A 56048-nucleotide genomic window follows, 5' to 3' on the forward strand; every position below is an offset into this window, starting at 1 on the left:
ATCTCTTCACTCCGCCCGCGTCACGGAGCCATTCCAGGACAAGCTTCGTTACGTAGATCGCGAACGTCGGCGGCGTGTTATAGAGCGACTCCGACTGCGCGTATGTCCAATAGGGGCTGCCGAGACTTTCTCGACAGCCTGAGAAAGCCTGCAGGATGACCTGCAGGCTTTCGGATAGCTGTTACAGAGATTTTACAACCGACGTGCAGCGAGGGCACAGTTCCGGGTGCTCTTCGCTCGTGCCGAGTTCTTCCGATACGACCCAGCAGCGTGCGCATTTGTCGCCCGGCGCCTTTTCGACTGTCACCGATACCCGGTCCAGCTTCAAGGCATTTTCCGGAGCGTTTTCCGGAGAACCGCCGAACGCGAACTTCGATGTGATGAACAGCTGCGCGACATTCTCATCGAGCGACGCCAACAGTTCTTCCGTCCCTTTATCGCCGTAAACCGTCACTTTCGCTTCGAGCGATTTGCCGATCACTTTCGCCGCCCGCGCTTCTTCGAGCGCTTTCAGCACGTCATCGCGCACTTCCATGAACGCTCCCCATTTGTCCATCAGTTCCGGGGACGCCGGGTAGTCGTCGGCCGCCGGGAAGTCCGTCAGCTGGACACTGTCTTCCGGCTGGTTCATATACGACCACATTTCATCTGCCGTGTGCGGGATGATCGGAGATGCGAGCTTCACGAGCGCCATGAGCGAATCGTACATGACCGTCTGCATCGCCCGGCGGTTCGGATGGTCGGCTGTTTCAATGTAGACGACATCCTTCGCCACGTCGAGGTAGAAAGCGCTCAAGTCGTTCGCACAAAAAGAGTTCAGCGCCTGGTAGACCGCCGGGAACTCATACGCTTCATAGCCGGCGACCGCCGCCGTGATCATTTCCCGCAGCTTCCCGGTCATGTACTGGTCCATTTCCCGCATGTCTCCGTATGCGACCCGGTGTTTTTCCGGTTCGAAATCAAACAAGTTGCCGTGGAGGAATTTCAGCGTGTTGCGGATTTTCCGGTACACTTCCGCCACTTGTTTGATGATGTCATCGGAAACACGCACATCCGCCGTGAAATCTACTGAAGCGACCCACATGCGGAGGATATCCGCTCCGAGCTGGTTGATGACCTTCGCAGGTTCTGTCACATTCCCGAGGGATTTGCTCATCTTGCGTCCTTCTGCATCCAGGACGAACCCGTGGCTGACAATCCCTTTGTAAGGCGCAATGCCGTTGATGGCGACGCTCGTCGTCAGCGAGGAGTTGAACCAGCCGCGGTACTGGTCGGATCCTTCGAGGTAAATGTCGGCCGGATACTGCAGGTCCTCCCGCTCTTCCAGCACGCCCTGGTGGGACGTTCCGGAATCGAACCACACATCCATGATATCGAGCTCTTTCGTAAAGGTGCCGTTCGGGCTCGACGGATGCGAGAAACCTTCGGGCAGCAGATCTTTCGCGTCACGCTCGAACCAGACGTTCGAGCCGTGCTCGCGGAACAGACCGGCGATATGCGCGATCGTTTCTTCCGTGATCACTTCATCCCCGTTCTCAGCGTAGAATACCGGAATCGGCACGCCCCAGACACGCTGGCGGGAAATGTTCCAGTCCCCGCGGTCGCGGATCATGTTGAACAGCCGGGTCTCTCCCCAAGCCGGAGTAAAGGCGGTATCGCGGATCGCCTGCAGCGCATCTTCCCGGAACGCATCGATCGATACGAACCACTGGGCGGTCGCCCGGTAGATGACCGGTTTTTTCGTCCGCCAGTCGTGCGGATACGAATGCGTGATGAACCCGAGCTTTTCGAGTGCGCCCGCTTCATCGAGCGCTTCAGTGATGGTTTTATTCGCTTTATCATAAAATTCGCCTTCGAATCCAGGCGCTTCCGCTGTGAAAACCCCTTTTTCGTCGATCGGACAAAGCACACCGAGCCCATAGCGCTTGCCGATGAGGAAGTCATCTTCTCCGTGGCCCGGCGCCGTGTGCACGCAGCCGGTGCCGGAATCCGTCGTGACGTGGTCTCCGAGCATGACGAGCGACGTCCGGTCATAAAGCGGATGCTTCGCAAGAATGTGTTCCAGTGCCGTCCCTTTGACCGTCTTGACCGTCTTGACGTCTTCCCAGCCCATTTCCTCGGCTGAAGCTTTCAGCAGATCTTCGGCTACGACGTACGTTTTCCCGCCGGTCTCGACGACCGCATAATCCAGTTCCGGATGGACAGCAATGCCGAGGTTCGCCGGGATTGTCCAAGGCGTCGTCGTCCAGATGACGATGTTCGTCCCTTCGTCCAGGACGCCTTTGCCGTCAGAGACAGCAAAGCTGACAAAGATCGACGGTGACTTTTTATCCTTATACTCGATCTCCGCTTCCGCGAGCGATGATTCACTCGACGGCGACCAATAGACCGGCTTCAGTCCTTTGTAGATATAGCCTTTATTCGCCATTTTGCCGAACACTTCGATCTGGCGCGCTTCGTATTCCGGCTTGAGCGTCACATACGGATTGTCCCAATCCCCTCTGACCCCCATGCGTTTGAACTGCGTGCGCTGGTTGTCGAGCTGCTCGAATGCGTACTCTTCGCAAAGCTTCCGGAATTCCGCCAGGGACAGTTCTTTCCGGTTGACCCCTTTGTTCGTCAGCGCCTGCTCGATCGGCAGGCCGTGCGTATCCCACCCCGGGATATAAGGCGAATGGAATCCCATCATCGAGCGGGACCGTGTGATGAAATCCTTCAGCATTTTATTGAGGGCGTGGCCGATATGCAAATCCCCGTTCGCATACGGCGGTCCATCGTGGAGAATAAAGAACGGACGGTCTGCTGTCCGCTCCTTCACTTTATTGTAGATATCCATCTCTTCCCATTTTTTCTGCAGTTCCGGTTCGCGGTTCGCCAAGTTGCCGCGCATCGGAAAGTCTGTCTTCGGCATCAGCAATGTATCTTTGTAATCCATTCCATTTCCTCCTCCATGAAAATAAAAAAAGCCTTTCCTCCCTGGAAAGGGACGAAAAGCTCTGTTCGCGGTACCACCCTTGTTGCAGCCTGAAATCCCGCTGCCACTCGATCGCCTTATCGCGGCGCATTCGGGAGCGGTTACTGTCCAGCCTGTTCACCGTTCCTGCTCGGGAGGGATGTTCACCGGAATTCCGTCATCAGGCTCCCACTGTCCCTGACTCGCTTGGTCCGTCATTTTCCGGCTACTGTCTCCGTCGTTGCATTCTGTTCTGCTATGCAGTTTATTATAAAATCGCCGTGCGCGGCCGTCAAGCTTCCGGTTTTTCTCCGGCAGTTCCCGGATCCGATTCCGCATTGGGGGCTTCCGATTCCTCTTCAGCAGCTGCGACTTCCTCGGCCGCCGGATGTTCCGGTGTTTCCGACAGCTCTTCCCAGTCTTCCGCTTCGACCATTTCGAGCTGGGTTTCCAGCAGCATTCTGAGCCTGCTCCGCACAACTTTGGACTGTTTTTTCAATTCCTCGATTTCAATGGCAAGCTGCCGGCTTTTTGAAAGGGATTCACCGAGAATGCGGTCGGCATTCTTTTCAGCTTCCCTTACGATGAGTTCCGCTTCCTTCTGTGAATTCCGGCGGACCTCTTCAGCGGCTTCCTGCGCAACAATCAGTGATTTCTGGAGAGTCCCTTCGATGGTGGTGAAGTGGCCGACGCGTTCATCCGTCTGTTTCAGCCGTTCTTCCAGCTCCCGCTTCTCCTGGATCAGCGTTTCATAATCTTTCATGACCTGCTGCAAAAATTCGTTGACCTCTTCTTCCTGGTATCCCCGGAAAACACGGGTGAACTGCTTGTTATGTATATCAAGCGGCGTCATAGGCATATCTGTCTCTCTCCTCCTCTTCTTCGATAGTTCTTATTATACAGATAAATCCGGTCGGTGAAGAGTCATTTACAGAAAATTTACCGCTCATTTTTTCGGTTCAAGGCGGCCGATGACCAAGCGGACTTTGTCTTTTTTCGTCCTTCCTTCAATCATGACGATGCGGATGCGGCCGAATCCTCGGACAGACAGCAGATCGCTCTCGTGGAGTTCGAACGCCGGCTGTTCCGTCACAGTCCAGTTCACTTTCACCCGGCCGCCGGAAACGAGGGCGGACGCTTTCTGTCTGGACAGATTGAAAACGGAAGCGAGGACCGCGTCAAGGCGCATCGAGCTGACAGTCATCGTCTCTTCCGCCCATTCCTCCGTCTGGACGATCAGCTGCTCCTCTTCCTCCACAAGCTCCAAGCCGATTTTCGTTTTGCCTGCCGTGACGAAATTGGTCTTCACGTACTGGCTGATCTCCTCTGCCGCAGCGAACTGGATCGTCCCGTCCGCCACCCGGATATCGCCGAACTTCCCCCGGCCAAGTCCCAGCCCCATCAGGGAGCCGAGCACATCCCGATGTTCCAGTGTCACGAACTTCGTGTGGTAATTGATTTGGAATACGAGGATCTTGAAATCCTCTTCGGCAGGTTCGAGGTAATCCGGATACAGCAGGACCCGCTGCCGTTCCGCTGCCGGAAATTTCCCGTCGCCGGCCATCAGGATCCCGCTCGAGCCGATCACCGATTTCACAATGAAACGCTCCCGCGGATCGAGGAAATCGGTCAGTTTGGGCGTATAGCGGTCTTCCACTTCCCGCAGCCAGCCTGCCGCCTGCTCAATGAACGGCTGCTCATCTTTTCTGAAATGCTGCAGCAGTGAATCCACAGCTGTGACCTCCTTTCTAAATTGGAAAAAATCCAGAAAACCACTACTGTGTTCTAAAGGAGTATTTCCCCTGCATTCAAATGCAAATTAGATATTTCTCCTTACTGTTCGCTTCACTGAGAAGTTTCTGCTGTTCCAGGTCCACGTGAAGCAAGAGGGGAAGCCGCCCGACTCCTGCGGAAAAACGGACGGAGTGAGACCCCGCAAGCGCGCAGCGCGAGGAGGCTCAGCCGTTCGTCCGCGGAAAGCGGGGGATGTTCTCCTCTCGCATTTAGAGCTTTCGCCATTCAGCAGTTAACAGGAATAAAAACAACCCCACGTCCGTGGGGTCAAAGTGTATAAATGAACAGTGTCCATAATCCCCGCGAAGCCAGCCGGAGGGCGAAAATCGCAACGATCGGAGAAAAGTCGATCATGCCGAACGGCGGAATGATCTTCCGGAAAATCTCCAGGTATGGTTCGGAAATCCGGCCGATCATCTGGCCGATTCCGGTTTCTCGGGTACTCGGGATCCAGGACATAAAAATGTAGATGATCAGGATAAAGGAATAAATATCAATCGCTAACGTAAGTAAACGGACAACTTCATACATCGGTTTTATCTACACCTCAATTTTTATGCTGATCTTCATAATAAAGATCGGAAATGACGCCATCCACTTCGACAGTATCCGGAACACAGATGAAAATATCCCGGCCGATCCGCTGAATATCACCGCCGAGCGCATAGACCGTCCCGCTCAGGAAGTCGATGATCCGGATTCCCTGATCCCGTTCGACCCGCTGAAGATTGACGACGACGGACCGCTTGCTTTTCAAATGCTCTGCAATGTCCTGTGCTTCCGCATACGCACGGGGTTCGACGAGTGTCACTTTCGCAGATTTTGTCACAGTCTGGAGGCTGATCAAGTTCGGGCTGTCCGCCGCTTTCGCACGCCGTTCCGCCGCGTTTTTCCTCATCTGTTCCCTCACAGGCGGCTCTTCCCGCTGCGGACGGTGAACGGGAGGCTTCTCTACCGCTTCCTGTTCTTCTTCCTCAAGGTAAAAAAAGCTTTTGAATTTTTCTTTAATATTCATTTTCTACGCCTCACTTTCCGATCCGACAAGTGCCGTCCCGATCCGGACGAATGTCGCGCCTTCTTCCGCCGCGATCCGGTAATCATTGGACATGCCCATGGAGCATTCGGTACAAGGTGCATACGGCAGACCGAGCGATGCCACTTCCAGCTGCAGCTTTTTCAGCCCCGCGAATGTCTGCCGGATCTTCTGTTCGTCGTCTGTGTTCGGAGCCATCGTCATCAGACCGATCACGCGGATCTTATCATATGCCTCAAGCTCTTTTATGAACGGGATCACTGCCTCCGGCGCTAGTCCATGCTTGGACTGCTCTCCGGATACATTGACCTGGACAAAACAATTTACAGGGCGCTCAGCCCGTTTTTGGATTTCTTTCGCCAGACTTTTGCGGTCGAGGGAATGAAGAAAATCGATCAGATGGATCACATCTTTGACTTTGCGGGACTGAAGGCTTCCGATGAAATGCCAGCTGACATCGGCATCGATCTTTCCGCGCTTCTCGATGAGCCCTTCAGCACGGTTCTCGCCGATATGCCGGATTCCGGCTCTGATCGCTTCCTCTGTCCGATCGGCCCCTACATTCTTTGTGACCGCGATGATCCGGATTCCGCTCTGGATTTCATCCAATTCATCTGTCAGTCGGTCCATTATCGGTTTTACCGGTTCCATGCATTCACAACTCTCTTCAGATGTTCCCCTCATTTTATCAGGGAACGGATTATTAATCAATCAGGCACAGTGCGAATGGAACGCCGTTTCCGGAAGCTGCTGCCGCAGCTGCAGAAATCCTTACAGAAAAAGGGGCTGCCCCTAAACGTCATAGTTCATGACCTTTCGGGACAGCACCCCAATTAACGGCGTCTTCTGTTTCGCAGGAACGTCGGGATATCGAGTGTGTCTTCCTGCTGTCTGTCCTGGCGCGCAGGTTCCTGGTAAGGCTCTTCTTCCCGCCGGGTGTCCCGCTGAGGCGCCTGCTGGTATGAGGGCTGCTGGTACGAAGGCTGCGGACGTGCCGCACTCACGCCTCCCCGGACCGGCCGTGATCCCCGGAGCTGTTCCTCATTGAAGCCGGTCGCGATGACCGTAACCACGATTTCATCTTTCAGGTTATCGTTGATGACCGAACCGAAAATCATATTGACTTCTTCGTCCGATGCGGAAGCGACAATATCGGCAGCTTCCTGGACTTCGTAGAGGCTCAGGTTCGAACCGCCGGTGATGTTCATGATGACTCCTTTCGCTCCGTCGATCGATGTCTCGAGAAGCGGGCTGGAAATCGCTTTCTTCGCCGCTTCCGCTGCCCGGTTTTCACCGGATGAGACACCGATTCCCATGAGCGCGGATCCTTTATTGAACATGATGGTTTTAACGTCCGCGAAGTCCAAGTTGATGAGACCCGGTGTCGCGATAAGGTCTGAAATACCCTGCACCCCTTGGCGGAGGACGTTATCCGCTTCGCGGAAAGCTTCAAGCATCGGTGTGTTCTTGTCGACGATTTCAAGGAGGCGGTCATTCGGGATGACGATGAGTGTGTCCACCGCTTCTTTCATCGTGCCGATTCCGCCGATTGCCTGCGTCGAACGCTTGCGTCCTTCGAACGTGAACGGGCGTGTGACGACACCGATGGTCAGAGCACCGAGCTCCTTCGCAATCGCTGCGATGACCGGAGCAGCACCGGTTCCGGTCCCGCCGCCCATGCCGGCAGTCACGAACACCATGTCAGCGCCGCGGAGCGCTTCTTCGATCTGTTCTTTGCTTTCTTCGGCCGCTTTTTTTCCGACCTCCGGATTTGCACCGGCGCCCAGACCGCGTGTCAGTTTGCCGCCGATCTGCAGTTTCGTATCAGCCTTTGACAGTTTAAGTGCCTGTGCATCCGTGTTCACCGCAATGAAGTCGACACCCTGGATCCCGTGCTCGATCATTCTGTTCACAGCGTTATTCCCGCCGCCTCCGACTCCAATAACTTTGATAGCGGCCAACTGGTCAATTGATGTATCGAATTCCAACATTCCCGTATCCTCCTAAATATTGCATTGCCCTTTTCGCAGGTGCTGTGCAAAATGATTTACTCGAAAAACTTATCAATGAAGCGTTTCGCTTTCGCCGTGACTCCTTCGCCGTTCTTTTCCTTTTCCTTCACCTTCGGCACTTTCTGCTTTTTCGGCTGGGCGGCCGGCTCTTTCCCGATCGGATTGCCGAGAGCGGCGCCTCCGCCGAGACGGCCATAGAACATATCATCCATATAGGCGTACTGGATCAGGCCGACAGCTGTCGTATACTGGGGCTCCCGCACTCCGATGAAGGCCGGGGAAAACAGCCTCACACGCGTCTGAAGGATGTGGCGGGCCAGTTCCTGGATCCCGTCGAGCTTCGATACCCCGCCTGTCAGGACGATTCCGCCCGGCAGGTCCCGGATCCCGATGCTGTGCAGTTCCTCGAGCACCATATCGAACAGCTCTTCGAGGCGTACGCCGATAATTTCCGATATGTATTTTTGACTGTACCGTTCACCCGTTCCGCCGCCTACCGAAGGGACATCGAAATAATCGCTGTCCGATGCTTCATCATAAAAAGCATGGCCGTACTGCAGCTTTATCTGCTCTGCCTGCTCGGTCGGCGTTTTGAGCACGATGGATAAATCCTTCGTGATATGGTCTCCGCCGATCGGCAGGACAGAGGATGCCACCAGATGCCCTTCCTGGAACACTGCCAGGGACGTCGATCCGCCGCCGATATCGATACAGGCGGCTCCCTGATACTTTTCGTCCTCGGTCAGCGCGATATGGCCGGCCACAAGCGGCTGGACGTAAATATCACGAATCGTCAGCCCCGCGCGCTCGACACAGCGGAGGACATTGTGGAGAATCGTTTTCGAAGTGGTGATCATGATGCCATCCATTTCAAGCCGGATGCCCATCATCCCGCGGGGATCTTCGATGTCATCGACGTGGTCGACGATATATTGGACAGGCACGACGTTGACGAACTCCCTGTCCGGCGGTATGGAAACGACCTGTGCCGCTTCATGGACCCTTTCCAGATCGATGTCCGTTATTTCCCTGTTTTCCGAATTCACTGCAACTACGCCTTTGACCGGCTGAAGCTGCACTTGATTGGCGGGTATGCCAAGCACGACTTCATTAATCGATTTGCCGATCATCCGTTCAGCCTGTTCGACTGCCTGGCGGATCGACTGTACAGTTGCGTCAATGTCGACGATGGCACCTCTGCGGATGCCGCCCGACTTTATATTACCGACACCGATCACATGCAATGACTGATTCGCCATTTCACCGATTAATACTTTAACCGTTGATGATCCGATGTCAAGACTCACGTATAATTCTGACTGGCCCAAAAACCGGCACCTCCCTCAATAAACTCCGTTATCCTCTATTCTATTGCAAATAGGGGGGCTTGTCTAAATAAAAAAGAAATCTTTTCAAATTTCTATGTGTCTTTTGAAAATCATCGGGTGCTGATAGGAAAGCGGACAAAAATACACTGTCCAAAACACCTTTGATTCTTAATGCCTATGACTTCGGTACACAGAAAACTATCGAAAGTCCCGACGGCTCGGAATCGGCTCAGCCGCCGGTTCCGGTCCCTTCCATTTGCTGCGCTTCTGTCTGCTCTTCTCCCGGAATCGCATAAGGCTGGAAGAAAATTCCCACTTCCGCATCGATGATCCCTTTTTCCCCTTCAGGAAGCTGTGCGGCGATCTCCGGATAGTAATTGACTTTTTCCGCGAGCGATCCCATAAGGACATGCACTTCATTACCGTCATTCATGTACAGTGTGACGGCCGCCGGTTTTTCCTCAGGAGACGTCTGGATGACTTGGGAAATGAGCGGAAACACTTCTTGGTCCAGCTTTGCCAATTGGCCGGCGATCCGTTCTTTTGCTTTCTTTTCTTTGAATCCTGTCAGAAGCGGTCCTGTCTTTCCCTCAGTCGGCAGGTCAGCCGCATAGCCGTTGGCGAGCAGGAGCTGGTAGCCGGATTCCTGTTCAAGCAGACCCACATGGCTGAACTCTTCAACGGATAATTCCACGGCTGTCAGCCAGTTCCTTTCCACTTCCGCCTGTTTAACCCAGTCCAGCTCTGTAAGCTTTTCCTGCACATCTTCAGGGTCGAATGACCACATCGACTCTCCTTCAGTCAGCCCGCTGGCTTCGAGATAGACCTCTTCACCGAAGAGGTTCTCCCCTTCTATCGAAATGCTCCTGATTTTACTGTAAGGGGACTGGTTATAGACCAGGAGAATCAGCAGGATTAAAAGAATAACCAGCAAACCTGCGAATTTCCGGTTTGTCCTTTTCTTGCGGCGGTCACGTAACTTCGGTATGCGTTCTTCAATATCGATCACTTTATCAGGTGTCATACCGGCCGCTCCTTATCCTAAAAAATAGTATCATCAAGTTTGTAGACAGCCTCGATGAATGCATTGCCCCGCAGTTCGAAATTTTCGTACTGGTCCCAGCTTGCACAAGCCGGTGACAGGAGGACAGTGTCTCCTTCAGAAGATAGGGAGACAGCCTTTTGCACTGCTTCATCCATATCGTCTGCAGCCGCTGTGTGTCCGACTCCGCAATCTTCTGCGAAGGCGATGAACCGTCCTGCAGTTTCCCCGATCGCCACCACCGCCTTCACCCGGTCCATGAACGGCCGGAGCTCTTCAAACGAATGCCCCCTTTCCAGTCCGCCGGCGATCAAAATGATCCCAGACCGGAAAGCTTCGAGTGCATTCTTTGTCGCCAGTGCATTGGTTGCCTTAGAATCATTATAAAATTTCCGCCGGTTCCGTTCCACTACAAATTGCGTACGGTGTTCCACACCGCCGAAGGTCCTCAGTACACCGGTCACTGCGTCCGGGCCGCATCCCCATAGGAGCGCAGCGGCGGTAGCGGCGGCGGCATTCTCCAGGTTGTGGCGGCCGGCGAGCCGGATATCCGCCAGCCTGATCACCTCTTCCCCGTTCCAGTAGAGGGCTTTATCATCGGCGCTCATGCCGGCCTCTGTCCGTCCATTCAGCGTGAACGGTACTTTTGCCGCCTGAGTGGTCTTAGCGAATGATGACAGCTCCGGCTGGTCGGCGTTATAAATGAGCCAGTCTTCAGGGGACTGATTCCGGGCAATCTTATACTTGGAATCGCGATAATCCTCGATGGTTCCGTGGTAATCAAGATGAGCCTCATAGATGTTCGTAATGATGGATATTTTCGGACGGAAATCTTCCGTGCCCTTCAGCTGGAACGAAGAAAGTTCGGTGACGATGACGCTGTCAGGCGGCGCCATTTCAGCGACCCCTGACGCAACTGTGCCGATATTGCCGGCGACCAACGGCTTTTTCTGTCCCGCCTCGAGCATTTTGAAAAGCAGGGTCGTCGTGGTCGTTTTCCCGTTTGAGCCGGTTATTCCGATCATGGGCGCTTTGCTGATCCGGTAAGCCAATTCGACTTCTGTCCATACCGGAATCCCTTTCGTTTCCGCCTGGCTGATGATCGGGTTGCTGTAGGGGATTCCGGGATTTTTGATGATCAGTCCGAATCCTTCATCCAGCAGATCCTCAGGGTGGCGCCCGCAGATCACCGTAACGCCCATCCCGAGAAGCGCTTCCGCTTCCGGATTCTCCTTGAACGGTCTGGAATCATTCACTGTCACGAAAGCGCCGAGCCTGTGGAGGACGGACGCGGCGGTGAAACCGCTTTTTGCAAGCCCGAGCACCAAAATCTTTTTCTGAAAAAATACCGATTGCCCTTCCATATCAAATGACCTCCAGCCATAACGCCAGAACCGCTGCGATCAGTCCGGCACTCCAAAAGATGGACACGACTTTCCATTCGGACCACCCGACCAGTTCAAAATGATGATGGATCGGGCTCATTTTGAAAATCCGTTTGTTTCTGAGTTTAAAACTCGCCACTTGCAGGATAACAGAAAGTGTCTCGATTACAAAAACAATACCGATCAGCAAGAGCAGCAGTTCAAGCTCCAGAAGCGCCGATAATACCGCCAATGCCCCGCCGAGGGCGAGAGAGCCTGTATCCCCCATAAACAGCTTTGCCGGAAACTTGTTGTGGACCAGAAAACCGAGCATGGCGCCGACGACAGCAAAAGCGAAAATGGAAATCCCGGCTTCTCCGCGGAACAGCGCCAAAAATCCGAAAGCGCCGAAAGCGGCGACGGATGTGCCGGCCACCAAGCCATCCAGGCCATCCGTCAGATTGACGGCGTTGGAAAATCCGACCATCCAGAAAATCAGGAACAGAACATAAACCCATGACAATTCAATCTCCCAATCGGTGAACGGAACACCGATGCCAGTATCGAATACATTGCGGAGAAGCAGGAAGGTGATGATGGCGATCCCGATCTGGGCAAGTAGTTTCTGCAGGGATGTCAGCCCCAGATTCCGCTTCATGACCACTTTTATGAAATCATCCAGGAACCCGATGAGACCGAATCCTGTCAATGCGATCAGCAGGGCCGTCACTTCTGAAGTGAATACCCCCGCCAGCAGCGACACCGCCGCTGCGCTGATGATAATGACCGGCAGAAATACCGCTCCGCCCATCGTCGGTGTCCCGCTTTTCTTCTGATGGGATTCCGGTCCTTCTTCCCGGATGCTCTGACCGAATTTCATTCTACGCAGAACCGGTATGAGGGCAGGCACTAACAGTGCCGTTCCGACAAATCCGATTGCCGCTGCTAATAAACTCATGCTTTCCATAAATCTGCACAATCTCCTTTAACACAATCACGGAGCCGGGACTGTTGCAATCCAGTGCCCGGCCCCTGTAATTCATCTTTTATTATTCTTGCGTCACGGCCGGTTCTTCCGCTCCGGTTTCAGCGGGAAGCCCTTCTTCCGGAGAGGGTTCCGTCAGCGTTTTATAGGCTTTTTCAGGAGCCGCGAGATCGACTTTCGCTTCCAGCCGCTCAGTGACCGGCGTTCCAGGTATCGGCGTCTGTTTCACTGCGAAGCCGTCCCCGCTGATTTCAAGCCTCAGTCCGCTCAATTGTCTATACTGGAGGAGATGGCGTTTCGACCAGCCGCTGAAATCCGGAACCGTTTCTTTTCCGGAGGTCTTTAAGAAGACGCGCTCCCCTTCAGTAAGGGAAGTGCCGGGCTCCGGAAGCTGCGCCGCCACCTTACCTGGCGCACCGATGACAATCGCTTCCATGCCCTGTTCGGCGAGTCTGCCCTTCACTTCTTCCGAAGAAAGGCCGCTGTAATCTTCCAGCTTCAGAAGCTCGGCTTCCTCGATTTTTTCAGGTTCTACATTCAGGTACTTGAGGCTGTTGTCTGTGACTGACTTGAAAATCTCCGATACCGGATAGGATCCCTGTTCAGTATCTTCCAGTTCCGGCTGCTGGACTGCCACGTAAACAAGCAGCTGCGGGTCTTCCGCAGGGGCGAATCCGAGAAATGAGAACAAGTAATTTTCCCGGCCGCCCATATATCCGCCGCCAGGCGCCGGTATTTGTGCGGTACCCGTTTTCCCTGCCACCCGGTAGTCCTCGAGGGCGAAGCGCTGGGCCGTCCCTTTTTCTGAAGTGACCGTCGATTCGAGGATTTCCAGCACTTTTTCAGCCGTCAGCGCTGTGACCGGCTGGTTCCCTCTCTCTGGATCATGCTGGAGGATGACTTCATCTGTATCAGGGTTCGTAATCTGATCGATGACGAACGGTTTCATCATGACGCCGCCGTTAGCGAAAGCGGATGCCGCCTGAACCATCTGGATCGGTGTCACTGTGGACCCTTGCCCGAAAGTCAGCGCCAGGCGATCCATTGCATAGGTGTTCAGGATGATTCCTTCAGCCTCTTTTGGCAGATCGATCCCCGTTTTTTCGCCGAAACCGAAAGATTTTACATATTCAACGAATGTTTCCGGTCCAATCTTTTCCAGCAAATAAGCCATCGAGACGTTCGAGGACCGCTGGAATCCTTCCAAGAAGGAAATTTGCCCCCATCCGACCCAGTTATGGTCCCGGATCGTGTTGCTCGGCAAAGAATAGGAGCCGGACTGGTAAGTCGCTTCCGGATTCCAGACACCTTCCTCGATCGCCGCAGCCAACGTGAACATTTTCATTGGGGACCCCGGCTCGATGGTCAGCTGGATGATTTCATTCATCCAGTTCTCCGACAGCCCTTCCAGCGTATTTGGATTAAAGCTGGGCCGCTGGGACATAGCAAGGATTTCTCCGGTCTTCGGATCTGCTACGACCGCCATCATCCGTTTCGGCGAGTACTCCTCTTCCGCACGGGTCATAGCATCTTCCAGGAAGTTCTGGATCGTTTTATCGAGTGTCAGCCGGATATCCGCCCCATCGACAGCCGGCGTGACTTTTGCATCGTTGCCGGGAAGCAGATATCCCCATGTGTCGGTTTTGAATTCCATTTTACCATCCGTGCCGGTCAGAACTTCGTTGTACGTCGCTTCCAGGCCCATTTTGCCGACGAATTTCACTTCTCCGTTCTCCAATTCTTCCTTCTGTGCGAATCCGATCAGGTGGGAAGCGAAAACACCGTTCGGATAAAGCCTGGTCGAATCACGGATGAAGCCGACCCCGGGCAGGTCCTCTTCTTTGATCGCCAGCATTTCCGTATGGCTCAGTTCCCGGCCGGCAGCGCCGAATTCCACTTGATAGCGGCCTTTTTCAATACCTTCCCGGATCTGCTTCAAAAGCTGATTTTCATCGACCCCTAAGTGGCCGGCCAGCACTTGCGCCGTTTTTTCCGGATCTGTTACGTGACGCGGATATTCGGCGTTCTGGGTTGCCGCTTCACTTGTCACTGCAATCAGCCGATAAGCAAGCGTATCTTCCGCCAGAACTTCTCCATTCCGGTCAAGGATCCGCCCGCGCTCTGCGGCCAGTTCTTCAGTATGGCTATATTTCTGGGCAGCTTTGACTGCCAGTTCTTGTCCTTCTACTTCACCGGTCGCCTGAATCGTGATCAGGCGTGTCAGCAAAATGAAAAAGAGCCCTGCAAAAAACACAAATAGCAGAAAGGCTCCCCATTGAAATCGAAAAACTTTATTCATTGACCCGGCACTACCTTCACGTTTTGCTCGTTGAGCGTCAGTCCGAGGGCTTTCGCTTCCGACCAGATGCGCTCATATGTAGAAAGTTCACCAATCTGAACCGTCAAGTCCGAATTTTGTCGCTGCACTTCTTCAGTTGCCTGCTCGATCGATTGGATCTCCTGCGCTCCCGCGCGGATGGATGCTTCATTCTGGATGATCAGGATCGAACTGAAGATAAACATTGCCAGAAAGGCCGCATAGAGGATTTTCTCTCCCTTTGTAACCAGTTTCTTCTTTCTGACAGGCTGCCGTACCGGCGTCTCCTGTGGGAGCGGCTGGCGGATGAACGGCTGCTGTTTTGCATGTAAAGCCATTTGAACACGTCCCTCTCTCTTTAATTCCCATGAATACTGTCATTTGTCTCTGTCTATTTTATGTCTTTCATGATGTCGTTTATGACTGGATTTTTTCTGCAATACGCAATTTCGCCGAACGGGAGCGGTTGTTCACCGCCAGTTCTTGGTCATCCGGCACAATCGGTTTTCGGGTGATAAGTTTCAGTTTCGGTTCCAGCCCATGCGGAATCATTGGCATGTTCGGCGGAAGTTCGGGCAAAGAAGCCGCTTCTTTGAATAAGGTCTTTGTCAGCCTGTCTTCGAGTGAATGGAACGTGATAACGGAGATCCGCCCTTTCACATTCAAAAGATCGATCGCATCCAGGATGGATGTCTCAGCTGCTCCTAATTCATCATTCACAGCAATGCGGATTGCCTGAAAGATCCGTTTGGCGGGGTGTCCCCCTTTTCTCCTTGCCGGTGCCGGTATCCCCTCTTTGATCAGGTCAACCAGCTCGCCTGTCGTTTGGATCGGTGATTTTTCACGTGCCGATTCGATCTTTCTGGCGATTTGTTTGGAGAACTTCTCTTCACCGTAGCGATAGAAAATCCGGACAAGTTCTTCATATGGCCAATCGTTGACAACTTCGTAAGCACTTAATTCCTGTGACTGATCCATGCGCATATCTAGCGGTGCATCATGGTGGTAGCTGAACCCTCGTTCCGGCGTATCCAATTGAGGCGAGGATACACCTAGATCGTACATGACTCCGTCTACTCCGGTGACACCGCGCAGGGCCAGTTCTTCTTTAAGGAACTTGAAATTGGAATGGATGAATGTGATGCGGTCGGCATAAGGGGCGAGAAACTCCTGTGCATGGCGCAGTGCGTCCGCGTCCTGGTCAAAGCAATACAAATGGCCGTCGGACGAGAGCTGCTGCACAAGGTGCATGCTGTGCCCCGCACCGCCAAGCGTGCAATCCACATATATTCCATCCGGGCGGATGTTCAGACCCTCTACGGTCTCTTCAAGTAAAACCGTCGTATGGCTGAACATTCGATTCCCTCCGTTCCGGCTTAGATGTCAAAATCAATCAGTTCTTCTGCAATGTCGTTGAATGAGTCTTCGGATTCTGTGAAGTATGTTTCCCAGGCATCCTGTGACCAAATTTCAAAGCGGTTCGATACCCCGAGGATCACGCAGTCTTTTTCAAGATTCGCAAAGGCGCGGAGTGTCGGCGGTATATTCACACGTCCTTGTTTGTCCAACTCCACTTCCGTGGCGCCGGAAAAAAAGAACCTGGTGAATGCACGCGCATCGCGCTTCGTGACGGGAAGGGCTTTCAATTTATCTTCCATCTTCCGCCACTCATCCATCGGATAACCGAATAAGCAATTGTCAAGGCCCCGGGTGATGACAAATGCATCACCGAGCAGTTCACGGAACTTGGCAGGCACGATCAAACGGCCTTTCGAATCAACCGTATGCTGATACTCGCCCATGAACATGACCTTCACCCCGCTTATTGTGTTTAATGTACCACAATCCACCACTCTCTACCACTTGTTTTTACAAGTTTTCTTGAATGTTTCAAAAATATTTTGCTTTTTTACCGAATAAACAGAAAAAAAGCCCGCAGCAGGCGGACTTATTAGCTCAAAGACAAATGATTTTGTGTTTTTCGTCATAATTGAACGGTAATTTCAGCAAATCCGTTACAAGATCCGGACCATACAGATTCAAATATGGAACCGGCGGGTAAATCCGCTCCTGAAGACTCCCTTTCGGCAGCAGTTCATGCTCGATCGCCCGGTAATGGCCGATACGGGTCTCGTGCTGCCTCTCCACTTCCAAGGCGAGTTTCCGACGGAGAAATTCCGTCTGTTTCAAATGGATGGCCAAGTTTTTTTCGGCTGTGGGCCGCAACCCGCTGCTGACCTGCGCCACTTCCTCGATTATGTTTTCGTATCTGCTCTCAATTTCCGTTTCAAGGGACCGGATCAGTCGCTCGGTGCCCGTTTCCCGGATTTCTTGAAGGAACTGCTCTCTTTTTTGCGCCGCTTCCCCTCCAGCAATGACGCCGGCTGCCGACATTCCGTACCTGGCCAGCAGTTTACCGGTGCGCGGCGAGATAAAGGTCATACTCAAGCGCGGCATGACTACAGGCATTTCCAGCCCCGTGCAGCGGAAGGCGTTTTTCAGGGCCGCCCAGTAGGCGATTTCTCCCGGCCCGCCGATAAATCCAAGAACCGGAAACACCATTTCCTGCATCAGCGGACGTGTCACGACGTTATTGCTCAGCCTTTCGGGTTCCGTTTCCGCGACCTCTAGAAGCGCTTCCGCAGTCATCCGCTGTTTCCCAGCCACGAACTCATTTCCGTCGCGCTCAAGAAGCATACGCTGCCCCCGCTGTTCGATAAATAAATTCGCGGCATTCGGCGCGGCTTCCAGCATCCCCGGATAGCCCGCCCCGATGAGCCGCTGTTCATCCCACCAGACAGCTTCCGCGATATCCGGCGCCCGGCGTATCAGCTCTTTGAAAAAAGGGCGCTCATACTGCCGAAGGGCCGGATCAGCGGCGTCCATGAACAGGAGCCCCGATTCCGAAAAAAGCCAGTTCATGGCGGAAGCGAAAAAATCGGTGAACGTCTCCGATTCCCGAAAAAGCTCGCGGAACTTACCGAAAACCTCTCTCGAATGAGCCGTCTCCGGCAGATTCCTGAAATAGGCAGCCATCGTTTCGCCGATCCGTTCTTTGTTCATGCCTGCCGCTGAAGCACTTTTCCTGCCATATTCAAGATGCGGGAAATTGAGCTTATCCACGCGCTGGTCTAAATCCTGATAAACATGGGCGATTTCAGCAAAATCGTGGTCCTCTCCGGCAATCCAGAATAGCGGAACTACTTTTCTTCCCAGCTCTTCCGTCGCTTTTTGCGCCAGCACAATGGCCGAAACGGCTTTATGGACCGTATAGAGAGGGCCGGTGAACAGTCCTGCCTGCTGACCGGCGATGATGAGCGGAGCGCCATCCCGGAACTGGCCCAGGGTTTCCTCGGCCGCCGCTGATTTTCCAAACCGTCCCATGTACTCTCCAATGATGCAGCTGAGGGTTTCCCTGTCCGCCGGATGCCGGCTGACGGTGCGGTGATACCGTTCTTTCAGCGAAGCCATTACCGGCTCATATTCAAAAAAGTCCAGAAGGTTCCTGTCTCCTGTTATGTAATCATTCATCAGCTTGGATGCCGGCGCGATGAATTGTTCTTCGAGCTCCATGCGCAAAATTCCCTTCATCAAAACATTCAATTCCAATATAGCACTCCCACCGGCACATGAGAAAAAATCAGCTTATCGGAACATGCCCGCTATGAACAGAATTGTCCCGGCGGTCCAGATCAGGACATAAGCGGAGAACAGCACTAAAAAATAAACCCGCCACGTCTTGCGGAAATAGATAAATACATCGAGCTCTTTCGTCCGCTTCCATTCGGCATAAAGCAGGATAATGGCTGTCAAAACAGCGCCGATGGCAGTCAGGGAGAAAAATGGCAGTTGCCAGAGTGCTTCCACCGAGAGCGGGACGGCAGCAAACAGGATAAACGTGGCGGCGTCGGCCGCTGCGCCTGCCGGCCGTTTTTTCCTCGTAAACTTTGAACGCAGCAAAAAATATACCGGCAGAGGGACCACCATGACTACAGCCCCGATCATTTTCCATAAATCCATTCAATCCACCTCGGTCGCCTTCAGTAAGTAATATAAAGTCTCCAGGACAGGCATATCCTGCCCTGACCGTTCCAGGATATAGCCCACGATGGCGTCGAGCTCCAGCGGTTTTCCGGATAACCGGTCTGCAAGCATCGATGACGTATTGGCGCCTGTTGTCCTGCAGAGTGATTCAACGTCACGGAACGGAAGCGCACGCTCGGCCTCCGGATAAGCAGCCGTCAATTCCCGGTACAATTCTTTCAGCAGCCGGTTCGCATACTTATTCGACAGGAGTTCGCCGTTCGTCAGCCCAAGAAGTGCTGTAAGCGGATTTATAAGGCAATTCAGCCAGGTTTTCCGCAGCAGCATCTTTTCTGCATGTTCCTGCCATTCCGCCGGGAAGGCATCCAATTCCAGCAGCGGCCTGAATACTTCAGCATTCCCTTTCAAAAGAGAGAGCTTAACCACTCCTATTCCGCGGTGGCTGATCGATGCCGGTCCTGTCCGCTTCACGCCGTGTTCCACGCTTCCGGCTGCCATCTGGGTCTGCGGCAGCGAGGAGGCGAATTCCAACTGGGACATACCGTTCTGAAGGAACACCACCGGCACGTCGGGAGGCAGCCGGGCGAATTCAGACCGGAGGTTTTCCAGATCGCCGGATTTAACTGCGACCATAATGAAATCGCTTTGGCCGGTCTCCTGCCACCCTGTCACCGATCTGACGGTGATCCGCTCTCCATCTTTAATGATCCCTTCCGCCGACAGTTCGTTCGCTTGCCCGTTTGTTCTGGCCAGAAGTGTCACACCGCACCCGCTTTCTTTCAGCAGAGCTGCGATCAGCATGCCGACCGCTCCCGCACCGACCACCGTCACATGCATTGGGCTTTCTTCCTCCTTAAAAAGAAGCCTGCCTTCAGAAGGCAGACTTCACAATGGTTCCTCTATTATACCGGATTCACTGGGTGTTTACGAGATGGCAGCGGCAAATCTTTCGTTGCATAATAAGCGAATCTCGCCTCCAGCACTTCCCTGAGACTTCCCGGTGCCACGATTTCATCCACAATCAGGTCGGAAGCCAGTTTATAGATGTCGATCTGTTCTTTGTATTCCTGATGTTTCTGCTGGACATACTGAAGTTTCTCTTTCGGGTCTTCTATGGCTTCGATTTTATTCGAATACACCGCATTGACCGCCGCTTCCGGACCCATGACAGCGATTTGAGCTGTCGGGAGCGCGATGCAGACATCCGGTTCGAATGCCGGACCGGCCATTGCGTAAAGACCGGCGCCGTATGCCTTGCGCACGATGACCGAGATTTTCGGCACTGTGGCCGAGCTCATGGCGGCGATCAGCTTCGCGCCATGACGGATGATTCCTGCGCGTTCGACTTTCGTGCCGATCATGAAGCCCGGCACATCCGCAAGGAACAACAGCGGGATCGAAAAAGCATCACAAAGCGAAATGAACTTTGCGCCCTTATCCGCCGAATCGTGGAACAGCACGCCGCCTTTCGCTTTCGGCTGATTGGCGACGATGCCGACCGGCCGGCCGTCAATCCGCGCGAGCCCCGTGATCAGTTCCGGGGCGAACAATTGCTTCACATCGAAAAAGCTGTCTTCATCCACGAGTTGGTCGATCAGTTCGTACATATCGAACGGCGCGTTCTGGTTTTCCGGAATGATCTCTTCCAGCGCGCGGCCGGTTTTCTGGGCCTTACCGGCGGTCTGAGCCGGCTTTTCGGCAAAATTTGCGGGAAAGAAACTCAGATAGCGCTGCGCCTGCGCGATGGCTTCCTCTTCGGTCTTCGCCAGAACGTCTCCGCATCCACTGACCGTGCAGTGCATACGCGCGCCGCCCATTTCTTCCAGAGTCACTTTTTCACCGATGACTTTTTCCGCCATCCGGGGTGAACCGAGATACATGGAAGCATTGCCTTCCACCATGATGACGAGGTCGCAGAAAGCAGGGATATAAGCCCCTCCCGCCGCCGACGGTCCGAAAAGAAGACAGATCTGCGGGACCATCCCGGACATTCGCACCTGGTTATGGAAAATCCGGCCGGCTCCGCGCCGGTTCGGGAACATGTCCAGCTGATCGGTGATCCTGGCGCCTGCCGAATCCACGAGATAAAGCATCGGCACTTGATTCTTTTCAGCCGTCTCCTGAATCCGGATGATTTTTTCGACTGTGCGGGCGCCCCAAGATCCCGCTTTCACTGTCGAATCATTCGCCATGACACAGACCGTCTGGCCGCCCACTTTCCCCATCGCTGTGACGACGCCATCCGCCGGCAGGTCTCCGGCCTCCACGTTGGCGAAGCGGCCGTCTTCCACGTATTCCCCCTCATCGAACAACAGCTTCAGCCGATCCCGTACGAACAGCTTCCCCTGTTCCTTCAATTTCTCATGATACCTTTCCTGACCCCCGGAAAAAATCCCGGCCAGTTTTTCTTGCAGTCGCTCGTTATACCCCTTCTGTTCGGTCGTGTTAGTCATTCCCGATCCCCCTTTACGGTTCCTTATTCGCTGACTGTCAAAAGTGTGTCGCCCTCGTTTACGAATGCGCCGGTCTCCACGTTCACGCTTTCGACTTTCCCGGCGAATTCCGCTTCGACAGGAATTTCCATCTTCATCGATTCAAGTGTGCAAACCGCCTGTCCCGCTTCAATTGCCTGTCCTTCCGCCACCAACACATTCAGTACAGTTCCTGCCATTGTCGCTTTCAATTCTTTCATGATTTCTGTTCCTCCTTATTTTTTGCCAGCCACGCTGGAAGCGTAGCTGTCGTGTAGTCGCCTTTCTTGAATGCTTCAGCTTCCAGCAGCTGCTGGAAAAGCGGAAGGTTCGTCTTCACTCCTTCTATCGCAGCGGAAGCAAAGAATGAACGGGATTTTTCCAGCGCCTCTTCGCGGTTCGCTCCTGTGATGATCACTTTCGCAATCATCGGATCGTAATGGGGCGTAATCGTATTGCCGCTGTCATAGCCGCTGTCGATCCGCGCCTCTCCGTCTCCCCACTCAATCCTTTCAAGTTTACCGGGTGACGGGAAAAACGTGACCGGGTCCTCTGCATAAATCCGGTACTCGATGGCGTGTCCGGCCGAATCGATTTCTTCCTGAGACGGCAAGCTTTGACCCCCGGCGACATTCAGCTGCCATTCGACCAAATCCGTCCCCGTCACTTCTTCCGTAACCGGATGCTCGACCTGGAGTCTCGTATTCATCTCGAGGAAATAAAACCGGTTATCCCTGTCCACGATAAACTCGACAGTCCCGGCATTCCGGTACCCGACCGCCTGCCCGCCCGGACAGCAGCCTCGCAAAGCGCCCGCCGCGTCTCTTCCGGAAGCGCGGGCGACGGCGATTCTTCGATCACTTTCTGATTGCGGCGCTGGACGGAACAGTTCCGTTCAAACAAATGAAGGACGTTCCCGTTCCCATCCCCGAAAATCTGTACTTCAATATGCCGGGCTTCCGGCAGGAACTTCTCCAGGAAAACGAGGTCATCCCCGAAATAAGCTTTCGCCCGGTTCTTGACTGAATCAAACTGCTGAGTGAGCGCTTGCTCATTCTCACAGCGGATCATCCCGATGCCGCCGCCTCCCGCACTCGCTTTCAGCATGATCGGGTAACCGATCCGAGCCGCCTCCCGCAAAGCCTCTTCTGCTGTGGCGACGCCTTCTTCCGTGCCAGGCACCACTGGCACACCAGCCGCCTGCATCGTTCTTCGGGCTTCGATCTTGTCTCCCATTTTCTCAATCGTTCCGGCAGCAGGTCCGATGAATAAAAGACCGGCATCTTCCGTTTTTTTAGCAAAAGCCGCATTTTCCGACAGCAGGCCATAACCCGGATGGATAGCGTCTGCCTTAAGCCGCTTCGCTTCTTCAATGATTCTGTCCGCCTGCAGATACGATTGGGCCACTTGCGCAGGTCCGATCAGGACTGCTTCATCCGCCTCTTTCACGTAAGGAAGCTCCGCATCCGCTTCCGAATGGACGGCGACTGTAGAAATTCCGAGCCGTTTGCATGTCCGGATGATTCGGCGGGCGATTTCTCCCCGGTTTGCGATCAGAACTTTTTTCATAATATGTACCCCCTGTGTTTGATCCCCCACCTTTATAGAATATACGAAATTTGAAAGCGATTTCAACTTTTCTTATTAACCTGTCCGTCCTGAGGGTCAGCTCTTCCCGGATTTACGGAAAAATTCCCCCACAGCCTCATGGTGCGCTTCAGCCTCCCACAGTTTCGCACACCGCCTCACTTCCTTGGCGACCCGCTCCCGGAGTCCGGCCGTTTCCCACCTTTCCTTGGCTAGCTGCTTATAAGCGGCATGCACATCGGGATGCACGCGGAGAAACTGTCTGAAGAACGCGGATATGTCCTCTTCGGACCGATAAATTTCAGTCGCCCATCCTTTTTCCATCAATTCGCCAGCTGTGAATACACCGGCGGATGACAGCATACGGAGAGCCGTACTGTGCGGCAGCGTCTCCAGAAGGAAGCTTCCTCCGCCCCACCCTGTCGTAATGGCAAGCGTACCTTGGATGAAACCGCACTTCGCTTCCTCGTGCACCAGACGGAAATCACAGGCAGTCGCGATTTCGCATCCGCCGCCTACTGCTGTTCCGTTCACAATCGCTACAACAGGCACAGGCAGCGTTTTCAGTTTAAATAGAAGGCCTGCCATTCTGTCGAGCATCGGAAAAGCCTCCCGTTCCGTTTTCAGTTCGTGGAAAACCGACAAGTCCCCGCCGGAGCAGAATGCCTGTGTGCCGGCGCCGGTGACGGCAGCACAGCGGATATTACGCTCCCGCGCCTCGCTGATGAATTTCTCAAGACCGTCCATGACTTCGCTGTTCACTGCATTCCGGATTCCGGGCCGGTCAATCGTGAACGTAAGGATTCCTTCAGATTCTTCTATCCGGTATGCCACTTCTCCTCATCTCCTCTTCCGCAGCCGTATTTCCGGCTTCTGCCTATGTATCTAAACCTTTTATCTTCCATTGCAAAAAGACCGTCAAGAGCCATGGTCTCTTGACGGTCTTAGATCAGCAAATACACACTTATTTGCTGACGACTTCTTTTCCTTTGTAGTGACCGCATTCTTTGCAGACACGGTGAGCCAGCTTCGGTTCGCCACAGTTCGGGCAAGAGATCATACCAGGCACTTCAAGTTTGAAGTGTGTACGGCGCTTTCTCTTCTTGGTTTTGGAAGTTCTTCTGAATGGTACAGCCATTGGTGACACCTCCTTAAAAGGATCTATTCCTCGGACTGATCAAAGAATTTGGCCAGACCGGCCAGTCTCGGATCAGTTTTCGGTTTTTCATTCTCAGCCTCTTCGCGCAGCTGGTCTTCCGTCTTGTACGACCAATCAGCTCCACCTTCGATGACAACATCGTCGGCACCTTCTCTGAACACCTGGAGCGGTATTTCAAGCAGAATCAGTTCCTCCAGAACAGGCTGGAGATCGATGACATCCCCTTCCACCGCATGCACGTTTTCGTCTTCCGACTCATCCGCATATTCGCCCCACTCGAAAATTTCATCCGATCTTATGTTGAACGGAAGTTCGACATCTTCCCATGTTTTTGCACAAGGAAGAATCAGGACGCCTTCAAGCCGCAGGTGGCATGTCATCTTTTTCGAACCGATGTCGCAATGTCCCGTGACATGCACGGGTGAAATAGCCCGGATTTCGGAGTTCCGGTCCATGACTTCGTCAAGCCGGACCGTTTCGTCCAGTTCCATTCCGTTTCGCTGGTGTTTTTGAAGTTGCATTACCGACCATTTCATTTGTAACCACCTCAAGACAACAAAATTGATTATATAACGCACGGGAAGTGATGTCAAGATAATTTCTTGTCACCGTCCGCTCATCCTCGTTATAATTGAACTATCATTTTAACAGAGGGGCGACTTGAATGAAAGCAACTGGAATCGTGGTGGAGTATAACCCTTTCCACAATGGGCACTTACATCACGCCGCGCAGGCACGGGAGATTTCCGGCGCAGACGCCGTAATTGCCGTGATGAGCGGACAATTCCTGCAGCGGGGTGAACCCGCTTTCACCGACAAATGGACAAGAACGCGGATGGCGCTGGCCGGCGGCGTTGATCTGGTGGTGGAGCTGCCGTATGTTTTTTCAACAGCACAGGCCGCTGAATTCGCAAAAGGGGCTCTCGCCATCTTGGATGCCGTCCGCTGTGAATCCTTCGTCTTCGGCAGTGAGCAAGGCGATATCGGGCCTTTTCTCCGTACATTCGACTTCCTGGCCAGCCGCCGGGGGGAATATGAAGCTGAAATCAGCCGGGCGATCCGGACCGGCATCAGCTATCCTAAGGCGATGAACGACGCTTACGCTTCTGTGACAAAAGGGGATGCCGCCTTCGCGGATCTGACGAAACCGAACAACATCCTCGGCTATCATTATGTGGAAGCGGCCAAACGGCTAGGCTCTCCCATCCGGCCGCTTACCATCAAGCGTCTCGGGGCTGGTTATCATGATCCGTTATCCCCTTCCGAGCAAATCGCGAGCGCTACAGGCATCCGGAAGGCAGTCAGCGACGGAGCGGAACCGGATGAACTGACAGGTTTTCTCCCGACCGCTTCGCTGGATGAACTGGTCCGGTTCCATTCCGAGTACGGCTGCTTCGGCGGCTGGCCTGCCTTCTATCCCATGCTACGTACTTCCCTATTAAGAGACCGGCCGCAGCGGCTTGCGGATTATGCGGAAGTAGCGGAAGGGATCGAGCACCTTTTGGCAGATGCTGCAGTTTCTGCCGAAACTTTCGCTTCATTCATGAATACAGTGAAATCAAAACGGTATACATGGACACGCATCCAGCGCATGCTCACCCATATCCTGACAGGGTTTACGTGGGAAGAGCTCAGGCGCTTCGAACTGCCGGAATATGTCCGTATACTCGGAATGACTGCCAAAGGCAGAAGCTATTTAAATACATACAAAAAAGAGATCGGACTTCCCATCATTAGCCGCGCTGCAGATTTACGCAGCGGGATGGGAGCCGTCGATCTCCATGCATCGCGTATTTACTTGGCCGGCATAGGGGAAACTGATTTGAAAAAAGAATTCCGGATGCCCCCGATCTACGCCGGCTGAAGGGTCTCGAGATATTCGAGTGCGTCGTCGAACGTCCGGACCGGAACAATCTCCATATCCGTCCCGAGCTCTTCAGCAATTCGGGCGGCTACTGAATAGTTGCTCAGCAGGTCCCCCGTCTCATCATCCGGAGCGAAAAAGATGTCGATGTCTTCCTGATCGGCCGCCATGACCTTTTGGTCTATTCCGCCGATCCGGCCGACTTCGCCGTCCGCGGTCAATGTGCCAGTGCCCGCAATGTCATATCCCTTCGTTATGTCTTCTTCGACGAGCTGGTTATAGATTTCCAGGGAAAACATCAGTCCGGCTGATGGGCCGCCGATCCGGTCGGACTGGATTGTGATATCCGGTTCGGTTTCGATCTCAAGGTCTTCAGCGAAAGCGATGCCGAGACCGATCCGGCCATCACTTCCGGGAATTTCCGCCAGTGTGATTTCTTCTTCCACTGTTCTTCCGTTCCGGTCAGCTGTGACCGTCACAATTTCACCAGCCTCTTTTCCCGATAAATAATCCAGGAACTTTTCCAGTGATTCATACTCGCGTCCATCGATGGCCGCGATCCGGTCTCCGGGTTCCAGTATCCCTTCTGCAGCCGCATCCGGCAGGATGTTAGTAACGAACACCCCTTCCCGGCTGACGTTAAATTCCTCACCTGCTTCACCGTAGGCCACCTGGATTGCATTCAGCTGAGAAGCGGACATCAGCTGAAGCTGTCTCACATTATATTCATTCTCGCTCTCGTGCGGGTTCCGGAACTCTTCTGGCCTCACGATCTTGTAGCCGTCTGCAATATTCGCCCAAGCGTAAAGTGCAGGGGTCGCCTGCATCATAGTGACTGTCATCAGGCTCAGCGTCCCTTCGTCATCTTCATCCCCATTCTCCACCTCGACCAGCGGGGCGAGTTCGAAAGCGTTCCCTGGACGGGTGATATATGAATCGAGGGGATACAGCGAGAGAAGCAGCGCTGCAGCAACGACTGTCAGAAAAAAAAGGGCTTGTCCTTTTCTCATCCGCCGCCCTCCTTTATTGTTGATCAAATTTCAAAGTCAGCGCTTTCCGGACCGTTTCCGGTACGAGTTCACTGATATCTCCTCCGTATTTCGCCACTTCTTTAACGATACTCGAACTCAAAAAAGAATATTGATTGTTGGTCATCATGAACACCGTTTCAAGCTGTTCGCTCAGTACCCGGTTCATGGAAGTGATCTGCATCTCGTATTCGAAATCCGAAACGGCACGCAGGCCGCGGACGACTGCATGCGCGTTCACTTCCCGGGCATAATCGACCAGCAGCCCTTGGAACGTCTCCACTTTCACATTTGGTATATCCGCGGTTACGGCTTCGATCAGCCTCACCCGCTCTTCTGAACTAAAGAGGGGGTTCTTCGATGAATTATTCAGCACCACGATATAGAGATCGTCAAATATGACCGCCGCCCGCTTGATGATATCAAGGTGGCCGAGCGTCACCGGATCAAAGCTTCCCGGTACGACTGCCGTTTTCCCCATTCTCATTCCTCTCCTCTCTGTCTGAGGCGGTAAAAGGATACCGCCGTGCCGCCGTACTCGGCGAGCCGGTACCGGCTGAAATGTTCTGTCTCTGCCGCCAGTCCGCTGCCGGAGTCGTGTTCACAGACCACTGTGGCACCGTCTGCCAGTATGCCTGCTGCGGCTGCAGTCTCCATCAGGCGATAGGCTCCGCTTTTTTTATAGGGTGGATCAAGGAAAAGCAAATCGGCGATGATACCTTTTTTGGCCATTGCCCGGATCGCCTGGCCGGCATCTGCCCGGTATACCTCCGCCTGCTCGCTAAACCGGCTTTTCGCCAGATTGAATTGAATGACTTCGACCGCTTTCTGATTCTTATCTGTAAAAATCGCCCGGTCAAAGCCCCTGCTGAGCGCTTCGATCGCCAGTCCGCCGCTTCCTGCGAACAGGTCGATTGCCGTCCCTCCTTCAAAGAATGGGCCTATGATGTTGAAAATGGACTCCTTTACTTTGTCGGCAGTCGGACGTGTCTGAACGCCCGGAACAGCTTTCAGCGGAATCCCTCTGGCGGTCCCTGCAATTACACGCATATGCGGCCCCTCCTTTTTTGATATTTTCATTCATCAATTCAGCCAGTCCGGCCAGTTCCCGTCCGCAGAAGCCGAAAACAGGCGGCAGCGGCCGTCCGGCGCTTCCGGAGTCTTCTCTGCGGAGCGGTCCAGCCACCCGGTACTCATCTCCCGGTTTGCGTGGTAAAATATGAACGGAAAGGATGTGTCATGATGAATCAGCGGTTTATTGAACTTGGGGAAGGGTTCGGGGATGTTTTCGAGTTATGTGAATTGATCCGCACGAATGCGGCGCGTTTTACGAACGGTTTTATTTTTGCCTCGGAAAATCCGGACGGCAAACCGATATTGTCGGTCGCAGCGGCATTCTCCCCTGGTGGCGACAGCAATTTCACACCGATCTATATTTGCAGGGAAGGCATTCAGCCGGAATCAAAACGCCTCCGGATGGCCATCGAAAGCATGCAGGCCGCGGGCAAGGAACCGATCAGCCTCGACGTGAAGCCGTCCCGGCTTTTTGCGGATAAAGAGCTGTACTACAGTTACTTGATCGGGATTCTGCGCCTTAATCACTTCCTGCCGCCGCTTAGATAGACGGCAGGACAGTCAGAGCCCCATTTTATAGTCGTATTCTTTCGCTTTATCAGGTTTCGCATTTTCAAATTCCGTTTTCAGGAATGGACGATATGATTCCTGCACTTTTTTTACGTACGGCAGCTTTTCCAGCTTTTCTTTCATCGCAGCAGCGGACTCCTGGTCCACGTACACGACAGCGTACTTCAATTTCCTTGATATGAATTGGACATGGCCATACTTCCGCAGGGATTTCGCCTGTTTCAGATGATTGACGTATACGATAAGTCCTTGGCGATCACGCATAAATATCCCTCTTTTCTCAGTTTTTAGAATACCATAGAGGATAATTTAACCGCAACCTGCCGCAATTCACAGAAACAGGTTAAATCGGTATAATGGTTGTATTCGGTAATTTTGAGGAGGTCTACATAGTCTATGGGAAAGAAAACGAAAGTCGGTTTCGCCGTAGCGGCAGCTGGAGCCGCCGCCTGGGCCGGTTCAAAAGCGCTCGTCCAGCCCGAGCCGAGATCCGCAAAGCAAGCGATCAGTTATGAAAAACCGATAGTTCTAGCTCACCGCGGCGGAATGGCTCTTGCCCCGGAGCATACAATGGCAGCATTCAAAAAGGCGGCAGATCTTGGAGTGGATGGTTTCGAGACGGACATCCGGCTAACCAGGGATGAAGAGATCATCATGTTCCATGACGAGTACGTCGACCGGACATCCGATGGCGCTGGCCGTGTAGCCGAGATGACACTCGAGGAACTTCGCAGCCTCGATTTCGGCTATCAGTTCACTGATCTCGACGGGGAATATTCCTTCCGTGGAAAAGGCGAAAAAGTGGTGACCCTGCAAGAACTGCTACGCCGTTTCCCTGAAATGCTGATCAATATCGATATAAAGGATGCACCGGACACTTATGAGGGCAGTTTGATGCCATCCAAGCTCTGGCGGCTCCTGGAATCGGAAGATGCCCTGGATCGGGTCGTCGTCACCAGTTTCTACGACGAACAAATCGACCGCTTCAATCTTTACGCACAAAACCGGACGGCGATCGGCGCCGGAGTGAATGAAATCAAAAAAGCTTATTCGGCGTTCTCCAGCCAGTTCGGACATCTTTACAGTCCGCGGGCCGATGTGTTCCAAATCCCAGTCCGGTATAATGTCATCCGGCTCGACTCTCCGCGTCTGATCGCGTTTCTCCGTGAGCTGAATGTGCCCGTCCATTACTGGGTCATCGACAGTAAGGATGAAATGAAAATCCTTCTTGCCAGCGGAGCGAAAGGGATTGTAACGGACCGCCCCGACTTGGCAGTGGATGTCGTCTCAACCCATATCGCCAAACAGGAATAATAAAAAATGTGCAACGCTCTGTTGCACATTTTCTTTATCTTGTTCTCCTGTATTGGCGGGAAAGCATTCGCCTTAAGCCGAGCATGAACAGGCGCTGCCGGAACCGCAGCCGCCGCTGCATGATGAAGCTGAAGCGAAAAACGGATTCCCCGATGGGATCTTCACTGCTTCCGAAACGGCACGGCCGATCATGAAGCTCACTTCATCGAGCAAGTCCTGAAGCTCGGTTTCCGCAAGCCGGAGAGCGGCCACTTTCTCGTCCATGTCCAATGCCCGCTTATCGATCCTGATCTGTTTCATGATCCGCGAATAATCCGGGTGGTATTTGCCGAAGCGCTGCACTTCCTCGTACTGGTCCTTCAGCCGCTGGAAAGCCGTTATTCTTGCCGCCAGTCCGCTGTCGCCATAAACCGCTTCATATGCATGTCTGTACTGGACGACTTGTTCGGATTGCAGGATCATGCCGCTAAGTTCATCACCGGCTTCTGTAATCCGTACCCAATCAGAGGTCATAAGCATCGAACTTCCTCCTTTGCAACTTTATCATAGCAGATTTTTATTATTTTGGCACAGAAAGAAAGGTTGTCCGGTATGCAGCATTTATTGACACAATTCCAGCAGCTCCTGAGCAGCAGCACTCCTGAAGAGATCGAACTGCTCAGCGAACTGCTGGAAAAATTACGCCAGAAACAACAAGGGCATTTTTCCACTTCCCTCAGCGCGGTCCTCGGGTTGAAGAAAGAGCTCCATGAAGACAGCTGCTCTGTTTCTGTGCCAAACAATGGATGGATCCATAATTCTTCTGGAATCCCCCATGGCGGCATCTTGGCGACACTGGCGGATACCGCCATGGGGATATTGGCGACAAGCAAATGCCCTGAAGGGTTCTCTGCCGTCACGGTGAATTTCAATATCCACTATCTTTCTGTCGCAGATGGCACTGAAATCATTGCGGATGCGACCATTGTTCGCCAGGGCCGTCACCTCATTACATCGGAATGCGGAATCAGGCAGCCGGATGGCCGAGAAATCGCCATAGCGACAGGCTCATTCATGGCTGTGCCGAAACAGAGCTGACCGGCTCTTCCTCCGGCTCTTCGACCGGTTCTTCACCGGAAGTCTCCTGCCGGATGAACTCCTGTGTATAGAAATGATTAAAAGCTCCTGCGCCGGTATGCGTGAAGTCGTTGGACAGCAAGGTCTTCCGATGATCTTCCGAGTTCAGCCAGCCATGGATCGCTTCCGCTGCATCATAGTACTCCATGGCCGTGTTCTCGGCAGCTTTTTCATAATCAATCTCAGCGGATTCCAGTCGGTCGGCCAGACTTAATGGCTCTTCCGAATTGGCTGCCAGCCGGGTGCCTGCTGCTTTCACACTGAATTCGCGGGCGATCTCACTCAGTTCCGGAAGTTCTTCCAATGGTTCCGCTCCATGACGGATCCGGTACACGTTAGAAAGGTCCAGGATCTGTCTGGCATTCGCCGCATCGACCGCCGGCTGGAGAACCGATGACGGCCTTTCCCTCGGCTGGAGTTCACCCATGTAAATCATATCATACGGCCGGTGCGCAATTAACGTGCGGGCATCCATGAACCTGACCGCTTCCAGGATTCCATCCTCCTGATCAAGGTAGAGCTGGGCGTAGACATCACCGAGTTTCACAAGAATCCGGCTTTTCAGATCTTCCGGTGCTACATGGAATGTATATACATTGCCGTCGTATTCCGCGGCGATTTCACTTTCAACAATCGTAAATCTGTAGAGTTCTTCAAGAGACTGGCCGATGGTAAAAGGGGACACATCGGCGCTTTCGCCTGCCGCGTATACCTGAACGACCTTCCCTTCTTCTATTCCTGCCATGAGGAATTCATCGAGAGGGCTGTTATAAACCCACCAAATATAGCCGAATGCGGACGGCTCGATCCGGTCCGGCTCCCCGAATTCGGCCAGCCATTCTTCAGAAGATTTTCCAATGAATGACGAGACGCCCTCTTCCGGCCTTGCAGTCCCGGAAGATATTCCGGCAGACGGCTGATCGGCAGGGAGCGGTTCAATCGTCTCAGGCGCCTGGAGGGTCTCGTTTTCCTGGATCGGGGAGTCCCATATAAAAAGCAAGAGCATCACAGCCGCTGCTGCAACCGTAAAGCGAATGACTTTCTTCAAAAATACAACCCCTTCACGTACGATTGACTTCCATTATACCTGCCGCCTGTTGATGACACAATGTTGTCATTGCATCCCTTAATTTTTTGATCTATTATAGAAGAAGCATGAGTAAATTGAGATAGCACTATTTCTGAGGAGGAACGCTGAATGTATTTCGAGAATACAGGACTGGAGAATACACGCGCAGATATCCAGGTAGTAACGGATATCATGCACAAATATGATTTGACGAGTGAAGGTGCATGGGATTATGAGCGGGTCACTTTCGACCGTAAATTCGTCATCCGTGAAGGCGTATACTACCTTCGGGTGTTCGGCTTTGCGGTGAACGGCGACATCGATGCAAATGATGCCATGGTCCAGCTGATGAAACCGGTCCTCGGTAAGCATTACTATCCGCATGGAATCGAGTATGGTGAAGATGAGGTCTTTCCGGAACACCTCGTCAAAACTTGCTTCGATGTCCTGAATTCAATAAAAGCCGATTTGCAGGAATTCGAAGTGCGTGTATGATGGAATGCTGCAGCCTGTTTGCGGGCTGCAGTTTTTTCTTCCCCCTTATTTTTTCAGACTTTTTCATCAACATTCCACAATGACGGAGGAACGCTATGAATACCGGTAAATGGTTCAATAAGAAAACAGTCGGGACTCTTGCAGCGATTGGCGTATTGCTGGTGTTTGCTGTCTACATCCTCCCCGTCTCCCTCCCGCTGCTCGTCGCACTTGTCACGGCGTTTCTGCTCGAGCCGCCTGTCGCGTGGGCCTGCAGGCGATTTAAATGGCCGCGGAAGCCTTCTGTAATCGCCGTATTCATTCTATTCCTGCTCTTTATCACCGCAGTTCTCTACTTTACGGTGACTCAACTGATCGGCCAGCTGATCCAGCTGTCCAAAACCGCTCCTGTTTATATGGATTCACTTTCGGAAACCTGGCTCAATATCGAATCCTTTTTCTTCCGGGCTGCCGAAGGGCTGCCGGAAGAAGTGGTTGCTGTATTCGAAGAGGAATTTGCAGGGTTCCTGGTCAGTGTGCGGGAAAGTGTCCTGACGTTCGTTAATTACGATACGGTCACGGGACTGCTGACCGGGATACCTGGGTTTCTCGTGAGTTTCCTCGTGTTCCTTATTGCGCTTTTCCTGTTTATGCTGGAACTCCCGAATCTTAAAATGCTGTTCTTCCGTCAGCTGAAAGATGAGACGGCCGATAAAGTCCGCTTCATGCTGGCCAGAATGCACCGGACGATTTTCGGATTCATGAAAGCTCAGTTCCTCGTCAGTCTGGTCATCTTTGCAGCTTCATTGATTGGCCTGTTCATCGTCATTCCCGAATACGCCATCGTCATGTCCCTTGTCATCTGGGTGATCGATCTGATTCCGATCCTTGGATCCATACTGATCCTCGCACCATGGTCGGCATACCAGTTCGTAGCCGGAAACACAGTGCTTGGCATCGAACTCAGCATTCTGGCGTTCGTCCTGCTGCTGATCCGGCGGACCATGGAACCGAAAGTGATGGGCACCTATATCGGGCTGTCCCCGCTTGCGACACTCATTTCCATGTTCCTCGGCCTTAAATTGTTCGGACTGCTCGGATTCATCATTGGTCCGCTCATCGTCATCCTGTATACTTCCGCCCGCGATGCCGAAATGATCAAATGGCGCTTTAAAATTTAATAGCTGAAAACAGGGGCTGCCCTGAGTCGTCGATGCGACTCGTGGCAGCCCCTGTTCTTATTCTGATCAAAAACCGAGAATGGCCTTGAAGACCGATGTCGTTTCGCCGCCTTTATAGAATACATAAAGCAGCAGGTATACGATGACACCCGTGATGGCCGTAAAAAACCAAATGATACTGGTGACTGGGCCAAGTTTCCGGTGGATATTCAGCCGGTTCCGATAACCCGTTGTAATCGATACAAGACCGAAGACCGCCCCGGTAGTCGCCAGGAAAATATGGAAGATCAAGAACACAGTATAGTATACTTTGTACGCTTCCGGCCCTCCGAAGGACGTGTTGCCGATAAAGATGGTCCGGGACATATAAATGATAAAGAAGGTCAGAGCGGCAGCCCCTGCTGTCCACATCACTTTCTTATGAGCTTCAACTTTCCCGTTCGCCACCAAATACCAACCGATTGCAACAAGGGTGGCACTGATGACGATGAAGGCGGTGCTTAATGTAGGTAGCAGCGGCAGACTCATGGACAGAATTCTCCTTTTTCAAATGCTTTCGTTTTAATGCTGACCGTGCTGATTGGCAAGCATCGCCTGACGGTCTTTCAGTGCTTTTGCCGTGATTTCGTCAGCATCATCCTGTTCGCGTCGGAACCACTGATAGAAGACCATGCCGAGGAAGTAAGTCATGATCAATTCCTGCAGTACTTTCATCGCAATCCCGCCGACCTGCTGGTCTTCAAGGGGACTCATGTTCGTAAACAATTCAGGGCCAGTAAGATTGAGGCCAGCCAGTGTGGAAGCCGGAACACAAAGTGCCATTGCTTCCAGCCATGCTTCCGGGTCTGAATATGTTGCGTAAAAAGGGACATCCCCGAAAATGATCAGCGCACAAGCAGGCGTCAGCATGGCGCCCCCTGCCACAATGTAGATGACCCGTGTCAGTCCATGGACCTGGTATGTGTCATGCAATGTGTTCATGATCGGCCACCACATAAAGAACGCCGACAGGAACAGGATGAGCGTATAGACTCCATGGAGAGTTGCATCCTGTTTGATGATATCGAATACCATCGGCAGGTGATAGAACGAAAAGATGACACCGAACAAGAACAGCGGGATGTAAGGCAATCCCATGACTTTGAAAACCGTCCGGATCACCGGAAGGCGGATAAAAGCAGCCCACACCCAAGCCGGAATCCCCGCAATCAGCAAAGGCGGGACTAAAAATAACAGGAAAGCCATCTGTGTCATATGCACAGAGAACAGGATATGACCGAGCAGATCGACCGGCGATCCTTTAATGATGTACAGGAGCACCATGCCCGATAGGAACGCCGCGGCTTCTTTCCGGGTCAAAGGTTCGCTCACCTCAAACTCGTGGCGCCATTTCACTGTAATCAAAAAATAAAGAACGGTTAAAAAAACAAGGACGCCGATGAACACCGGACTCCACAATGCCTGAAAACCGAAAATACTGAGGGGCATATCAATTACCTCCTTGCAGTCCAATTAGTTCAATTATATAAGCCGCCTCCTTGTATATCAATGAACGAATCATGACATTTGTTCTCAGAGAACCTCTATTCCCGAAGGCAGGCGGCATAAAAAAACCCTTCACCCGAAGGCGAAGGGGAACTGATCAGATCCAGATAATAGTTACGAACGTGATCAGGATGGTAAAAGCGATCAGAAGGCCGCCATAGAAAAAGAAGATCGGCGTTCCGTGGCCTTTCTCTTTAGCATGCATGAAATAGTACAGCTGCAGTCCGACCTGCACTGCTGCCAGGAGCAGAATGGTCGGAACAACATAGTAAGCTGAAAAATCAGCAGCCACAGCGGTGAACGCGACGAGCGTCAAAAATATCATCAGAGCGAACGTCGCGACCTGCCCGCGCATCTCTTCTTCACGTTTCCGTTTGGCGTACTCAAACTCAGCCTGGGTTTTTTTACGAGTCTCGACTTCGTGTGCCATATTAACCGACCACTCCCATCAGGTAGACTACTGTGAAAATGAATACCCACACCACATCGATGAAGTGCCAGTACAACGAAATCGTATAGAACTTGGATGCGTTGTACAAGTTCAAACCGCGTTTTGCGTTCCGGATCATCAGCAGGATGAACCAGCCGAGCCCGATTGCCACGTGGAGACCATGTGTGCCCACCAGTGTATAGAACGCACTGCTGAAGGCGCTGTGGCCGTAAGTAAAGCCGAACTCATGCACATAGTGGTTGAATTCGTAAATCTCAAAGCCTAGGAATGCAGCACCAAGCAGCACTGTCACTGCCATCCATGCCTGCATCGCTCTGAAGTTGTAACTGCGCATATGGAACATGGCGTATACACTTGTGAGAGAAGATGTCAGCAGGAGCATCGTCATGATGAAGACGAGCGGCAATTCGAACAGCTGGCTTGCTGTGATTTCCATTCCGCTCGGTCCTTTGTCTTTCAGTGCAAGGTACGTTGCAAACAGTGTGGCGAACAGGACGGTTTCCCCGCCCAAGAACAGCCAGAATCCGACGAATTTATTCTTACCTTCCAGCGTAGCCGTTTCAGGATGATCGGGCCACGTTTGAGCGGAATACTGTTTATTAATGTCCACCCGGCTGGCCCCCTTCCTTCAGCAGATCTTCTTTGTGGATATGGTAACCGAGATCGTCCTTCAGAGACCGCGCGGCCATCGAGCCGAGCGTGATGAGCAGACCAAGTGCCAGTACAGGCAGCGGCCATGCTTTATCGCCGTCGATGAAGTAGAGGGCCCCGAATGCGGCGACGAATAAACCTGCCGACATGATGAACGGGATGATCGAGTTATTCGGCATATGGATATCGCCGATCGGCTCCGCATACGTCATGCCTTCCGGATTGCCTTCCATTTTCTCGATCCAGTACGTATCCAATCCGCGTACAAGCGGTGTCTGCTTGAAGTTATAGAACGGAGGCGGTGATGGAATCGCCCATTCAAGCGTCCGTCCGTCTTCCCAAGGGTCGTTGCCGACACGCTCGTTCTTTACAGATGTCATGATGATGTTGATGACAAGCGTGATGACACCAAGTGCCATGAATGCAGCACCGACGGAACTGATCAAGTTGTATAGATCCCAGCCCTGGTCTCCAACGAAAGTATAGACACGTCTCGGCATTCCGAGAAGACCGAGGAAGTGCTGAATAAAGAACGTCGCGTGGAACCCGAAGAAGAACAGTGCGAATGTAATTTTTCCGAGTTTTTCGCTCAGCATCGTACCGAACATTTTCGGCCAGTACAGATGGAGTCCGCCCAGCAATGCCAGTACGACCCCGCCGACGATGACATAGTGGAAGTGCGCCACGATGAAGTAGGAGTCATGGAGCTGGTAATCGAGCGGCGCCACTGCCTGCATGACACCTGTTACGCCGCCTGCCACGAATGACGGAATGAAACCGAGCGCATACAGCATCGGAGTGCTGAATGAGATGTTTCCGCCCCAGATGGTCAGAAGCCAGTTGAAGATTTTAACCCCGGTCGGCACAGCGATCGCCATAGTGGCGACTGCGAAAATCGCGTTTGCTGTCGCTCCGAGACCGGTTGTGAACATATGGTGGGCCCAAACCATGAACCCGTAGAACCCGATAAGGATTGTCGCAAATACAAGGGCCGAATAGCCGAACAGCCGTTTTCTCGAAAAGATTGCAAAGATTTCTGAGAAAATACCGAACGCCGGCAATACGAGGATGTAAACTTCCGGGTGTCCGAAGATCCAGAACAAGTGCTCCCAAATGATGGTGTTCCCGCCCATTTCAACAGCGAAGAAATTAGCAAAGAACATTCTGTCGAGAATCAGGAAGAACAGACCGACAGTCAGCGGCGGGAATGCGAACAGAATTAGGGCCGACGCGATGAACGTAGTCCATGTAAACATCGGCATTCTCATATAGGTCATGCCAGGCGCCCGCATATTGATGATGGTCACCAGGAAATTGATGCCCGCGATCAGGGTTCCGGCACCAGAAATCTGAAGACCCAGCGCATAAAAGTCGACACCGTGTCCGCCTGAAGCAATGGCCAGTGACGCGTATGATGTCCAGCCGGCATCAGGAGCGCCGCCGAGGAACCAGGAAAGGTTCAGGAAGACGCCGCCGAAGAAGAAAAGCCAGAAGCCGAGCGAGTTCAAGAATGGAAACGCAACGTCACGCGCGCCAATCTGAAGCGGTACGACCGCATTCATGAAGGCGAACAGCAGCGGCATGGCCGCTAGGAAGATCATCGTCGTTCCATGCATCGTCATAATCTGGTTGTACACACCGGCGCTGACAAAATCGTTCGCCGGCACAGCCAGCTGAATCCGGATCAGCATGGCCTCAATCCCGCCGACAACGAAGAAGAAGCCGCCGGAAACGAGATACAGAATCGCAATTTTTTTATGGTCAACTGTCGTGAGGTAATCCCATAAAGTTGCGCCAAAGCCCTTTTTCTGTGCCTGAGCAGTAGAACTCACAACGTAAACCTCCCTTTTTGAATAGAAATAAATGAATTACATGTCATCTTCGACAGTCAGACCGAACAGATAAGCTGCCAGTGCGTCCAGTTCCTCTTCCGAGAAGGCTTCGCCTTCACGGCCGGGCAGGCTGCCGGGATCCGGCATCAAGTTCCCCGGTTTGTACTCCTGAGGTTCTGAAATCCACTTTTTCAAGTTCTCTTCCGAATGCGGCAGATAGCCTGCAATCCGGTTCCGGTCCCCGAACGTCGCAAGGTTCGGTGCGATGCCGCCCGTTGTGCCGGCTCCTGAAGTTGCGTGGCAGGCGATACAGCTCTGTTCGAACAGCTCCTGGCCTTCCTGCGCAAGTTCGCCTTCAGCTTCTCCAGTGGATTCCTGCATTGCAGCTACCCAAGCCTGGAATTCCGCTTCATCCAGCGCTTTCACTTTAAAGTCCATCAGCGCGTGGGAAGGACCGCACAATTCTGCGCATTTTCCATAGAACACGCCATCTTCGAGATCAGCGGATTCTTCATCGAAAGTCAGATAGAATGTGTTGACACCGTCAGTGTTGGCATCCGTTTTCCCGCCGATGGAAGGAACCCAGAACGAGTGCTTCACGTCTGCGGCAGTCAGATTGAAATAGACCGGCTCATCCGTCGGCACGACCAGTTCCTGTGCGGTCACGATGCCGAGATCCGGATAAGCGAATTCCCACCAATACAGTTTAGCCGTTACATCCACTGTCACACTTGCTGGAGTTCCTTCCGCGTCGACCACTCCCATATCATCCACATCCGCCAACTGATATGTAACTGCCACTGTCGGCACAGCAAGGAACAGGACGATGGCAATCGGGATTGCAGTCCAGATGAACTCAAGCCGCTTGCTTCCTTCCACCTGCTCAGGGATTACGTCTTCCCCCACTTTTTTCCGGCGGAATTTAATGATCGCTAAAACATAAATGATAGAAACGACGATGATGACAAATACCATGACGCCAGTGGATAACAGCAGCAAGTCAAATTGATCCTCAGCCACTTGGCCTGCAGGCTGGAGCGTCGAAATCTGCTCTTCTCCGCAGGCTGCCAAAAAGGCCATCAGTGCGGCTGCCAGTCCGAATAAACGCCACTTTTTAAGACCTCTCATCATAGCTTTTTCAAACCTCTCTTTCGAATTGGATAAATTCTTGCCGCAAAACTTTCATGTCAGACGAATAAAGCGAAAATGATCATCGATACAAACAGGATCGTCATGTAGTTCAGGGAATAGACGAACATCTGCATCGCCCATTTCAGGTCATTCTCCGCCCGGAAGCCTCGGATGGCAAGCAGGAACCAGCCGATGTTCAGCACCGTCGCCAACACAAGGAATCCCGTTCCGAGATCCGCAAGCAGGAAAGGCAGCGGGAACAGCAGTACCACCCACAGAAGCATGGATTTTTTAGTGCGTGCAAACCCTTTGATCACCGGCAGCATAGGAATTCCCGCTGCCCGGTATTCTTCCGTGCGTTTCATCGCCAATGCGTAGAAATGGGGCGGCTGCCAAATGAACATGATCAAAAACAGCGCCAGCGCCCCGAAACCGAGCGACGGTTCGACCGCAGCCCAGCCGATCAGCGGCGGAATGGCCCCCGATATGCTGCCTACGACCGTGTTGCTCACGTGGCGGCGTTTTGACCACATGCTATACAGCACGACATAAGCCAATATTCCGGCAATACCCCATAATCCTGCAGCCGTTGATGCAGAAAACAGCAACACTTCGCCTGCAACAATGAAAGACAGCGAAATCGCCAGGACGGTGCCGGGTTTGAATCTGCCAGTAACTGTCGGCCTGGCTTTCTTACTGGCCATGACCGGATCAATATCCTGATCGATATAATTGTTCATCGCCGCTGAACCGGCGATGATCAGGGCAGAACCCAGCATCGTGAATACGAGCAGGTCCAGTTCCTGGAGAAAGTGTCTCCCGGAAAACTGGAATGCCAGCCACAGTCCGGTGAAGACAGTGATCAAATTGGAGTTGACGATTCCGATTTTGATCAATGCCAAAAAGTCCCTGAGGAAAGTTGCTGATTCCGCTTTCGCTGATTGCGGAGCGGACAGCGACCGGCCGTTGGACATAAAACCTCCTCCTTTCATTGTTGCAAGCTGATTCCGCTAAACCTAACTATATCGAATTCCAGGCCAATTTTCTACATGCAACTAGTAAATCACGGGAAAAGCGGGGATTTTCGACTGATTTTGCGGGGATATACACCTCTCATGATACAGGAAGGACCCCCTTTTTTTAACATGGAAACCGCTGCGTTTATGAACAGTTTGTGAAGGGGCGAAGACATTTGTCCATTTCTTGAAACTTCCCCTGCCGTCCCGTTTTCCATTGTTTTTTGAAATCACTTCCGATATTATCGAGTATGCAGAACCGTTTAATGACAGACGTCCACTCGGTCTGTTTTGACAGAAAAGTAGGTGACGTGCGTGCACGGAAAACGGCATAATTATTTGAAATGGCTGGCAGTCGCCGCGACTGTCGGCATGCTCCTGATTTTGCTCGGCGGTGCTCTTGTGACGAAGACCGAAAGCGGGCTGGGCTGCGGCAGGCATTGGCCCGGATGCAACGGTGAGCTCATTCCTTCTGAGATAACCGCAGAAGTCCTGATCGAATTTTCGCATCGCCTTGTCACAGGAGCGGTCGGCATCCTGATTGTCGCGCTGGCTGTCTGGGCCTGGCGGGCTTACGGACATATCCGCGAAACTAAATTTCTCGCTGTGATGGCGGTCTTCTTCCTTGTGCTCCAGGCATTGATCGGAGCTGCCCAAGTGTTATGGGGGCAAGGGGATTTCATACTGGCGCTCCATTTCGGCATTTCCCTGCTGTCGTTCGCGTCGGTGTTTCTGCTGACACTGCTCATTTTCGAGGTCGACAAAAAGTTCAATGCAGAGAATTTGCGGATCGGCCGAAAACTGCGGATGCATACGATCGGGGTTTCCCTGTATTCATACCTTGTCATCTATACAGGGGCTCTCGTCCGCCATACCGAGTCAAGTCTCATTTGCGCAGATTGGCCGCTTTGCAGGAACGATGAATTCGCCCTTCCCCGGAATATGTTCGAATGGGTGCAGATGGGCCACCGCTTCGCTGCCGCCTTGATCGTCGTTTGGCTCGGCTATATCGCCTGGCATGCGATGCGGGATTATAAAGCCAGCAAAGTGATCCGGTCCGGGTGGCTGACCGCGTTCATCCTCGTCCTGATGCAGGCGACGACTGGCATGCTCGTGGTGCTGACACAACTCAATCTCGCTGTATCCCTTCTCCATTCGCTTTTCATATCACTGCTGTTCGGCCTTCTCTGCTATATGGTCCTTCTCGTTTCGAGGGGACGGCAGCTTTCCTGAACAGCATAAAACCGGCAGGCGCTACCCCAGTGCCTGCCGGTTTTTTCTATGCTGAGAATGGATTTGATCCGTATATCACCGCCGGATTCAGTGCCGCTCCATTTCGATGAGGAGGTCCCCTGTCGAGATGCCATCATTCGGTCCGACGTGGATTTCGGTCACGATACCGTCGAACGGTGCCTGTACAGTCGTCTCCATTTTCATTGCTTCCGTGACAAGGAGATGATCCCCTCTTCTTACTTTCGCCCCTTTTTCAGTCACGACTTTCAGCACAGTGCCCGGCATCGTCGCGCCGATGTGACTGTCGTCAGCCGGATTCGCCTTAAGATGCGCAGTGCTGTCCGTCTCGATGGTCATGTCTTGGATATTGACTTCCCTCGGCTGACCGTTCAGTTCAAAATAAATGGTGCGCAGTCCATTTTTCTGCGGCTCTCCGATGGAAACGAGCTTGATCATCAGCGTCTTCCCTTTTTCGATCTCCACTTCAATCTCTTCTCCCAGCCGCATGCCGTATAGGAATGTGAGCGTATCAAGCACGGAAATGTTGCCGAACTGCTCATACGTCGCGGAATATTGATCGAAGACTTTCGGATAAAGGGCATATGCCAGCACTTCATGACTCGTGACGGGACGATCCAGCTTCCGGTACAGTTCTTCTTTGATCGCTTCGAAATCAGCCGGCTCCAAGAGCTCGCCCGGACGGACGGTGATCGGCTCGCGCCCCTTCAGGATGACTTTCTGGAGCGCTTGCGGGAAGCCGCCGTACGGCTGACCGATATAGCCTTCAAAAAATTCGATGACCGAATCGGGGAAGTCGAGCGATTCACCTTTTTCAAGGACACTTTGTTCATCCAGGTTATTCTGTACCATGAAAAGCGCCATATCCCCCACGACTTTCGAAGACGGTGTCACTTTTACGACATCTCCGAATAAGAGATTGACCCGGGAATACATCTTTTTGACTTCTTCCCACTTCGCCCCGAGACCGACCGCCTTCGCCTGCTGCTGCAGGTTGGAATACTGACCGCCCGGCATTTCATGGACATAGATTTCTGAATGCGGACTGTTCATACCGCTCTCAAAGTCGTGGTAGTACTTCCGGACATCCTCCCAGTAACGGGACAGCTTTTCAAGCGATCCGACATCCGATCGCACTTCCCGCCCGCTGCCATCCATTGCATAGAACAAGGTGCTTGCGGAAGGCTGGGACGTCAAACCGGCCATCGAGCTGAGTGCGGTATCCACGATGTCCGCTCCCGCTTCGATCGCCCGTGCATACAAGTAAATGCCATTTCCGCTCGTATCGTGCGTATGCAGATGGATCGGAAGCGAGACAGTCTCTTTCAATTCTGAAATGAGCCGGTACGCCGCTTCCGGTTTCAGGAGCCCCGCCATATCTTTTATTGCCAGAATATGGGCGCCGGTGTCTTCCAGCGCTTTCGCCATTTCCTTGTAGTATGAAACGGTGTATTTATCCCTCGTCGGATCGAGAATGTCTCCTGTATAACAGATAGCCGCTTCCGCCACTTTTCCTGATGCCCGCACTTCATCGATCGCGGTTTCCATCCCCTTCAGCCAGTTCAGGGAATCAAAGATTCGGAACACGTCAATTCCGGCTTCCCCCGATCTGCGGATAAACTCCCGGATCACATTGTCGGGGTAATTTTTGTAACCGACCGCGTTCGCCCCTCTGAACAGCATCTGGAACAGGACGTTCGGGATATCCTTCCGGAGCTGGATGAGCCGCTGCCACGGATCTTCTTTCAGGAACCGGTAAGAGACATCGAATGTGGCACCTCCCCACATTTCGAGGGAAAAGAGATCCGGCTGGAGCCGGGCGGTCTCTTTTGCTATCTCGAACATATCATACGACCGGACACGTGTCGCCAGAAGTGACTGATGTGCATCCCGCAGTGTCGTGTCTGTCAGGAGGACATCTTTTTGGTCCTTCACCCACTTCATAAGACCTTCAGCGCCTTCACGCTCCAGAATCTGTTTTGTCCCTTCCGGCACCGGCTGTCTGAGATCCGTTTCCGGCTTGCGCGGCATCGCGTGGATCGGTTTGTTCGTTTTTTCGATTCCCGGAAAGCCGTTGATCGTCACATTCCCGATATAGCTCAGCAGCTTCGTTCCACGATCTTTCCGGACCGGGAACATGAACAGTTCCGGTGTGGAGTCGATGAATCCGGTATCGAACTCACCGCTGAGGAAGCTCTCGTGCTTGACCACGTTCTCGAGGAACGGAATATTCGTTTTGATGCCCCGGATCCGGAACTCCTGCAGATTCCGGTCCATTTTTGCGGCAGCTTCCCGGAAGGACAGCGCCCATGTCGATACTTTGACGAGGAGCGAGTCGTAATACGGCGTAATGACCGCCCCCTGGAACCCGTTCCCCGCATCCAGCCGGACACCGAAGCCGCCGCCTGGGCGATAGACCATCAGTTTGCCGGTATCGGGCATGAATCCATTCAGCGGATCTTCCGTTGTGACACGGGACTGGATCGCATGTCCGAACAGGGGGATCTTCCCCTGTTCGGGAATGCCGATTTCCTGTGAATGAAGACTGTGCCCTTCCGCCACTTTTATCTGCGCATGCACGATATCGATTCCTGTAACCATTTCCGTGATGGTATGTTCCACCTGGATCCTCGGATTCACTTCAATGAAATAGAAGTCTTCCCCCGCCACCAGGAACTCCACTGTTCCGGCATTTATGTAGCCGACATTGTCCATCAGTTTCACAGCAGCTTCACATATCCGGTCCCTGAGCGCCTCCGATAAAGAGTTTGACGGCGCTATTTCCACGACTTTCTGATGACGGCGCTGAATCGAGCAGTCCCGTTCGTAGAGGTGAATGATGTTTCCGTCTTTATCTCCCAAAATCTGCACTTCGATATGCTTCGGCCGGCTGATGAATTTTTCAGCGTACATTTCATCGGAGCCGAAAGCCGCTTTCGCTTCGGATTTGGCCCGGTCGAAAGCTTCGGGCAGTTCCTCTGCGCTCTTCACGATCCGCATGCCGCGTCCGCCGCCGCCGAGAGCCGCTTTGATCATGATTGGAAACCCGGCCTGACCGGCGAAACGCTGGACTTCCTCAAGCGAAGCGATGGGTCCGTCAGTTCCCGGAATGACCGGTATACCCGCCTGCACCGCCTGATCGCGCGCTTTGACCTTGTCCCCGAATATATCGAGATGATGGGAGGAAGGACCGATGAATATGATCCCTTCCTCTTCACAGCGCCGGGCGAAGCTTTCGTTCTCTGCCAGGAAGCCGTATCCCGGATGGATGGCATCCGCACCGGAATCTTTTGCGATTTCAATTATGCCTTCAATATCGAGATAGGCATCGATCGGTTTTTTTCCTTCCCCCACCAGGTAGGACTCATCCGCCTTATAGCGGTGGAAAGACCCGCTGTCCTCTCTTGAATAAATCGCAACTGTCCGAAGATTCAGTTCAGTACAGGCGCGGAAAATCCGTATTGCGATTTCTCCGCGGTTAGCAACCAGTATCTTTTTGATTTTCTCCAAAAAACATCCCCGCCTTTATTCTTTTGATTTCTCGTATTTGTGGAACATGGAAACATTCAGAAGGATCCCCATAGCTAACGATAGCAAAACGATCGATGTTCCGCCATAGCTGATGAACGGCAGCGGAACTCCGGTCAGCGGAATGATTCCTGTCAGACCGCCCAAGTTCACGAAACTTTGGATGCCGATCATGCTTCCGACCCCGGCCGCCAGCATCCGGGCGAGCGGATCTTTGGTGGTCATGGCGATGGACAAGGCTTTAAGGACGATGAACGACAGCCCGCCGATGACGAACAGGACACCGAACAAGCCGAGTTCTTCGGCGATGACCGCCATGATGAAATCTGTATGCGGTTCCGGCAGGTAGCCGAGTTTCTGAACGGATTGCCCAAGTCCGCGGCCGGTCAGGCCCCCCGAACCGATCGCCAAGTACCCGTTAACAATCTGAAGACCATAATCGAGTTCATGTTCGAACGGATTCAGGAACGCATCGATCCGTCCGAGCCGCTTCTCTGTAAAGATCCGGTCACCCGCGAACAGCATCATGGGGACGATGAACAGTGCGATGGCGGTCACGACGATCCCTGCAAGCCGCATGAACACTTTGAAGCGGATTCCGCTTGCCGCCATGACGCACAGTCCGATGAGGCCGATGAGCATCATCGTCCCGATATCCGGTTCCAGGAACACGAGGAACATGGCAGACGTCAGGACGATGACCGGCGGAATGATTCCCTGATTCAGCTGGTTGATCGTACCGTTGTCATACTTGTTCGCAAACACACCGGCCAGATAAAGGATGATCCCGATTTTCGCGACTTCCGACGGCTGCATATTCACGAGCCCGAGATTGATCCAGCTCTGTGCGCCCCCGTTCGCTTCCCCGATGAAGTGAACGAGGATCAGCCCCGTGAAAATGACACCGAGGATGATCATCATCATCCGCCGGTCCCGGAAGTGCTTGTAAGGGAAGATAGCGGCCGCAGCAAACACAGGCAGCGAAATGGTCAGATTCATCAGCTGCCGTATAAAGTAATGGTTGGGCGATTCCCCGAGAAAATTATAAGCCCACGCGATGCTGGCGCTGTAGATCATGACCAGGCCGAATACCGATAGGGCGGCATATGTAAGGATCAGCGGATAGTCGATATGCCGTCTGAAATTCATCAAATATGTTTTCATGTGATACCTCATTCTGTTCTGAAAAAGTAGTGATGCCCGCCCTGTTCCTTTCCGGCCGCGGCGGGCCGCTAAGCGATATTAGTAAAAAAACCCAAACTGGTCGGTTTGAGTTTTTTTATCATTTATTCGTATACGCTTCGTGAAGGATCGAAAGTTTCTTCTCGAGAGTATCAATCAGCTGTTTGCCTTCTTCCCGGTCGATCAGGCCCAGCTTGACGGCAAAATCGATTTCACGAGACAGGCCGAACATCTGCGTGTCCAGCACCTCTTCATAGAGCGGGCACTGAGGCATCGTCAAGTGGTCCATCTGGACCTTGATGAGCTGCTCGATCTTTTCGGCATCCGCTTTGAGGAGTTCTGCCGCCTTCAGCTGATACGACTGTTCCTTTGTATGTTCCATGAGGACGCCCCCATATCTGATATTTCTTCTCAGTGTTGCTTGACTAAAGTGTATCTTTAAACCCCTTAAATTGCAAGCCGGTTTCCGGCAGCGGCCTGAATCCCTTTGTCGTTTTGGCTGAAACAGGTATACTGGAAGAAGATTATTACTTTTTTCTTTTTGGAGGCAATAAATGATGGAAATGATTATCCCGATAACAGGAGCCGTAAAGTTTCAGATTACACTGGATCCCGGCACATGGATCTTCGATGACCGGAAAATCGATCTCGATGAGTTCTTTAGCGGCGGCACAGACGAAAAAGATGAAATGGAAGAGTACAAGCGGGCGACCGGCGCTCATTGGTCCCGTGAAATAATGGAAGGTGCGGTTTTCCCGCCTACCCTTAAAACAGAACGGAAATTCCAGAAGACTCAGATGCTGACCGGCACATTCGGAATCCGGCTGGAGCCGTTCCTGAAGAACGCCCAGCCGCTGGAAAACGCGGAAAGAGTGGTTCTTGAGACCGCTGAAGGCGAAGAATCATTCGATCTGGAGACCGCTAAGTCGCTGATTCTCAAGTTCAGCCAAAACGGCCAGCCGCTCCGCGAAGACGGACCTGCGTACGCGCTTCTGCCGGATGGTTCGAACGCTGAGGCGCCCATCCGGAACATCCGTGCCATCCGCGTCGAGCAGGGGCCTGCTGCATGAGAGTGAAATGTGTAATTTGTGATGGAGTGGAAGAATTGGACGGTTCTTCGCCAGAAGCGAAACGGCTGAGGAACAGGCCGATCCATACGTATATGTGTGCACCATGCCACGAACGGATTACGCGCCGTACGAATGAACGGATCGCGACCGGCAAATTCCGTTTCTTGCGGAGTTCCCGCAGAATCGAAGGTGATTTCTATTCATGAAACTGCTGAAGGGCATCTGGATCGGATTTTGGAGCGGCTTCATCCTTGCCGCTGTCTTGAAATGGATCGAATTGCTGACGGGCAAGAAAGTCTATGCCCTCCTGCTCAATATCGATTTCCTTCCATTCCTTCGTCCTGAAGAATGGAGCGGGACAGCTGAATTTCTGCTTCATATTTCGGTTTCCGTTATCATCGGCATTGTTTACGTCTATCTCGCTAAACGTCAGCCTTACACTTTCGGCCAGTTGTTCCTGCTCAGTTTCGCAATGGGCATCCCGCTTTTCCTGCTTTACTTCCCGCTGGCCGCCGCAGCACAGGATCCCATCGTATCTCCGGCAGACATAAGCGCTTTTTTGTATTGGGCATTCGGCCACCTAACATTTATTTTGGCCTTGCCTGTCCTCTACAAACTATTCGAACGAAAAAACGCTGCTTCCGATTAGGAGGCAGCGTTTTCGCGTTTTTCCCGCCAAAGGCGGATTTTATACAGGACGAGTATTAAAGCAGCAATGAGAAGGCCTTCGACAACAGGCAGGAAAATCGCCAGGAAGGTCAAGACGAATCCTCCCACCAGCAGGAAGATACCGATGATGAAATTCTGCCAGAAAGGCAGTTTTTTTGCGAACCCCAACTTGTATACGACGACTGACAGCAAGAAGATGACAGCCAGCAGCGCAGCACCAGCCGCCTCGTTACTCGGCAGCGTCATGTACAGAAACCGGGCGACAGGGTACATACTCTCATAGACCATTTGTTGTTCTTGTCCCACTTGTGCTACACCCTTTCACCAGAACTTACGCTTCGAGTTCAGCGTACTTTTTCTTCTTGGCGATGCGCTCCCGTTCGTTCTTGTCGAGAATTTTCTTCCGCAGACGGATCGACTGCGGTGTAATTTCGCAGTACTCATCATCATTCAGGTACTCGAGTGCTTCTTCCAGCGACATGATCCGCGGCTTTTTCATAGTCGTCGTCTGTTCTTTATTTGCTGAACGGATGTTGTTGGCCGCCTTCACTTTCACGATATTGACGGTCAGGTCATTGTCGCGGCTGTGCTCGCCGACGATCATCCCTTCATACACTTCGGTTCCCGGTTCCACAAATACGATCCCACGGTCTTCGACGCCGAGCAGGCCATAGGAGGAAGCTTTCCCCCGCTCCATCGAGACGAGTACGCCCTGGCGGCGTCCGCCGACACGGCCGCTCGCTATCGGCTGATAACTGTCGAATGTGTGGTTGATAATGCCGTATCCCCGTGTCTGGGTCATGAACTCAGTCGTGTAGCCGATCAGGCCGCGCGCCGGCACGCTGAACGTCATCCGGACTTGGCCATTTCCATTATTGACCATATCGAGCATTTCGCCTTTGCGCTCACCAAGTGATTCAATGATCGCTCCGGTATATTCTTCAGGCACATCCACTTGGACCCGCTCAACCGGTTCGCATTTGACTCCGTCGATGACCTTCACGATGACTTCAGGTTTCGAAACTTGAAGTTCAAATCCTTCCCGGCGCATGTTTTCAATCAGAATGGACAGGTGAAGTTCCCCGCGGCCGGATACAATCCATTCGTCGGGAGAATCCGTATTCTCCACCCGAAGGGAAACGTCCGTCTGCAGCTGCTGATCCAGACGTTCCTGTATCTTGCGGGAAGTGACGAACTTTCCTTCTTTTCCTGCAAACGGACTGTTATTCACAAGGAATGTCATCTGCAGCGTAGGTTCATCGATTCTGAGAAGCGGCAGTGCTTCCTGATGGTCCTGAGGGGTGACGGTTTCACCCACATTGATGTCTTCCATACCGGAGATGGCGATCAGGTCACCGGCTTCCGCACGGTCGATTTCGACGCGTTTCAACCCCAGGAATCCATGGATTTTTGTAACCCGGAAATTTTTGACCGAACCGTCCAGTTTCATGAGGGAAACTTGCTGTCCGACTTCGATGGCTCCGCGGAAAACACGGCCGATTCCGATCCGTCCGACATAGTCGTTGTAATCCAGCAGTGCCACCTGGAACTGAAGCGGTTCTTCCCGGTTGTCGATCGGTGCCGGGACGTTTTCAATGATCGCGTCATAGATGACCTGCATATTTTCTTCCTGATCTGCCGGGTCCGGCGAATCGGATGCTGTCCCATTCATGCCGGACGCGTAGATTACTGGGAATTCAAGCTGTTCGTCGTTCGCTTCGAGTTCGATGAACAGTTCGATCACTTCATCCACCACTTCTTCCGGCCGCGCAAAATCCCGGTCGACTTTATTGACGACCACAATCGGCTGCAGGTTCTGTTCCAAGGCTTTCTTCAGGACGAAACGGGTCTGCGGCATACAGCCCTCATACGCGTCGACGACGAGAAGGACGCCGTCCACCATTTTCATGATCCGTTCCACTTCGCCTCCGAAATCGGCATGTCCCGGTGTATCGAGGATGTTGATTTTGGTTTCTTTGTATTGGATTGCCGTATTTTTCGCGAGAATGGTGATTCCGCGTTCTCTCTCGATGTCATTCGAATCCATCGCCCGCTCATCGACATGCTCGTTGGAACGGAAAATTCCCGATTGCTTCAGCAGCTGGTCAACAAGGGTCGTTTTACCATGGTCAACGTGTGCGATGATGGCAATGTTTCTGATATCTTGACGATACTTAGTCATTCTTTCACTCCACTATTCGTTTTATCAAAAGCTCAACTGTGTTATTATAGCATAAAGAATCAAAAATCCATATCAATTGAATTTATTAGTTCGACAGGAGGAACAGGCTGTGAAAGAAATCAAATGGGTGTTCGTGTTTTATTCGCTGGCGGCACTCGTGGCCATGGCAGGCATCGGGGTCGCTGTCGGAGAGCGGAGCGTCATTGGGATCATCCTGACGGCCGTCGTGCTCATGGTCGTCATGGGTATGGGCTTCCGGACGAAAAAACGCATGCGTGAAGCAGGATTGTTATAGACATTAAAAAGGGGGCGCCGAGGCGCTCCCTTTCATTGTGCTTTCATTTTAATATAGCGGTCGAGCAGAGTCTGATGGATCGAAGGATTCGCAATCAGAAAGGAATCCTGTTCGAGCAGATTTGCGGGCTCCCCCCGGAAATTGGAGGCAATGGCGCCCGTTTCATGGGCAATGATGAAACCTCCCGCTATGTCCCAAGGGGACAGGCGAAGGGACATATACGCATCGAGCCGTCCGGAGGCGACATGCGCGATCTCCAAGGCCGCCGAACCATAGGAACGCGCTCCGCGGATATCCCGGACCAGCCGGATGATCGCTTCATGGTCCAAGTAAGGATTGGGCATCAGCCAGGTGGAATTCACACCGACGATCGATTCCGGGACAGCCGTTTCGGAAAGGTCTGCAAGCCTTTCGTCATTAAGGTAGGCGCCTTCTCCTTTCTTGGCGCTGTAAAGTTCATCGTTCACGACATCGTATATGTATCCGAGGATTCCGGTACCTTCTTCGAAAATGCCGAGTGATATGGCGAAGTTGCGCTGCTGGTGGACGAAATTCATCGTTCCATCGATCGGATCCAGTATCCAGACCGTCCCTTCCAGCCCCTCAATCAGATCACCGAACCCTTCTTCCCCCAGCAAGCGGTGTCCGGGAAAATCCCTGCGGATCCGCTCCACGAAGAAACGCTCGGTCTCTTTATCGATGTTCGTCACAAGGTCGTTGGCATCCGCTTTCGTCTCGATGGTCAAGTCGCTCCCCAACGAATGGCGGATGCGCCGGCCAGCCTCTTTTATCAGTGACTTGGCATAACGGTCAAGCTCGCTCGTTGTCATTTGCACTCCCCCTTCTCTGACAGTATAACGGGCCGAGCACCTGAACAGAAAGCTTCAGGTGCTATGTCCGTCACAAGGCGTGGAGAGCAGTCAGTTCAAAATGGATTTCCGTCAGCCGCTCGGTGCTTTTCTTCCGCTGCTTGTCGTCGTTTTCCTGCATGGCATCAAAGAGTGTGCTGAGCTCATAATCGAGTTCGAGCTTAAGCGTCTGGATATATTCCTTCTCAATATCGGACTTGCGGACGATATGGACAGCTTGATTCATCAGGGCACCTCCTTGCCGGCACAATCATCTGAATTGTTTTTACTTTCACCATACCCCAGGTCCGCTATAGAGAAACGTCTTTTGAATTTTTTCCTTTGCTTTTGGTACACTAGTGTCCGGAAGTAAACACCATCAGGAGGTTTTTATCAATGAGCAGTTTTTGGACGGAAGACGATTTTCAAGTATTTGGAGTCCCGGGTCTTGAGGAAAGAATGGAACAGCTGACCGTGCAGATCCGCCCGAAGTTCGAGGAACTCGGCAGCCGCTTCGCCCCTTTCCTTTCCGAAGCCGCCGGAGACGAGCATTTCGTGCACATCGCAAAACATGCACGGCGCACTGTCAACCCGCCTCAGGACAGCTGGGTCGCATTCGCTGCCAACAAACGCGGATATAAGGCATATCCCCATTTTCAGATCGGCTTGTGGAAAAGCCACGTTTTCATCATTCTCGCCGTCATCTATGAAGCCCGCAGTAAAGACCGGATGGCGCGTGACCTGCTGGAGAACGGTGAAGTCCATGATCTTCCTGGAGATTTTGTCCTCTCAGGCGATCACATGAAACCTGAAGCGGAGCGGATCGGCGACTTGTCCGCCGAAGAGATCACCCGGCTGATGGTCCGTTTCAGGGATGTGAAGAAAGGGGAACTGGTCATCGGCCGGCATATCCCTGCAGATGAAGCTGCCGCTATGAGTACGGAGCGTTTCTTTTCATTCACTGAAGATACGTTCAAGGAACTTCTTCCGATTTATGAAACGATGGTCCATGGCGTAAAAAGTACATCTTATTCCGGTTGAATTTTAAAAAATCTCCGCTTCTCTGCTTACAAAAGCTAAGAGCGGAGGTTTTTTCAATCAGACAGCGGGACCTTTACCGGCCGCCTTGCGGGGGAGCAGCAGCCCTATTGCTTAACCGGTCAGGAGAATTCTGCATCTCCAAGCGGACCGCTTTGTAACTCAACGCCTTTCATGTACTTGATCCGGCGCTGGGCGGCCGTGTCGGAGACCTGTTCGTCCGCATGATAGGAAGAACGGACCATCGGACCTGATTCGCAGTGCCTGAATCCTTTTTCCATCGCGATCCGCTTCAGCTCCGCGAACTCGTCGGGATGGTAATAGCGTTCCACGTTCAAGTGTTTTTTCGTCGGCTGCAAGTACTGGCCGATTGTCATGATATCCACTTTGTGAGCCAGCAGGTCATCCATCGCCTGCAGAATTTCCTCTTTCGTCTCCCCGAGACCGACCATCAGGCTTGATTTTGTCGGGATGTGCGGCGCGATCTCCTTGACGCGCGCGAGCAGTTCAAGGGACCGGTCGTAAGTCGCTTTTGCCCGCACGCGTTTCGTCAGGCGCCGGACCGTTTCGATATTGTGGTTGAAGATATCCGGCTGGCTGTCCATCAAGGTATGGAGGCTTTCATAATCCCCTTTCATGTCCGAAGGCAGCACTTCGATCGTCGTACCGGGCATTTTTCTGCGGATGGCGCGCACCGTCTCCGCGAAAACCGCTGCGCCGCCGTCATTCAGATCGTCCCGTGCGACTGCTGTCACGACGACATGCTTCAGCCCCATAATTTCGGTCGATTCTGCGACCCTCTCCGGCTCTCCCCAGTCGAGTTCGTTCGGCAATCCGGTCTTCACTGCACAGAACCGGCACGCGCGCGTGCAGGTATCGCCGAGTATCATGAACGTCGCCGTCCGGCGCTCGCTCCAGCACTCGTGGATATTCGGGCATTTCGCTTCCTCGCAGACAGTATTCAGCTTCTTTTCGCGCATCAGCTTCTTTAAATCATTATACGTCTGATTCGTATTTAATTTCACCTTCAGCCATTCAGGTTTCCGGACATAGTCATTTGCTTTGGTCATGGCAGCCGCTCCCCTTCCTTTTCCCGTATGTACGTCCATTCATCGCTTCCGTATTTCCGCTCAAGTTCTCCCGCTTCCGCCAGCAGCTCAGGCGGCGGATCGAACGGCTGCAGGCGGATGCCGAGCCCCCGTTCGAATCCTTCCCGGAACGCGGTTTTCGCTTCCTCGAATGTTACCGGACGGCCCGCCAGTTCGCTGATGGCCGCTGCCCGGCTGCGGAACGCGTTCCTGGCCTTCTCCCGTCTGACTTCATCCGGGAAACGGAACAAACTGAACAGTTTCTCATCATCAATCACCAGCGGCACTGAGCCATGCTGCAGGACGACTTCCTTTTTCCGTGTCTGCGCGCTGCCGGCCACTTTCCTGCCCGCAACGGTCAGCTCATACCAGGACGGCTCCTCAAAACAGACGGCTGACAAAGATGCGTTCCGGGTGGGCGGCACCGCGAACTCCGCATCTATCCCAAGAAACCGGTAACCTTCAAGCAGTCCTTTGGACAGAACCAGGTAGGCTTCTTTCACCGGTTTCGGTATGGCGGGATGCGCTTCTGATACAAGAATACTGTAAGTCAGTTCCTCGTCATGCAGTACGGCCTTTCCGCCTGTCTGTCTCCGGACAAGCGGAATGCCGCGCCTGCCCGCCTCATCCGTATCGATGCTGCCCTCAATCTTCTGGAAAAAACCGACCGAAATACCGGCCGGTTCCCAGCCGTACATGCGCAGCACCGGCGGGATCTTGCCTTCACTATGCCAGTTCAGCAGCGCCTCATCCATCGCCATATTGAAAGCGGGTGTGCCGCTGCCGGAATCGACGAAAAGCCATGTCTCGTTCATGCTGTTCTCCTCTCTGCTGTCTTCCTTTTCTCAGTTCTCAATCCAATAAAAAACACCGCGTTCCATGTGCGGAAGCGGTGTATGCGTACTCAGAAAAGGCACACGCGCCACTTCCCTACGCTGGCATGGTCCAGATCAGGTTCAAAGGGTCCAAGTCTCGCTCGTCTCAGCCGGTTATGTCCGGCTCCCCCAGTGGTCAGCTAACTATTGTGTTCTTTTTTTAGATTAACAGGTTAACATACCAATCTCAATGTTTTTTTAGCGGTTTTCGGATTCTTTCATAAAATTTCTTTTTAACAGCATACTCAAGGCTGCTCAAAATGCTTAAGGATTTCTGCCGCCCCGGACAGTTTATTTGAACGGCGCCTTCAGTTTCTCTCCGTCCCCTGCGTCTTTCATCCTCTTAATGACAGGGTATCCCGCATAACCGCTGGCTTCCTCGAATTCCCGGAGGAGCGTTTTTTCCTCCGCTTTTGACGGCACGATCTGTTTGAACCTTCTGTACCGCTCCATCAGTACTTCTCTGGTAATCCCTTTTTCGTACGCCTGCTCGATCGCTTCGAAAAACTCGATGGCCTGTACGATTTCTTCGGTCGACCAGTCCGTGACGAGCGGATATGAATATTCCACTGTCAATTCCTCCCGTTCCTATTACGTCCCCCATTGCCGGCGGATCGTCTCCGCCTGACCGATCATACGGTCCAGGAGCTCCCCGGCTGTCGGAATATCTCGGATCATACCGGTCACTTGTCCGGCCCAGCCGAATCCTTCTTCTTCGATCCCTTCGTATATGTAGCGTTTGTTCGCCTCTCCGCTGATATACGTCTTCAGCGCTTCATACGTCGGCGTCTCTTTTTCGATTTCGAGGATCCGGTCGGTCCAGCCATTTTTAAGGACACGGGCTGGCGCTCCTATGCTGCGTTTAATGATCTGGGTTCCGTTTTCGCTGCTCTGAATGAGGGCTTGTTTGTAGGCTTCAGATGCATGGACGCACTCTTTCGTCGCAATAAACCTCGTCCCCATTTCGATTCCTTCCGCACCGAGCGCAAGGGCCGCCATCAGTCCCCGGCCGTCCCCGATTCCGCCTGAAGCGATGACAGGTATCCCGACTGTATCGACGACTTGGGGCACAAGGACCATCGTGCCGATATCTTCCCTTCCGAGATGACCGCCGCCTTCATGTCCGACCACCATCACTGCATCCGCACCGAGCTGTTCCGCTTTTTCAGCTTGTCTTCTCGCGGCTACAAGCACCAGTTTCCGGATATCCGTCCCTTCAAGCTGTTCGAATATCGGCGTGGGATTTCCGCCTGTCATTGATACGACCGGAACGTTCTCCTCGATCGCCACATCCAGCATATGATCGAATCTCCGGCCATGTTCGCCGATTGCGAAATTCACGCCGAACGGTTTGTCGGTCAGCGACCTGACTTTCCGGATCTCTTCCCGCAATTCATCCGGATTCCCGAGACTCATCGCGGTGATTTGCCCGAGACCTCCTGCGTTGGAAACCGCGGCCGCCAAATCCGCATAAGCTAAATAAGCAAGGCCGCCCTGGACGATCGGATACCGGATTCCCAGCAATTCAGTGATACGTGTATTGAATTCCATTCAACCTCCCCCTTCCATTCTCTATGTTACAGTATTCTGTCTCATCAGGTAAATTCCTCCCATAGT

The 56048-nt window shown here is 52.9% G+C and carries 59 protein-coding genes, 2 pseudogenes, 1 riboswitch and 1 other annotated feature; of the genes and pseudogenes, 12 read left to right on the forward strand and 49 right to left on the reverse strand.

Features of this window, described 5'->3' with window-relative positions:
- The 25 genes and pseudogenes from CCE92_RS15685 to CCE92_RS01655 form a co-directional block, all read right to left on the reverse strand.
- Nucleotides 1-112: pseudogene (locus tag CCE92_RS15685) on the reverse strand (3-phosphoserine/phosphohydroxythreonine aminotransferase); the annotation flags it as partial.
- A gap of 69 nt (nucleotides 113-181) precedes the next feature.
- Nucleotides 182-2935 carry an isoleucine--tRNA ligase gene (gene ileS / locus CCE92_RS01540; protein WP_088005763.1) on the reverse strand — a complete coding sequence of 918 codons (2754 nt, stop codon included), beginning with the start codon at nucleotides 2933-2935 and terminating at the stop codon, nucleotides 182-184.
- A gap of 44 nt (nucleotides 2936-2979) precedes the next feature.
- Nucleotides 2980-3204, reverse strand: a binding site (T-box leader).
- 41 nt (nucleotides 3205-3245) lie between these two features.
- Complete coding sequence (locus CCE92_RS01545; protein ID WP_088005764.1) at nucleotides 3246-3812, reverse strand: DivIVA domain-containing protein; 567 nt, start codon at nucleotides 3810-3812, stop codon at nucleotides 3246-3248.
- 87 nt (nucleotides 3813-3899) lie between these two features.
- Nucleotides 3900-4685 carry a YlmH family RNA-binding protein gene (locus tag CCE92_RS01550; RefSeq protein WP_088005765.1) on the reverse strand — a complete coding sequence of 262 codons (786 nt, stop codon included), beginning with the start codon at nucleotides 4683-4685 and terminating at the stop codon, nucleotides 3900-3902.
- Nucleotides 4686-5014: 329 nt separating this feature from the next.
- Entirely contained in the window at nucleotides 5015-5278 is a 264-nt protein-coding gene (locus CCE92_RS01555) for a YggT family protein (protein ID WP_088005766.1), read from the reverse strand.
- Nucleotides 5279-5294: 16 nt separating this feature from the next.
- Nucleotides 5295-5762, reverse strand: coding sequence for a cell division protein SepF (locus CCE92_RS01560; protein ID WP_088005767.1), 468 nt, complete (start codon nucleotides 5760-5762; stop codon nucleotides 5295-5297).
- 3 nt (nucleotides 5763-5765) lie between these two features.
- Entirely contained in the window at nucleotides 5766-6410 is a 645-nt protein-coding gene (locus tag CCE92_RS01565) for a YggS family pyridoxal phosphate-dependent enzyme (protein ID WP_241535821.1), read from the reverse strand.
- A gap of 203 nt (nucleotides 6411-6613) precedes the next feature.
- Nucleotides 6614-7771 carry a cell division protein FtsZ gene (gene ftsZ / locus CCE92_RS01570; protein ID WP_088005769.1) on the reverse strand — a complete coding sequence of 386 codons (1158 nt, stop codon included), beginning with the start codon at nucleotides 7769-7771 and terminating at the stop codon, nucleotides 6614-6616.
- A gap of 56 nt (nucleotides 7772-7827) precedes the next feature.
- The gene (ftsA, locus tag CCE92_RS01575; RefSeq protein WP_088005770.1) at nucleotides 7828-9120 is read right to left on the reverse strand and encodes a cell division protein FtsA; all 1293 of its coding nucleotides are present in this window, start codon (nucleotides 9118-9120) and stop codon (nucleotides 7828-7830) included.
- Between the two features lie 229 nt (nucleotides 9121-9349).
- A complete protein-coding gene (locus CCE92_RS01580; RefSeq protein ID WP_088005771.1) occupies nucleotides 9350-10144 on the reverse strand; it encodes a cell division protein FtsQ/DivIB in 795 nt (264 codons plus the stop codon).
- A gap of 17 nt (nucleotides 10145-10161) precedes the next feature.
- Nucleotides 10162-11526: a UDP-N-acetylmuramoyl-L-alanine--D-glutamate ligase gene (murD, locus tag CCE92_RS01585; protein WP_088005772.1), complete on the reverse strand. Its 1365-nt coding sequence runs from the start codon at nucleotides 11524-11526 to the stop codon at nucleotides 10162-10164.
- A gap of 1 nt (nucleotide 11527) precedes the next feature.
- Nucleotides 11528-12493: a phospho-N-acetylmuramoyl-pentapeptide-transferase gene (gene mraY, locus CCE92_RS01590; RefSeq protein WP_088005773.1), complete on the reverse strand. Its 966-nt coding sequence runs from the start codon at nucleotides 12491-12493 to the stop codon at nucleotides 11528-11530.
- Between the two features lie 82 nt (nucleotides 12494-12575).
- Complete coding sequence (locus tag CCE92_RS01595; protein ID WP_088005774.1) at nucleotides 12576-14810, reverse strand: penicillin-binding protein; 2235 nt, start codon at nucleotides 14808-14810, stop codon at nucleotides 12576-12578.
- Entirely contained in the window at nucleotides 14807-15166 is a 360-nt protein-coding gene (ftsL, locus tag CCE92_RS01600) for a cell division protein FtsL (protein WP_088005775.1), read from the reverse strand. Before ftsL ends, CCE92_RS01595 begins: the two co-directional genes overlap by 4 nt.
- 79 nt (nucleotides 15167-15245) lie before the next feature.
- Complete coding sequence (gene rsmH / locus CCE92_RS01605) at nucleotides 15246-16184, reverse strand: 16S rRNA (cytosine(1402)-N(4))-methyltransferase RsmH (RefSeq protein WP_088005776.1); 939 nt, start codon at nucleotides 16182-16184, stop codon at nucleotides 15246-15248.
- Nucleotides 16185-16204: 20 nt separating this feature from the next.
- Entirely contained in the window at nucleotides 16205-16636 is a 432-nt protein-coding gene (gene mraZ / locus CCE92_RS01610; protein ID WP_088005777.1) for a division/cell wall cluster transcriptional repressor MraZ, read from the reverse strand.
- Nucleotides 16637-16784: 148 nt separating this feature from the next.
- The gene (gene bshC / locus CCE92_RS01615) at nucleotides 16785-18437 is read right to left on the reverse strand and encodes a bacillithiol biosynthesis cysteine-adding enzyme BshC (protein ID WP_241535823.1); all 1653 of its coding nucleotides are present in this window, start codon (nucleotides 18435-18437) and stop codon (nucleotides 16785-16787) included.
- A gap of 36 nt (nucleotides 18438-18473) precedes the next feature.
- Nucleotides 18474-18848: a DUF3397 family protein gene (locus CCE92_RS01620; protein ID WP_241535824.1), complete on the reverse strand. Its 375-nt coding sequence runs from the start codon at nucleotides 18846-18848 to the stop codon at nucleotides 18474-18476.
- Nucleotides 18849-19709 carry a 2-dehydropantoate 2-reductase gene (locus CCE92_RS01625; protein WP_088005778.1) on the reverse strand — a complete coding sequence of 287 codons (861 nt, stop codon included), beginning with the start codon at nucleotides 19707-19709 and terminating at the stop codon, nucleotides 18849-18851.
- Between the two features lie 65 nt (nucleotides 19710-19774).
- Complete coding sequence (locus tag CCE92_RS01630; protein WP_088005779.1) at nucleotides 19775-21325, reverse strand: acyl-CoA carboxylase subunit beta; 1551 nt, start codon at nucleotides 21323-21325, stop codon at nucleotides 19775-19777.
- Between the two features lie 23 nt (nucleotides 21326-21348).
- Complete coding sequence (locus CCE92_RS01635) at nucleotides 21349-21564, reverse strand: acyl-CoA carboxylase biotin carboxyl carrier protein subunit (RefSeq protein WP_088005780.1); 216 nt, start codon at nucleotides 21562-21564, stop codon at nucleotides 21349-21351.
- Nucleotides 21561-22912, reverse strand: a pseudogene (locus tag CCE92_RS01640) (acetyl-CoA carboxylase biotin carboxylase subunit). The gene CCE92_RS01635 and the pseudogene CCE92_RS01640 overlap by 4 nt, the downstream one beginning before the upstream one ends.
- A gap of 96 nt (nucleotides 22913-23008) precedes the next feature.
- A complete protein-coding gene (locus CCE92_RS01645) occupies nucleotides 23009-23764 on the reverse strand; it encodes an enoyl-CoA hydratase/isomerase family protein (RefSeq protein WP_088005781.1) in 756 nt (251 codons plus the stop codon).
- 130 nt (nucleotides 23765-23894) lie between these two features.
- Nucleotides 23895-24068, reverse strand: coding sequence for a 50S ribosomal protein L32 (gene rpmF, locus CCE92_RS01650; RefSeq protein WP_088005782.1), 174 nt, complete (start codon nucleotides 24066-24068; stop codon nucleotides 23895-23897).
- Nucleotides 24069-24091: 23 nt separating this feature from the next.
- The gene (locus tag CCE92_RS01655) at nucleotides 24092-24625 is read right to left on the reverse strand and encodes a YceD family protein (RefSeq protein ID WP_088005783.1); all 534 of its coding nucleotides are present in this window, start codon (nucleotides 24623-24625) and stop codon (nucleotides 24092-24094) included.
- Nucleotides 24626-24753: 128 nt separating this feature from the next.
- Between CCE92_RS01655 and CCE92_RS01660 the strand changes: the two genes are divergently transcribed.
- Nucleotides 24754-25953, forward strand: a complete 1200-nt coding sequence (locus tag CCE92_RS01660) for a nucleotidyltransferase (protein ID WP_088005784.1) — start codon at nucleotides 24754-24756, stop codon at nucleotides 25951-25953.
- Here CCE92_RS01660 and CCE92_RS01665 read toward each other — a convergent pair.
- Genes CCE92_RS01665 through rsmD form a run of 3 tightly spaced genes read right to left on the reverse strand, consistent with a single transcriptional unit; the run spans nucleotide 25941 to nucleotide 28061 of the window.
- Nucleotides 25941-26963, reverse strand: a complete 1023-nt coding sequence (locus CCE92_RS01665) for a SepM family pheromone-processing serine protease (protein ID WP_088005785.1) — start codon at nucleotides 26961-26963, stop codon at nucleotides 25941-25943. The genes CCE92_RS01660 and CCE92_RS01665 overlap by 13 nt on opposite strands.
- Before the next feature lie 13 nt (nucleotides 26964-26976).
- Nucleotides 26977-27462 (reverse strand): pantetheine-phosphate adenylyltransferase, encoded by a 486-nt coding sequence (gene coaD, locus CCE92_RS01670; RefSeq protein ID WP_088005786.1) that lies wholly within the window; start codon nucleotides 27460-27462, stop codon nucleotides 26977-26979.
- A gap of 2 nt (nucleotides 27463-27464) precedes the next feature.
- Nucleotides 27465-28061: a 16S rRNA (guanine(966)-N(2))-methyltransferase RsmD gene (rsmD, locus tag CCE92_RS01675; protein ID WP_088005787.1), complete on the reverse strand. Its 597-nt coding sequence runs from the start codon at nucleotides 28059-28061 to the stop codon at nucleotides 27465-27467.
- Between the two features lie 162 nt (nucleotides 28062-28223).
- On the opposite strand from rsmD, the gene CCE92_RS01680 reads away from it, so the two are divergent.
- Nucleotides 28224-28604, forward strand: a complete 381-nt coding sequence (locus CCE92_RS01680; RefSeq protein WP_088005788.1) for a DUF7147 family protein — start codon at nucleotides 28224-28226, stop codon at nucleotides 28602-28604.
- A gap of 12 nt (nucleotides 28605-28616) precedes the next feature.
- On the opposite strand, the gene CCE92_RS01685 is transcribed toward CCE92_RS01680, so the two are convergent.
- Nucleotides 28617-28889: a YlbG family protein gene (locus tag CCE92_RS01685; protein WP_088005789.1), complete on the reverse strand. Its 273-nt coding sequence runs from the start codon at nucleotides 28887-28889 to the stop codon at nucleotides 28617-28619.
- A gap of 132 nt (nucleotides 28890-29021) precedes the next feature.
- On the opposite strand from CCE92_RS01685, the gene CCE92_RS01690 reads away from it, so the two are divergent.
- Nucleotides 29022-29939: a glycerophosphodiester phosphodiesterase family protein gene (locus tag CCE92_RS01690; protein ID WP_088005790.1), complete on the forward strand. Its 918-nt coding sequence runs from the start codon at nucleotides 29022-29024 to the stop codon at nucleotides 29937-29939.
- 72 nt (nucleotides 29940-30011) lie between these two features.
- Here the strand turns inward: CCE92_RS01690 and CCE92_RS01695 are convergent, their stop codons facing one another.
- Nucleotides 30012-30458 carry a YlbF/YmcA family competence regulator gene (locus tag CCE92_RS01695; RefSeq protein WP_088005791.1) on the reverse strand — a complete coding sequence of 149 codons (447 nt, stop codon included), beginning with the start codon at nucleotides 30456-30458 and terminating at the stop codon, nucleotides 30012-30014.
- 72 nt (nucleotides 30459-30530) lie between these two features.
- On the opposite strand from CCE92_RS01695, the gene CCE92_RS01700 reads away from it, so the two are divergent.
- Entirely contained in the window at nucleotides 30531-31016 is a 486-nt protein-coding gene (locus CCE92_RS01700; protein WP_088005792.1) for a PaaI family thioesterase, read from the forward strand.
- Here the strand turns inward: CCE92_RS01700 and CCE92_RS01705 are convergent.
- Complete coding sequence (locus tag CCE92_RS01705; protein ID WP_088005793.1) at nucleotides 30991-32103, reverse strand: CAP domain-containing protein; 1113 nt, start codon at nucleotides 32101-32103, stop codon at nucleotides 30991-30993. The two genes, CCE92_RS01700 and CCE92_RS01705, sit on opposite strands and share 26 nt — an antisense overlap.
- A 150-nt stretch (nucleotides 32104-32253) precedes the next feature.
- On the opposite strand from CCE92_RS01705, the gene CCE92_RS01710 reads away from it, so the two are divergent.
- Together CCE92_RS01710 and ytvI are read left to right on the forward strand one after the other, a co-directional pair.
- Nucleotides 32254-32619 carry a YugN family protein gene (locus CCE92_RS01710; protein WP_088005794.1) on the forward strand — a complete coding sequence of 122 codons (366 nt, stop codon included), beginning with the start codon at nucleotides 32254-32256 and terminating at the stop codon, nucleotides 32617-32619.
- Between the two features lie 95 nt (nucleotides 32620-32714).
- Nucleotides 32715-33779, forward strand: coding sequence for a sporulation integral membrane protein YtvI (gene ytvI, locus CCE92_RS01715; protein ID WP_088005795.1), 1065 nt, complete (start codon nucleotides 32715-32717; stop codon nucleotides 33777-33779).
- 66 nt (nucleotides 33780-33845) lie between these two features.
- On the opposite strand, the gene CCE92_RS01720 is transcribed toward ytvI, so the two are convergent.
- The 7 genes from CCE92_RS01720 to cyoE form a co-directional block, all read right to left on the reverse strand.
- Nucleotides 33846-34307, reverse strand: coding sequence for a DUF420 domain-containing protein (locus CCE92_RS01720; protein WP_088005796.1), 462 nt, complete (start codon nucleotides 34305-34307; stop codon nucleotides 33846-33848).
- Nucleotides 34308-34340: 33 nt separating this feature from the next.
- On the reverse strand, nucleotides 34341-35267 hold the full coding sequence (ctaG, locus tag CCE92_RS01725) for a cytochrome c oxidase assembly factor CtaG (RefSeq protein WP_088005797.1): 927 nt from the start codon (nucleotides 35265-35267) through the stop codon (nucleotides 34341-34343).
- Between the two features lie 154 nt (nucleotides 35268-35421).
- The gene (ctaF, locus tag CCE92_RS01730; RefSeq protein WP_088005798.1) at nucleotides 35422-35754 is read right to left on the reverse strand and encodes a cytochrome c oxidase subunit IVB; all 333 of its coding nucleotides are present in this window, start codon (nucleotides 35752-35754) and stop codon (nucleotides 35422-35424) included.
- Nucleotide 35755: 1 nt separating this feature from the next.
- A complete protein-coding gene (locus tag CCE92_RS01735) occupies nucleotides 35756-36385 on the reverse strand; it encodes a cytochrome (ubi)quinol oxidase subunit III (protein WP_088005799.1) in 630 nt (209 codons plus the stop codon).
- The gene (locus tag CCE92_RS01740; RefSeq protein WP_088005800.1) at nucleotides 36375-38258 is read right to left on the reverse strand and encodes a cytochrome c oxidase subunit I; all 1884 of its coding nucleotides are present in this window, start codon (nucleotides 38256-38258) and stop codon (nucleotides 36375-36377) included. Before CCE92_RS01740 ends, CCE92_RS01735 begins: the two co-directional genes overlap by 11 nt.
- A 36-nt stretch (nucleotides 38259-38294) precedes the next feature.
- The gene (coxB, locus tag CCE92_RS01745; protein ID WP_088005801.1) at nucleotides 38295-39389 is read right to left on the reverse strand and encodes a cytochrome c oxidase subunit II; all 1095 of its coding nucleotides are present in this window, start codon (nucleotides 39387-39389) and stop codon (nucleotides 38295-38297) included.
- Between the two features lie 56 nt (nucleotides 39390-39445).
- Complete coding sequence (cyoE, locus tag CCE92_RS01750) at nucleotides 39446-40363, reverse strand: heme o synthase (RefSeq protein WP_088005802.1); 918 nt, start codon at nucleotides 40361-40363, stop codon at nucleotides 39446-39448.
- A 357-nt stretch (nucleotides 40364-40720) separates the two neighbouring features.
- Here cyoE and CCE92_RS01755 point away from each other — a divergent pair, with 357 nt between their 5' ends.
- Nucleotides 40721-41638, forward strand: a complete 918-nt coding sequence (locus CCE92_RS01755) for a COX15/CtaA family protein (RefSeq protein ID WP_088005803.1) — start codon at nucleotides 40721-40723, stop codon at nucleotides 41636-41638.
- An 87-nt stretch (nucleotides 41639-41725) separates the two neighbouring features.
- Here CCE92_RS01755 and pyc read toward each other — a convergent pair whose 3' ends face one another.
- From pyc to CCE92_RS01770, 3 genes are all read right to left on the reverse strand, one after another.
- Nucleotides 41726-45166: a pyruvate carboxylase gene (gene pyc, locus CCE92_RS01760; protein ID WP_088005804.1), complete on the reverse strand. Its 3441-nt coding sequence runs from the start codon at nucleotides 45164-45166 to the stop codon at nucleotides 41726-41728.
- A gap of 15 nt (nucleotides 45167-45181) precedes the next feature.
- Complete coding sequence (locus CCE92_RS01765) at nucleotides 45182-46348, reverse strand: FtsW/RodA/SpoVE family cell cycle protein (protein ID WP_088005805.1); 1167 nt, start codon at nucleotides 46346-46348, stop codon at nucleotides 45182-45184.
- Between the two features lie 118 nt (nucleotides 46349-46466).
- Nucleotides 46467-46748 (reverse strand): Fpa/YlaN family protein, encoded by a 282-nt coding sequence (locus CCE92_RS01770; protein ID WP_088005806.1) that lies wholly within the window; start codon nucleotides 46746-46748, stop codon nucleotides 46467-46469.
- A gap of 175 nt (nucleotides 46749-46923) precedes the next feature.
- Between CCE92_RS01770 and CCE92_RS01775 the strand changes: the two genes are divergently transcribed.
- From CCE92_RS01775 to CCE92_RS01785, 3 genes are read left to right on the forward strand one after another with little or no spacing between them, the layout of a single operon-like run.
- Nucleotides 46924-47436 (forward strand): molybdopterin-binding protein, encoded by a 513-nt coding sequence (locus CCE92_RS01775; RefSeq protein ID WP_088005863.1) that lies wholly within the window; start codon nucleotides 46924-46926, stop codon nucleotides 47434-47436.
- Nucleotides 47433-47642 carry a YlaI family protein gene (locus CCE92_RS01780; RefSeq protein WP_088005807.1) on the forward strand — a complete coding sequence of 70 codons (210 nt, stop codon included), beginning with the start codon at nucleotides 47433-47435 and terminating at the stop codon, nucleotides 47640-47642. The genes CCE92_RS01775 and CCE92_RS01780 overlap by 4 nt, the downstream gene beginning before the upstream one ends.
- Nucleotides 47639-48085 (forward strand): hypothetical protein, encoded by a 447-nt coding sequence (locus CCE92_RS01785; RefSeq protein ID WP_088005808.1) that lies wholly within the window; start codon nucleotides 47639-47641, stop codon nucleotides 48083-48085. The genes CCE92_RS01780 and CCE92_RS01785 overlap by 4 nt, the downstream gene beginning before the upstream one ends.
- Here CCE92_RS01785 and CCE92_RS01790 read toward each other — a convergent pair.
- Both CCE92_RS01790 and typA read right to left on the reverse strand, forming a co-directional pair.
- Entirely contained in the window at nucleotides 48082-48378 is a 297-nt protein-coding gene (locus CCE92_RS01790) for a YlaH-like family protein (RefSeq protein ID WP_088005809.1), read from the reverse strand. The genes CCE92_RS01785 and CCE92_RS01790 overlap by 4 nt on opposite strands.
- A 58-nt stretch (nucleotides 48379-48436) precedes the next feature.
- A complete protein-coding gene (gene typA / locus CCE92_RS01795; protein WP_088005810.1) occupies nucleotides 48437-50287 on the reverse strand; it encodes a translational GTPase TypA in 1851 nt (616 codons plus the stop codon).
- A gap of 109 nt (nucleotides 50288-50396) precedes the next feature.
- On the opposite strand from typA, the gene CCE92_RS01800 reads away from it, so the two are divergent.
- Nucleotides 50397-50582 (forward strand): YlaF family protein, encoded by a 186-nt coding sequence (locus CCE92_RS01800; protein WP_088005811.1) that lies wholly within the window; start codon nucleotides 50397-50399, stop codon nucleotides 50580-50582.
- Between the two features lie 32 nt (nucleotides 50583-50614).
- Here CCE92_RS01800 and CCE92_RS01805 read toward each other — a convergent pair whose 3' ends face one another.
- Nucleotides 50615-51412, reverse strand: coding sequence for an inositol monophosphatase family protein (locus CCE92_RS01805; protein ID WP_088005812.1), 798 nt, complete (start codon nucleotides 51410-51412; stop codon nucleotides 50615-50617).
- Nucleotides 51413-51482: 70 nt separating this feature from the next.
- Complete coding sequence (locus tag CCE92_RS01810) at nucleotides 51483-51677, reverse strand: YkzI domain-containing protein (RefSeq protein WP_088005813.1); 195 nt, start codon at nucleotides 51675-51677, stop codon at nucleotides 51483-51485.
- Between the two features lie 149 nt (nucleotides 51678-51826).
- Here CCE92_RS01810 and CCE92_RS01815 point away from each other — a divergent pair, with 149 nt between their 5' ends.
- A complete protein-coding gene (locus CCE92_RS01815; RefSeq protein WP_088005814.1) occupies nucleotides 51827-52471 on the forward strand; it encodes a YktB family protein in 645 nt (214 codons plus the stop codon).
- A 119-nt stretch (nucleotides 52472-52590) separates the two neighbouring features.
- On the opposite strand, the gene lipA is transcribed toward CCE92_RS01815, so the two are convergent.
- The 4 genes from lipA to CCE92_RS01835 all read right to left on the reverse strand — a co-directional run bounded on the left by lipA (nucleotide 52591) and on the right by CCE92_RS01835 (nucleotide 55982).
- Entirely contained in the window at nucleotides 52591-53538 is a 948-nt protein-coding gene (gene lipA, locus CCE92_RS01820; protein ID WP_088005815.1) for a lipoyl synthase, read from the reverse strand.
- Nucleotides 53535-54371 carry an octanoyltransferase LipM gene (gene lipM, locus CCE92_RS01825; protein WP_088005816.1) on the reverse strand — a complete coding sequence of 279 codons (837 nt, stop codon included), beginning with the start codon at nucleotides 54369-54371 and terminating at the stop codon, nucleotides 53535-53537. Before lipM ends, lipA begins: the two co-directional genes overlap by 4 nt.
- 95 nt (nucleotides 54372-54466) lie before the next feature.
- Nucleotides 54467-54572: riboswitch (TPP riboswitch) on the reverse strand.
- Between the two features lie 150 nt (nucleotides 54573-54722).
- Nucleotides 54723-55001 carry a UPF0223 family protein gene (locus tag CCE92_RS01830; protein WP_088005817.1) on the reverse strand — a complete coding sequence of 93 codons (279 nt, stop codon included), beginning with the start codon at nucleotides 54999-55001 and terminating at the stop codon, nucleotides 54723-54725.
- A gap of 21 nt (nucleotides 55002-55022) precedes the next feature.
- Nucleotides 55023-55982 carry an NAD(P)H-dependent flavin oxidoreductase gene (locus CCE92_RS01835; protein WP_088005818.1) on the reverse strand — a complete coding sequence of 320 codons (960 nt, stop codon included), beginning with the start codon at nucleotides 55980-55982 and terminating at the stop codon, nucleotides 55023-55025.
- Nucleotides 55983-56048: the final 66 nt, after the last annotated feature.

Origin of the sequence: Indiicoccus explosivorum (assembly GCF_002167005.1) — a bacterium.
GTDB lineage: Bacteria > Bacillota > Bacilli > Bacillales_A > Planococcaceae > Indiicoccus > Indiicoccus explosivorum.

Excerpts from the sequence above, each read along its gene's own strand:
- CCE92_RS01660 (WP_088005784.1), top strand. The coding sequence starts at position 24,754 with ATGAAAGCAACTGGAATCGTGGTGGAGTATAACCCTTTCCACAATGGG.
- CCE92_RS01665 (WP_088005785.1), bottom strand. The coding sequence starts at position 26,963 with ATGAGAAAAGGACAAGCCCTTTTTTTTCTGACAGTCGTTGCTGCAGCG.
- ctaF (WP_088005798.1), bottom strand. The coding sequence starts at position 35,754 with ATGGCACACGAAGTCGAGACTCGTAAAAAAACCCAGGCTGAGTTTGAG.
- CCE92_RS01580 (WP_088005771.1), bottom strand. The coding sequence starts at position 10,144 with ATGACACCTGATAAAGTGATCGATATTGAAGAACGCATACCGAAGTTA.
- ftsZ (WP_088005769.1), bottom strand. The coding sequence starts at position 7,771 with ATGTTGGAATTCGATACATCAATTGACCAGTTGGCCGCTATCAAAGTT.
- lipM (WP_088005816.1), bottom strand. The coding sequence starts at position 54,371 with ATGAACGAGACATGGCTTTTCGTCGATTCCGGCAGCGGCACACCCGCT.
- CCE92_RS01560 (WP_088005767.1), bottom strand. The coding sequence starts at position 5,762 with ATGAATATTAAAGAAAAATTCAAAAGCTTTTTTTACCTTGAGGAAGAA.
- lipA (WP_088005815.1), bottom strand. The coding sequence starts at position 53,538 with ATGACCAAAGCAAATGACTATGTCCGGAAACCTGAATGGCTGAAGGTG.
- mraY (WP_088005773.1), bottom strand. The coding sequence starts at position 12,493 with ATGGAAAGCATGAGTTTATTAGCAGCGGCAATCGGATTTGTCGGAACG.
- CCE92_RS01770 (WP_088005806.1), bottom strand. The coding sequence starts at position 46,748 with ATGGAACATACAAAGGAACAGTCGTATCAGCTGAAGGCGGCAGAACTC.
- CCE92_RS01680 (WP_088005788.1), top strand. The coding sequence starts at position 28,224 with ATGAATCAGCGGTTTATTGAACTTGGGGAAGGGTTCGGGGATGTTTTC.
- CCE92_RS01555 (WP_088005766.1), bottom strand. The coding sequence starts at position 5,278 with ATGTATGAAGTTGTCCGTTTACTTACGTTAGCGATTGATATTTATTCC.
- CCE92_RS01655 (WP_088005783.1), bottom strand. The coding sequence starts at position 24,625 with ATGAAATGGTCGGTAATGCAACTTCAAAAACACCAGCGAAACGGAATG.
- CCE92_RS01695 (WP_088005791.1), bottom strand. The coding sequence starts at position 30,458 with ATGCTTATGACCTCTGATTGGGTACGGATTACAGAAGCCGGTGATGAA.
- typA (WP_088005810.1), bottom strand. The coding sequence starts at position 50,287 with ATGACTAAGTATCGTCAAGATATCAGAAACATTGCCATCATCGCACAC.
- CCE92_RS01720 (WP_088005796.1), bottom strand. The coding sequence starts at position 34,307 with ATGAGTCTGCCGCTGCTACCTACATTAAGCACCGCCTTCATCGTCATC.
- CCE92_RS01710 (WP_088005794.1), top strand. The coding sequence starts at position 32,254 with ATGTATTTCGAGAATACAGGACTGGAGAATACACGCGCAGATATCCAG.
- ytvI (WP_088005795.1), top strand. The coding sequence starts at position 32,715 with ATGAATACCGGTAAATGGTTCAATAAGAAAACAGTCGGGACTCTTGCA.
- CCE92_RS01835 (WP_088005818.1), bottom strand. The coding sequence starts at position 55,982 with ATGGAATTCAATACACGTATCACTGAATTGCTGGGAATCCGGTATCCG.
- CCE92_RS01625 (WP_088005778.1), bottom strand. The coding sequence starts at position 19,709 with ATGCATGTGACGGTGGTCGGTGCGGGAGCGGTCGGCATGCTGATCGCA.
- ileS (WP_088005763.1), bottom strand. The coding sequence starts at position 2,935 with ATGGATTACAAAGATACATTGCTGATGCCGAAGACAGACTTTCCGATG.
- cyoE (WP_088005802.1), bottom strand. The coding sequence starts at position 40,363 with ATGTCCAACGGCCGGTCGCTGTCCGCTCCGCAATCAGCGAAAGCGGAA.
- CCE92_RS01545 (WP_088005764.1), bottom strand. The coding sequence starts at position 3,812 with ATGCCTATGACGCCGCTTGATATACATAACAAGCAGTTCACCCGTGTT.
- CCE92_RS01565 (WP_241535821.1), bottom strand. The coding sequence starts at position 6,410 with ATGGACCGACTGACAGATGAATTGGATGAAATCCAGAGCGGAATCCGG.
- coxB (WP_088005801.1), bottom strand. The coding sequence starts at position 39,389 with ATGATGAGAGGTCTTAAAAAGTGGCGTTTATTCGGACTGGCAGCCGCA.
- rsmH (WP_088005776.1), bottom strand. The coding sequence starts at position 16,184 with ATGTTCAGCCATACGACGGTTTTACTTGAAGAGACCGTAGAGGGTCTG.
- ctaG (WP_088005797.1), bottom strand. The coding sequence starts at position 35,267 with ATGCCCCTCAGTATTTTCGGTTTTCAGGCATTGTGGAGTCCGGTGTTC.
- CCE92_RS01785 (WP_088005808.1), top strand. The coding sequence starts at position 47,639 with ATGAAACTGCTGAAGGGCATCTGGATCGGATTTTGGAGCGGCTTCATC.
- ftsL (WP_088005775.1), bottom strand. The coding sequence starts at position 15,166 with ATGGCTTTACATGCAAAACAGCAGCCGTTCATCCGCCAGCCGCTCCCA.
- CCE92_RS01780 (WP_088005807.1), top strand. The coding sequence starts at position 47,433 with ATGAGAGTGAAATGTGTAATTTGTGATGGAGTGGAAGAATTGGACGGT.
- coaD (WP_088005786.1), bottom strand. The coding sequence starts at position 27,462 with ATGGGGAAAACGGCAGTCGTACCGGGAAGCTTTGATCCGGTGACGCTC.
- CCE92_RS01630 (WP_088005779.1), bottom strand. The coding sequence starts at position 21,325 with ATGACTAACACGACCGAACAGAAGGGGTATAACGAGCGACTGCAAGAA.
- CCE92_RS01620 (WP_241535824.1), bottom strand. The coding sequence starts at position 18,848 with ATGGATTTATGGAAAATGATCGGGGCTGTAGTCATGGTGGTCCCTCTG.
- CCE92_RS01635 (WP_088005780.1), bottom strand. The coding sequence starts at position 21,564 with ATGAAAGAATTGAAAGCGACAATGGCAGGAACTGTACTGAATGTGTTG.
- CCE92_RS01790 (WP_088005809.1), bottom strand. The coding sequence starts at position 48,378 with ATGTACCCTGTCGCCCGGTTTCTGTACATGACGCTGCCGAGTAACGAG.
- CCE92_RS01765 (WP_088005805.1), bottom strand. The coding sequence starts at position 46,348 with ATGAAAACATATTTGATGAATTTCAGACGGCATATCGACTATCCGCTG.
- CCE92_RS01700 (WP_088005792.1), top strand. The coding sequence starts at position 30,531 with ATGCAGCATTTATTGACACAATTCCAGCAGCTCCTGAGCAGCAGCACT.
- CCE92_RS01805 (WP_088005812.1), bottom strand. The coding sequence starts at position 51,412 with ATGACAACGAGCGAGCTTGACCGTTATGCCAAGTCACTGATAAAAGAG.
- CCE92_RS01810 (WP_088005813.1), bottom strand. The coding sequence starts at position 51,677 with ATGAATCAAGCTGTCCATATCGTCCGCAAGTCCGATATTGAGAAGGAA.
- CCE92_RS01685 (WP_088005789.1), bottom strand. The coding sequence starts at position 28,889 with ATGCGTGATCGCCAAGGACTTATCGTATACGTCAATCATCTGAAACAG.
- CCE92_RS01595 (WP_088005774.1), bottom strand. The coding sequence starts at position 14,810 with ATGAATAAAGTTTTTCGATTTCAATGGGGAGCCTTTCTGCTATTTGTG.
- CCE92_RS01690 (WP_088005790.1), top strand. The coding sequence starts at position 29,022 with ATGGGAAAGAAAACGAAAGTCGGTTTCGCCGTAGCGGCAGCTGGAGCC.
- rsmD (WP_088005787.1), bottom strand. The coding sequence starts at position 28,061 with ATGAAAATATCAAAAAAGGAGGGGCCGCATATGCGTGTAATTGCAGGG.
- mraZ (WP_088005777.1), bottom strand. The coding sequence starts at position 16,636 with ATGTTCATGGGCGAGTATCAGCATACGGTTGATTCGAAAGGCCGTTTG.
- murD (WP_088005772.1), bottom strand. The coding sequence starts at position 11,526 with ATGGAAGGGCAATCGGTATTTTTTCAGAAAAAGATTTTGGTGCTCGGG.
- rpmF (WP_088005782.1), bottom strand. The coding sequence starts at position 24,068 with ATGGCTGTACCATTCAGAAGAACTTCCAAAACCAAGAAGAGAAAGCGC.
- CCE92_RS01775 (WP_088005863.1), top strand. The coding sequence starts at position 46,924 with ATGGAAATGATTATCCCGATAACAGGAGCCGTAAAGTTTCAGATTACA.
- CCE92_RS01815 (WP_088005814.1), top strand. The coding sequence starts at position 51,827 with ATGAGCAGTTTTTGGACGGAAGACGATTTTCAAGTATTTGGAGTCCCG.